General features: G+C 71.7%; 41 protein-coding genes, 1 tRNA gene and 1 pseudogene (1 of these 43 running past the window's edge). 14 read left to right on the plus strand and 29 right to left on the minus strand.

Going from position 1 to position 57,671, the window contains the following annotated elements; translation table 11 throughout:
* Nucleotides 1-11: 11 nt before the first annotated feature.
* The 5 genes from KVA01_RS06130 to KVA01_RS06150 form a co-directional block, all read right to left on the minus strand.
* Nucleotides 12-938 (minus strand): ABC transporter ATP-binding protein, encoded by a 927-nt coding sequence (locus KVA01_RS06130; protein ID WP_141269373.1) that lies wholly within the window; start codon nucleotides 936-938, stop codon nucleotides 12-14.
* 3 nt (nucleotides 939-941) lie between these two features.
* Nucleotides 942-1,814, minus strand: a complete 873-nt coding sequence (locus tag KVA01_RS06135; protein WP_068468661.1) for an ABC transporter permease — start codon at nucleotides 1,812-1,814, stop codon at nucleotides 942-944.
* 103 nt (nucleotides 1,815-1,917) lie between these two features.
* Nucleotides 1,918-3,948, minus strand: coding sequence for a glycosyltransferase (locus KVA01_RS06140; protein ID WP_068468663.1), 2,031 nt, complete (start codon nucleotides 3,946-3,948; stop codon nucleotides 1,918-1,920).
* Nucleotides 3,945-5,132 carry a UDP-galactopyranose mutase gene (gene glf, locus KVA01_RS06145; RefSeq protein ID WP_068468665.1) on the minus strand — a complete coding sequence of 396 codons (1,188 nt, stop codon included), beginning with the start codon at nucleotides 5,130-5,132 and terminating at the stop codon, nucleotides 3,945-3,947. The genes KVA01_RS06140 and glf overlap by 4 nt, the downstream gene beginning before the upstream one ends.
* A 217-nt stretch (nucleotides 5,133-5,349) precedes the next feature.
* Nucleotides 5,350-6,531: a glycosyltransferase family 4 protein gene (locus KVA01_RS06150; protein ID WP_068468806.1), complete on the minus strand. Its 1,182-nt coding sequence runs from the start codon at nucleotides 6,529-6,531 to the stop codon at nucleotides 5,350-5,352.
* Between the two features lie 195 nt (nucleotides 6,532-6,726).
* Here KVA01_RS06150 and KVA01_RS06155 point away from each other — a divergent pair, with 195 nt between their 5' ends.
* The gene (locus KVA01_RS06155) at nucleotides 6,727-11,379 is read left to right on the plus strand and encodes an FtsK/SpoIIIE domain-containing protein (RefSeq protein ID WP_141269375.1); all 4,653 of its coding nucleotides are present in this window, start codon (nucleotides 6,727-6,729) and stop codon (nucleotides 11,377-11,379) included.
* Nucleotides 11,380-11,470: 91 nt separating this feature from the next.
* Here the strand turns inward: KVA01_RS06155 and KVA01_RS06160 are convergent, their stop codons facing one another.
* The gene (locus KVA01_RS06160) at nucleotides 11,471-11,902 is read right to left on the minus strand and encodes a hypothetical protein (protein WP_068468669.1); all 432 of its coding nucleotides are present in this window, start codon (nucleotides 11,900-11,902) and stop codon (nucleotides 11,471-11,473) included.
* Nucleotides 11,903-12,238: 336 nt separating this feature from the next.
* On the opposite strand from KVA01_RS06160, the gene KVA01_RS06165 reads away from it, so the two are divergent.
* A complete protein-coding gene (locus KVA01_RS06165; protein ID WP_055084871.1) occupies nucleotides 12,239-12,487 on the plus strand; it encodes a WhiB family transcriptional regulator in 249 nt (82 codons plus the stop codon).
* A gap of 127 nt (nucleotides 12,488-12,614) precedes the next feature.
* Here the strand turns inward: KVA01_RS06165 and KVA01_RS06170 are convergent, their stop codons facing one another.
* From KVA01_RS06170 to KVA01_RS06180, 3 genes are read right to left on the minus strand one after another with little or no spacing between them, the layout of a single operon-like run.
* Nucleotides 12,615-14,198: a sensor histidine kinase gene (locus KVA01_RS06170; protein ID WP_068468670.1), complete on the minus strand. Its 1,584-nt coding sequence runs from the start codon at nucleotides 14,196-14,198 to the stop codon at nucleotides 12,615-12,617.
* Nucleotides 14,199-14,219: 21 nt separating this feature from the next.
* Nucleotides 14,220-15,734 carry a CpaE/TadZ family protein gene (locus KVA01_RS06175; protein ID WP_141269377.1) on the minus strand — a complete coding sequence of 505 codons (1,515 nt, stop codon included), beginning with the start codon at nucleotides 15,732-15,734 and terminating at the stop codon, nucleotides 14,220-14,222.
* Nucleotides 15,731-16,393 (minus strand): SAF domain-containing protein, encoded by a 663-nt coding sequence (locus KVA01_RS06180; RefSeq protein WP_068468674.1) that lies wholly within the window; start codon nucleotides 16,391-16,393, stop codon nucleotides 15,731-15,733. Before KVA01_RS06180 ends, KVA01_RS06175 begins: the two co-directional genes overlap by 4 nt.
* 228 nt (nucleotides 16,394-16,621) lie before the next feature.
* Here KVA01_RS06180 and KVA01_RS06185 point away from each other — a divergent pair, with 228 nt between their 5' ends.
* On the plus strand, nucleotides 16,622-16,837 hold the full coding sequence (locus tag KVA01_RS06185; protein ID WP_068468676.1) for a helix-turn-helix domain-containing protein: 216 nt from the start codon (nucleotides 16,622-16,624) through the stop codon (nucleotides 16,835-16,837).
* Between the two features lie 126 nt (nucleotides 16,838-16,963).
* On the opposite strand, the gene KVA01_RS06190 is transcribed toward KVA01_RS06185, so the two are convergent.
* Nucleotides 16,964-17,530: a hypothetical protein gene (locus tag KVA01_RS06190; RefSeq protein ID WP_068468678.1), complete on the minus strand. Its 567-nt coding sequence runs from the start codon at nucleotides 17,528-17,530 to the stop codon at nucleotides 16,964-16,966.
* Between the two features lie 196 nt (nucleotides 17,531-17,726).
* Between KVA01_RS06190 and KVA01_RS06195 the strand changes: the two genes are divergently transcribed.
* Both KVA01_RS06195 and KVA01_RS06200 read left to right on the plus strand, forming a co-directional pair.
* Nucleotides 17,727-18,656 (plus strand): LysM peptidoglycan-binding domain-containing protein, encoded by a 930-nt coding sequence (locus KVA01_RS06195; protein WP_141269379.1) that lies wholly within the window; start codon nucleotides 17,727-17,729, stop codon nucleotides 18,654-18,656.
* 115 nt (nucleotides 18,657-18,771) lie between these two features.
* A complete protein-coding gene (locus tag KVA01_RS06200; RefSeq protein ID WP_068468682.1) occupies nucleotides 18,772-19,221 on the plus strand; it encodes an Rv3235 family protein in 450 nt (149 codons plus the stop codon).
* A 22-nt stretch (nucleotides 19,222-19,243) separates the two neighbouring features.
* Here KVA01_RS06200 and secA read toward each other — a convergent pair whose 3' ends face one another.
* From secA to KVA01_RS06255, 10 genes are all read right to left on the minus strand, one after another.
* A complete protein-coding gene (gene secA / locus KVA01_RS06205) occupies nucleotides 19,244-22,009 on the minus strand; it encodes a preprotein translocase subunit SecA (protein WP_141269381.1) in 2,766 nt (921 codons plus the stop codon).
* Nucleotides 22,010-22,202: 193 nt separating this feature from the next.
* A complete protein-coding gene (gene hpf / locus KVA01_RS06210; protein ID WP_068468686.1) occupies nucleotides 22,203-22,892 on the minus strand; it encodes a ribosome hibernation-promoting factor, HPF/YfiA family in 690 nt (229 codons plus the stop codon).
* Nucleotides 22,893-22,972: 80 nt separating this feature from the next.
* Nucleotides 22,973-23,845, minus strand: a complete 873-nt coding sequence (locus tag KVA01_RS06215) for a ComF family protein (RefSeq protein ID WP_141269384.1) — start codon at nucleotides 23,843-23,845, stop codon at nucleotides 22,973-22,975.
* A gap of 115 nt (nucleotides 23,846-23,960) precedes the next feature.
* Complete coding sequence (locus tag KVA01_RS06220) at nucleotides 23,961-25,778, minus strand: LpqB family beta-propeller domain-containing protein (RefSeq protein ID WP_233438785.1); 1,818 nt, start codon at nucleotides 25,776-25,778, stop codon at nucleotides 23,961-23,963.
* Nucleotides 25,775-27,877, minus strand: a complete 2,103-nt coding sequence (mtrB, locus tag KVA01_RS06230) for an MtrAB system histidine kinase MtrB (RefSeq protein ID WP_233438786.1) — start codon at nucleotides 27,875-27,877, stop codon at nucleotides 25,775-25,777. The genes KVA01_RS06220 and mtrB overlap by 4 nt, the downstream gene beginning before the upstream one ends.
* Nucleotides 27,874-28,560 (minus strand): MtrAB system response regulator MtrA, encoded by a 687-nt coding sequence (mtrA, locus tag KVA01_RS06235; protein WP_068468690.1) that lies wholly within the window; start codon nucleotides 28,558-28,560, stop codon nucleotides 27,874-27,876. The genes mtrB and mtrA overlap by 4 nt, the downstream gene beginning before the upstream one ends.
* 87 nt (nucleotides 28,561-28,647) lie before the next feature.
* On the minus strand, nucleotides 28,648-29,670 hold the full coding sequence (locus tag KVA01_RS06240) for a uroporphyrinogen decarboxylase/cobalamine-independent methonine synthase family protein (RefSeq protein WP_068468692.1): 1,023 nt from the start codon (nucleotides 29,668-29,670) through the stop codon (nucleotides 28,648-28,650).
* On the minus strand, nucleotides 29,667-30,059 hold the full coding sequence (locus tag KVA01_RS06245) for a chorismate mutase (RefSeq protein ID WP_068468694.1): 393 nt from the start codon (nucleotides 30,057-30,059) through the stop codon (nucleotides 29,667-29,669). The genes KVA01_RS06240 and KVA01_RS06245 overlap by 4 nt, the downstream gene beginning before the upstream one ends.
* A 123-nt stretch (nucleotides 30,060-30,182) precedes the next feature.
* Nucleotides 30,183-31,337 (minus strand): tRNA 2-thiouridine(34) synthase MnmA, encoded by a 1,155-nt coding sequence (mnmA, locus tag KVA01_RS06250; RefSeq protein WP_068468695.1) that lies wholly within the window; start codon nucleotides 31,335-31,337, stop codon nucleotides 30,183-30,185.
* A gap of 80 nt (nucleotides 31,338-31,417) precedes the next feature.
* Entirely contained in the window at nucleotides 31,418-32,644 is a 1,227-nt protein-coding gene (locus KVA01_RS06255) for a cysteine desulfurase family protein (RefSeq protein WP_068468697.1), read from the minus strand.
* A 56-nt stretch (nucleotides 32,645-32,700) separates the two neighbouring features.
* On the opposite strand from KVA01_RS06255, the gene KVA01_RS06260 reads away from it, so the two are divergent.
* Nucleotides 32,701-33,165 (plus strand): tRNA (cytidine(34)-2'-O)-methyltransferase, encoded by a 465-nt coding sequence (locus KVA01_RS06260; protein ID WP_068468699.1) that lies wholly within the window; start codon nucleotides 32,701-32,703, stop codon nucleotides 33,163-33,165.
* An 85-nt stretch (nucleotides 33,166-33,250) separates the two neighbouring features.
* Here KVA01_RS06260 and KVA01_RS06265 read toward each other — a convergent pair whose 3' ends face one another.
* Nucleotides 33,251-34,909, minus strand: a complete 1,659-nt coding sequence (locus tag KVA01_RS06265) for a S1C family serine protease (RefSeq protein ID WP_068468701.1) — start codon at nucleotides 34,907-34,909, stop codon at nucleotides 33,251-33,253.
* 261 nt (nucleotides 34,910-35,170) lie between these two features.
* Between KVA01_RS06265 and KVA01_RS06270 the strand changes: the two genes are divergently transcribed.
* From KVA01_RS06270 to KVA01_RS06280, 3 genes and pseudogenes are all read left to right on the plus strand, one after another.
* Entirely contained in the window at nucleotides 35,171-37,225 is a 2,055-nt protein-coding gene (locus KVA01_RS06270; protein WP_141269386.1) for a TPM domain-containing protein, read from the plus strand.
* A gap of 88 nt (nucleotides 37,226-37,313) precedes the next feature.
* Nucleotides 37,314-38,069 (plus strand): PspA/IM30 family protein, encoded by a 756-nt coding sequence (locus KVA01_RS06275; RefSeq protein ID WP_068468706.1) that lies wholly within the window; start codon nucleotides 37,314-37,316, stop codon nucleotides 38,067-38,069.
* A 2-nt stretch (nucleotides 38,070-38,071) separates the two neighbouring features.
* Nucleotides 38,072-39,676 (plus strand): annotated as a pseudogene (locus KVA01_RS06280) (helicase HerA-like domain-containing protein).
* Between the two features lie 205 nt (nucleotides 39,677-39,881).
* Here KVA01_RS06280 and KVA01_RS06285 read toward each other — a convergent pair.
* From KVA01_RS06285 to KVA01_RS06295, 3 genes are all read right to left on the minus strand, one after another.
* Nucleotides 39,882-39,958, minus strand: a tRNA-Met gene (locus tag KVA01_RS06285).
* A 233-nt stretch (nucleotides 39,959-40,191) separates the two neighbouring features.
* The gene (locus tag KVA01_RS06290; protein ID WP_141269388.1) at nucleotides 40,192-43,176 is read right to left on the minus strand and encodes a UPF0182 family membrane protein; all 2,985 of its coding nucleotides are present in this window, start codon (nucleotides 43,174-43,176) and stop codon (nucleotides 40,192-40,194) included.
* A 117-nt stretch (nucleotides 43,177-43,293) separates the two neighbouring features.
* Nucleotides 43,294-44,376 (minus strand): YlbL family protein, encoded by a 1,083-nt coding sequence (locus KVA01_RS06295; RefSeq protein WP_068468710.1) that lies wholly within the window; start codon nucleotides 44,374-44,376, stop codon nucleotides 43,294-43,296.
* 335 nt (nucleotides 44,377-44,711) lie between these two features.
* On the opposite strand from KVA01_RS06295, the gene KVA01_RS06300 reads away from it, so the two are divergent.
* Nucleotides 44,712-46,166, plus strand: coding sequence for a zinc-dependent metalloprotease (locus KVA01_RS06300; protein WP_068468712.1), 1,455 nt, complete (start codon nucleotides 44,712-44,714; stop codon nucleotides 46,164-46,166).
* Between the two features lie 120 nt (nucleotides 46,167-46,286).
* Here the strand turns inward: KVA01_RS06300 and KVA01_RS06305 are convergent, their stop codons facing one another.
* A complete protein-coding gene (locus KVA01_RS06305) occupies nucleotides 46,287-46,892 on the minus strand; it encodes a M48 metallopeptidase family protein (RefSeq protein ID WP_141269390.1) in 606 nt (201 codons plus the stop codon).
* Between the two features lie 118 nt (nucleotides 46,893-47,010).
* Between KVA01_RS06305 and KVA01_RS06310 the strand changes: the two genes are divergently transcribed.
* Nucleotides 47,011-47,862 (plus strand): hypothetical protein, encoded by an 852-nt coding sequence (locus KVA01_RS06310; protein ID WP_233438787.1) that lies wholly within the window; start codon nucleotides 47,011-47,013, stop codon nucleotides 47,860-47,862.
* A gap of 148 nt (nucleotides 47,863-48,010) precedes the next feature.
* On the opposite strand, the gene KVA01_RS06315 is transcribed toward KVA01_RS06310, so the two are convergent.
* Entirely contained in the window at nucleotides 48,011-49,018 is a 1,008-nt protein-coding gene (locus KVA01_RS06315; RefSeq protein ID WP_141269392.1) for a LacI family DNA-binding transcriptional regulator, read from the minus strand.
* Nucleotides 49,019-49,219: 201 nt separating this feature from the next.
* Between KVA01_RS06315 and KVA01_RS06320 the strand changes: the two genes are divergently transcribed.
* Nucleotides 49,220-50,698 carry a flavin-containing monooxygenase gene (locus KVA01_RS06320; RefSeq protein ID WP_068468716.1) on the plus strand — a complete coding sequence of 493 codons (1,479 nt, stop codon included), beginning with the start codon at nucleotides 49,220-49,222 and terminating at the stop codon, nucleotides 50,696-50,698.
* On the plus strand, nucleotides 50,695-51,522 hold the full coding sequence (locus tag KVA01_RS06325; RefSeq protein WP_141269394.1) for an alpha/beta fold hydrolase: 828 nt from the start codon (nucleotides 50,695-50,697) through the stop codon (nucleotides 51,520-51,522). The genes KVA01_RS06320 and KVA01_RS06325 overlap by 4 nt, the downstream gene beginning before the upstream one ends.
* 217 nt (nucleotides 51,523-51,739) lie before the next feature.
* Here KVA01_RS06325 and KVA01_RS06330 read toward each other — a convergent pair whose 3' ends face one another.
* Together KVA01_RS06330 and nudC are read right to left on the minus strand one after the other, a co-directional pair.
* On the minus strand, nucleotides 51,740-53,533 hold the full coding sequence (locus KVA01_RS06330) for an ATP-dependent helicase (RefSeq protein WP_068468814.1): 1,794 nt from the start codon (nucleotides 53,531-53,533) through the stop codon (nucleotides 51,740-51,742).
* 2 nt (nucleotides 53,534-53,535) lie between these two features.
* Nucleotides 53,536-54,510 (minus strand): NAD(+) diphosphatase, encoded by a 975-nt coding sequence (gene nudC, locus KVA01_RS06335; protein WP_068468720.1) that lies wholly within the window; start codon nucleotides 54,508-54,510, stop codon nucleotides 53,536-53,538.
* Between the two features lie 130 nt (nucleotides 54,511-54,640).
* Between nudC and KVA01_RS06340 the strand changes: the two genes are divergently transcribed.
* Nucleotides 54,641-55,870 (plus strand): macrolide 2'-phosphotransferase, encoded by a 1,230-nt coding sequence (locus KVA01_RS06340; protein ID WP_231860608.1) that lies wholly within the window; start codon nucleotides 54,641-54,643, stop codon nucleotides 55,868-55,870.
* On the opposite strand, the gene KVA01_RS06345 is transcribed toward KVA01_RS06340, so the two are convergent.
* Nucleotides 55,825-57,671, minus strand: the 3' portion of a protein-coding gene (locus KVA01_RS06345; RefSeq protein ID WP_141269396.1) for an ATP-dependent helicase. 1,666 nt of this gene lie beyond the right edge of the window; only the last 1,847 of its 3,513 coding nucleotides appear in the window; its start codon lies off the right edge, out of view; its stop codon occupies nucleotides 55,825-55,827. The genes KVA01_RS06340 and KVA01_RS06345 overlap by 46 nt on opposite strands.

Below are 57,671 nucleotides of genomic sequence, written 5' to 3' on the forward strand. Positions count from 1 at the left end.
TCAGGGAGGGCTCAGCCCTCCAGGGGGCCGTCCAGGTCCGGGTCGTACTGGGGCACGAACTCCTCACCGCGCTCGGCGGCCTCCTGGGCCTGCCACTCCCGCTTGCGGCGCTTGTCCTCCAGCGCGCGGGCAAGCCCCTCGGCGTGCTCGCGCCGGACGTCCTCCTCCGGCTGGTTGCGCATGTGGGCCACCGCGCCGTAGACGTTGCCGTCGAAGACCTTGGTGCCGTGGTCCATGACGATCCCGCGCTCGCAGATGTCCATGACCAGGTTGAGGTCGTGGCTGACCACCACCAGGGTCTTGCCGCGGCGCACGAGGTCCTTGATGCGGCCGATGCACTTCTTCTGGAACGGCTCGTCACCCACGGAGAGGATCTCGTCCACCAGGAAGACCTCGGGGTCCGTGTGCACCGCCACCGAGAACGCGAGACGCAGGTACATGCCCGAGCTGTAGAACTTCACCTCGGTGTCGATGAACTCCGCGATCTCGGAGAACTCCACGATGTCGTCGAACTTGGCGTCGATCTCCTCCTTGCTCATCCCCAGGATGGCGCCGTTGAGGTAGACGTTGTCCCGGCCCGTGAGATCCGGGTGGAAGCCCGCGCCCACCTCGATGAGTCCCGCGACCTTCTCCCGGGTGAGGATCTCTCCGGAGTCCGGGTTCATCACCCCGGAGATCATCTTCAGGGTGGTGGACTTGCCGGAGCCGTTGAAGCCCAGCAGGGCCACCGTCTCGCCGTCGTGGATGTCGAAGGAGACGTCGTTCAGCGCCGTGAACTTGGCGGTGAGATCGCCCTTGCGGCCCTTCACGAGCCACACGAACGCCTCCTTCATGGAGCGCGTGTGGCGCAGCACGAACTCCTTGGTCATGTGGCGGACCCTGATGGCCAGGTCCGCGTCCGTGCGCCCGGGGGTGGACTGGGTGACTGAACTAGACATGGTTCACAGCTCCTGAGCGAAGTTGCCCTCTTGCGAGCGGAACAGGCGGTCCGCCAGGAAGAAGAGGATGAGGCTGGTCACGATCGCCAACGGGGTCCACCCCGTGAGCAGGTGCGGCGGGACGTGCCAGATCTGCGGCGTGTCCGTGGTGGGGAACCAGAAGCCGTAGTGGAACAGCTCCACAGCCACGGTCAGCGGGTTCACCATGTACACGTAGTAGACCCAGTCCCACAGCTTCTCGTGCACCATGGTCCACATGTAGAGCACGGGAGAGGCCCACGTGGACACCATGATGATGAGGTCCACGATGTTCTCCGCGTCCCGGAAGAACACGTTGAACGTGGTGAACAGCATGCCCAGTGCGAGCGAGAACAGGGCGATGATCGCGGTGGCCACGACCACCGCGAGCAGCTGCTTGGGCCCCGGGTGCCACCCGGTCAGGAAGCACGCGAGCAGCAGGATCACCAGCTGCGGCACGAAGTGGATCATCGCCACCAGCAGGTTGGACACGGGGAACAGCTGCCTGGGCAGGTAGATCTTCTTCAGCAGACCGCCGTTGGCCACCACGGAGCGGGACGCGTTGCCAAAGACCTCGCCGAAGAGGTTCATCACCACGATCCCCGAGAACAGGTAGACGGCGAAGTTCTCGATGCCGCGGTTGAGGTCCAGGAACACGCCCATGGCGATGTAGAAGACCAGGAACTGCACGCCCGGTTTCAGGTAGGACCAGAGCAGCCCGAGGACCGTGCCCCGGTACCTGATCTGGATCTCCTTGTCCACGATCAGCTTGAGCAGGAACCTGTTCGCGAACACGTCCCTCAGCCCGCGGTCCTGCCCCGGGGGCCGCAAGTGCGTAGCGGGAGCTTGGGTTTCCATCTGCCGTCCTTTCCTGGCACGGTGCGTTCTTCCAGCGTGCGCACCGCATGCACGCCGACGCCGCACGCCCGGGTGGGCGTGCGGCGTCGAGCGGGTGAGCGAACTACTGCGCGGGGCCGTTCTCCGCGAAGGTGCGGGCCCAGGCGTCCACCGAGGTGATCTCGGGCAGTGCCGCACGGTACTGCTCGCTGAGGGCGTCCCAGCGCGAGAGCAGCTCGGCGTGGAGCTTGACGCTCTCCGCCATCAGCTCGCGCACCTGGGCGGGGTCCCGGCGGTACCAGGACGCGCCGGTGCCCTCCGCGTTAGAGACGATCGCCGAGTCGAGCGTGGCCAGGTAAGACCAGTGGCCGTCCATGTGGGCGACGGTCGCCTCGGGGTACTCCTTGGCCATGCTGCGCACGGGCCGCAGCGTCTGCTTGAGCACGGTGCGCACGGCCCACGGGATGAGCTGGGCCTTGGTGGGCGACTTCGGGGCCTCCATCGTCTTGGGAGGCTTCGCTCGCCGCACCGGGGGCAGCTCCGCGGGGTCCTTCACCACGCGGGCGTCCGAGTACTCGTCCTTCATAGCTCGGATCTCGGGCATGCGCGTGGGCAGCATCTCGTGCAGCCGCTCGGGGCCGGCCAGGACGTCCTGGATGGCCAGCAGCACGGACTTAGCGGGGTAGTACTGCATGGACACCACGTGCTTGGTGTCCGTGGTGAGGGACTCCCGCAGCATGCGCCCGCCCTTCGCGAACGGCGAGTGCAGCAGCGCCGCGATGAGCCGGTTGCGCTCGTGGAAGTACGCCTGCCAGTCCACGGCGTCGTCCTTGTCCGCCCAGGACACGTGCCACACGGCCGCGCCCGGCAGCGAGATGGTGGGGTACCCCGCGGCCTTGGCGCGCAGGGAGTACTCGGAGTCGTCCCACTTGATGAACACGGGCAGGGAGAGGCCGATGTCCTCCAGGATGGTGCGCGGGATCAGGCACATCCACCAGCCGTTGTAGTCCGCGTCCCAGCGGCGGTGCAGCTTGGGCCGCGAGCGCAGGCCGCGCTCCGCGAAGTCCACGGCCCCCAGGTCCTCGATGGGGCCCCACAGGAAGCGGTAGGGGTTCACGACCTCCGCGTACGCGTTGAGCAGCGGCTTGTTGTACATGTCGAACATGTGCCCGCCCACGATCGACGGCGTGTGGCACATGTCCGCGAAGGCCACGGCGCGCAGCACGCCCTCGGACTCCAGCAGGATGTCGTCGTCCAGGATCAGCACGTAGTCGGACTTCTTCACGCCGTCCGGACCCTGGCGGCCCTCCACGACCTCGTACATGTTCCGCGCGAAGCCGCCGGATCCGCCCATGTTGCCCTGGCGGATCATGCGCAGCTTGCCGTTCATGGCCTTCTCCGCCTCGGCGAAGCCCGGCTCGTCCTGCACCAGCTTGTTGCCCTGGTCCACGATGATCAGCTCGTCCAGGACCTCGTCGAAGCCGTCCGCCCCGGCAATGGTCTTGATGGTGTTCACGCAGTAGTCGGGGCGGTTGAAGGTGGTCACGCCCAGCGTCACGCGCCCGACCGGGCGGCCGTGCGACGGGACGAGCCAGGACGCGGCGTCCAGGACCATGCCCTCCTCGTCCGAGATCAGGTCGAACCAGTACCAGCCGCCGTCGCCGAACGGTGCCAGCGTGAGCTCGAACTCGCACGTGGTCTCCCCCGTGACACGCCGGTCCTCCACGCGCTGTGAGACGCCGCGGGCGTTGGAGCGGTAGACGATCAGCGATCCCGCGCCGGTGGTGCGCACGCGCAGCACCACGGACTCCGCCACGGTCCACCGGCGCCAGTAGGAGGCCGGGAACGCGTTGAAGTACGAGCCGAAGGACACGCGACGCCCCGGGCGGATCCGCACCGAACGGCGGGAGATGATGTCGTCCGGGTGCTGGTTGGCGGTGTCGGAGCCCGCCGAGGACGGGCCCTCCACGTTGATGGGGCCGTCGATGTACAGCGGCAGGGCGTCCAGGTCCTTGTTCGCGGGGAACACGACCCGTGCCACCTCCCGCAGGTCCGCCGCGATGCTCGGCTGGGTGTTGATCTTCGCCAGGTACTCCTGGTTCTCGTTCGTCTCCGGCTCCGGCTGGCCGACCTGCTCCACGTTCTGCTCGCTCACTCGTCCACTCCTCCGCTGGTCAGGGGGGCACCGGACGTGAAGTGCGGTGCGATCTTGTTGTCCACCATGGACAGGGCGGAGCCGATGGCCATGTGCATGTCCAGGTACTTGTACGTGCCCAGGCGGCCGCCGAAGAGCACCGAGGACTCCCCCTTGGCAAGGTCACGGTAGGCCAGCAGCTTCTCGCGGTCCAGGGAGGTGTTCACGGGGTAGTAGGGCTCGTCGCCCTTCTCCGCGAAGCGGGAGAACTCCCGCATGATCACGGTGGCGTCCTTCGTGTAGTCCCGCTCCGGGTGGAAGTGGCGGAACTCGTGGATGCGGGTGAAGGGAACGTCCTCGTCCGGGTAGTTCATCACGGAGGTGCCCTGGAAGTCCTCGATGTCCAGAACTTCCTCCTCCAGGTCGATGGTGCGCCACGAGAGGTCGCCCTGCGCGTAGTCGAAGTAGCGGTCCACGGGACCGGTGTAGACCACGGGGACCTGGCCCACCACGCTGGCCTTGGAGAACTCCTGCGAGTCGTCGAAGAAGTCGGTGTCCAGGCGCACGTCGATGTTCGGGTGGTCCGCCATCCGCTCGAGCCACGCGGTGTAGCCGTCCACGGGAAGACCCTCGTGGGTGTCGTTGAAGTAGCGGTTGTCGTACGTGTAGCGCACGGGCAGCCGCGAGATGATCGACGCCGGCAGGTCCTTGGGATCCGTTTGCCACTGCTTGCCCGTGTAGTGCTTGATGAACGCCTCGTAGAGGGGGCGTCCGATCAGCTGGATGCCCTTGTCGTTGAGGTTCTGCGGGTCCGTGCCCGCGAGCTCGCCGGCCTGCTCCCGGATCAGCTCTCGCGCCTCGCCCGGGGAGTACGCCGAGCGGAAGAACTGGTTGATCGTGCCCAGGTTGATGGGCATGGGGTAGACCTCGCCCTGGTGGCGCGTGTAGACGCGGTGCACGTAGTTGGTGAACTGCGTGAAGCGGTTCACGTACTCCCACACGCGCTCGTTCGAGGTGTGGAACAGGTGGGCGCCGTAGCGGTGCACCTCGATGCCCGTGCGCTCCTCGTTCTCGCTGTAGGCGTTGCCGCCCAGGTGCGGGCGACGGTCGATCATGGTGACCTTCAGGCCCAGCTCACGCGCGGCGCGCTCGGCCACGGTCAGCCCGAACAGCCCCGAGCCCACCACCACAAGATCAGTGTTCATACGTCTCTCCTACCCTCTTCCGCGTTCCATGCACGGACATCGTCTGGGCTAAAAATACCGGACGGGGCGGCGAGCACCCTGAGTGACCCGCTGTCCACCGTCCGTGACGTGCGGAGCGTCACCGCCGGTGCGCCTCCCGCTGCGGCCACCACGAGCCGCACCGACGACGCCGCCCGGCGGGGCAGTGCGCGCGGCCACGCGGCGTCGTCGTCCCGGGTCAGTGGCCCGCGCCGTCGAACCCGCTAAGCACCCACCGGGCGGCGGCGCGCCCGGAGGCGGCGAGCGAGGCGTTCTCCCGCGCCCAGTCGGCGCGCCGCTCCCGACCGACCTCTCGTGCTCCGGAGCCGGCGGCGTCCAGGGCCTCGCGCATGGCAGCGGCGACGGCCCGCGGCGTGAAGTCCACGGCCGCACCGAGGTCGTTGTCCGTGACCAGGCTCGCCGCGACCCCGATGCCCGCGTAGATCACGGGCGTCCCGCACGCGGCGGCGGCATAGAGCTTGGTGGGCTTCGCGAAGTCGTAGCCGGCGTGCGGCACCACGGAGGCGAGGGCCGCCACGGCACCGCGTGTGAACGCCGCCGTGCGCGCCGGGCTCTGCACCCCGTGGAAGACCACGTTCTCGGGAGCCAGGCGCTGCGCAATCTCCTGGACCCGTGCCAGGTCCGAACCGCGGCCCAGCACGTGCAGCCGGACGTCCGGGTGCTCCGGCAGGATCTCCGCGAGCGCCTCGACGAACACATCCATGCCCTGCCACTCGGAGATGGAGCCCGCGTAGACGAAGTACGGGTCCTGAACCGGCTCTACCGGCCCCAGCTCGGTGAACACGCCCGTGTCGATCCCGTTCTCCGCGACGAACATCTTGTCCCAGCGCGCTCCGGTGACGCGGTGCAGCTCCTCGCCCATGGACTCGGAGACCGTGATCACGCCGCCGGCACCGCGCGCGGCGATCGTCTCCGCCGCGCGCATCCCCTGGGTCACGACCGCGGGTACGTTCATGTTCAGCGTCGCGGAGGTCCACACGTCCGGGTTGTACCAGATGTACGGACGGCGCCGCAGCGCGCTCGCGAGCCACACGGCCACACCCGTGGTGGGCGGCGGCTCACTCACCACGATGTCCGCGTCCATGACGAGCAGCCGGGCGAACGCCTGGACGTCGAAGCTGAGGTACTGCGCGACACCGCGCACGTACTCCTCCTCGTCCCGCAGCACGGGCACGCGCACGATCTCGTACGGCTCGTCCACCACGGCGTCCGCCATGGACCGGGGCGGCCGGGTGGTCAGGACGGTGACCTCGGCCCCCTCGGCGGCGAAACCCCTGGCCAGCGCGGCCAGGCGGAAGGACGCGGCGGCCGGCTCGGGGAGGAAGATGCGGCTGACGATGACAACCTTGCGGGGTCTCATGGGCATTACTGTCTCACGATTCCCGACAGTGTTCGCCCTGGTGGGGTGCAGGTGGGGGGTCCACCGGTCCCGGGTGCCCCGCCGCACGGCGACCGTCCTCCACGGGATGTCTCTGCGCCCCGGCAGCGGATGAGGAGTCCACCGGACGTCCCCTCCGCGGGCCATGGGCGACGGTGACGACTTACGAATGAAGGCATGCATCTCACCCTGCACCTCGCCTGGCACGGGGTCCTCGAATCCCACCGAGTGGGTGTCACCGCACCCGAGGGCACGAGCGGGGCCGAGCTGGCCCGGGAGCTCACCGCGCGGCTCGGCGCGGAGCACACGGCCACGGTCGCGGGAGTCCCGCTCGAACGGCTGCGTCTCGGCACGGCCCCGCTCGTGGATGGCGTCACGGTGCTGCTCCGGCCCAGGGAGAACACCTCGGCGCGTGCCGCGTCCGACGACCGGTCGCCCGCGGGGTCTGTTCCGGGGGCCGGCCCGGCGCACGGTTGCCTCCGCTCGGCCGAGTATGCGGGCGGGTCCCGCCCGGACCACTCGCGAACAGCCGCGGCCACCGGGGCCACAGTCCCGTCCGCCACCTCAACGCCGCACCACGACGACGCCGCGTGCCTCGTGGTCGCCGAGGGAACCTCCGTGGGGACACGCCTGGTGCTGCCACGCGGCACGTGTCGTGTCGTCCTGCGTGACGGCACACCGTTGCTCACCCGCGTCCCTGCAGATCACGACCGCCCGGTGGGGCACAGCGCATGCCCCGTTCTCACCATGGACGACACCGGGCTGCGGCTCGGCCCCCGCAGGACGCTGCTCGGCCACGGTGACCGGCTGCGCGTCGCCTCCGGCGAGTACGAGTCGTGGCTGCGCGTGGAGCTGCCGGGGACCGCCTCGAACTCAATCACGGGGCCCGATCCCACCCGGCCGGCCCCTGGATTCTCCGCCGAGGAGGCGGATCCCGCCCACCTGCTGCGCGTGGACCCCGCAGGGCGCCGCGGGAGTCGCACCGCGCTCCTCACAGGACTCCTGCCGCTGATCGCGGGGATCGGAATCGCCCTCGTGACGGGGTGGTGGTTCTTTCTCCTCTTCAGCGCCCTCGGAGCGGTCACCTCCCTGGCGGGCTGGTCCTCGCACCGCGGCGAGCGCCGCGACCACCGGTTGCGGCTGCGGGCCGCGCTCGCCAGGGACCTGCGCAGAGCGGAGCACGCGGCGCCGTCCACGGCAGAGATCCTCGCGCGGAGTGCGGCGCTGGAATCCCAGCCCGCGGGGCTCCCCGAGCCAACGGGGGCGTCGTCCTCTTTCCCCCGGCCGACCCCGGGCGACCGGCCTCGCTGCTGGGTGCGACTGGGACACGGGCCACGGTCTGCGCAGATCGCCCGCGAGCGCGGCACGGCACACCGTGGACTGGCCCACCCGTGGGCACCCGTTCTCGTGGACCTGGCGGGGCTCTCGTCGTTGACCCTCGTGCTTCCCGGTGAGCGTCTAGCGGGCGTTCTCGACTCCCTGGTGGTGCAGCTGTTCACGGGGCCCGGGGCCCTGCACGACCTGGTCGTGTCACCGGGGCTCTCCTGGGCACCTCCGCTGGCCGCCCGCGCAGCCACCGGCCCGGACGGGCCCCCTGCCCACGCTTCCGACGGGACCCCCTCCCCGGTCAACGTCCCTTCCACCTCCTCGCCCTCCGCCTCACCATTGGCGCGCCCCGCGGTCCTGGAGGTGCTGCTGCCGGACGACGCCGCCCGCAGGCCGCCGCGCCCGGGGGTCGTGCGGCTCGTGGTCGCCACCGAGGAACCAGGCGGACCGCACGCGGTGCTGACCGCCCACGGGCCACGGCTGCGGCTCACGGCCCACGAGGACAGGGCGGTTCCCGGTCTAAGGGCGTCCGAGCAGCGGACGTCCCTGGACTTCCTGGCGGACACTGTGTCCGCCACAACGGCAGCCCGGGCCGTGGCCACGTGGCGCCGGGCCGCCGGGGCGGCAGGCCTGTTCACGGGACGCCCCTTCCCCGCATCGCTGGGCACGCACGAGATCCTGGCCGACGCGCCCACGGCGAGCGGACGGCGTCGTTCCCCGCGCACCGCTCACGGCGAGGGCGCCCGTCACGCCGTGAGCTTGAGCGCGACGTTTGGGGTCTCCCCCGCGGGTGTCGAACGGATCGTGCTGGACGACGAGAACCCGCACCTGCTCGTCGCGGGGACCACCGGCTGCGGGAAGTCCGAGGTGCTGCGCACGCTGGTGCTGGGGCTCGCCGCGGCTGCCGCGCCCACACACCTCGAGTTTGTCCTCGTCGACTTCAAGGGCGGGGCCGCCCTGTCGCCGCTGGACGGGCTGCCGCACCCCACCACGCTGCTCACCGATCTGGGTCCGGACGACGTGCGACGTGCCCTCGCGTTCCTGCGGGCCGAACTCGTCCGCCGCGAGCGAGTCCTCTCGGAACTCGGCCACAACGACATGACGAGCGTGCTCCGCGACGGTGGCGCCGTGCCCGCGCTCCGCCACCTGGTCGTGGTGGTGGACGAGGCGAAGATGCTCACCGACGCGTTTCCGGAGGCCTCGCGCGAACTCGCCGTGGTCGCGACCGTGGGACGGTCGCTGGGCGTGCACCTGGTGCTGGCCACGCAGCGCCCCCAGGGCGCGCTGCCCGCGGACGTGCGCGCCAACGTGACCCAGGCGCTGTGCCTGCGGGTGCGCACCGAGCAGGAGTCCATGGACGTGCTGGGTGCCCCTGCCGCCGCTCGACTTCCGGCCGTCCCCGGGCGCGGGTACCTCGTGCGCGGGGACGGAGCCTGCATCGCCGTGCAGTGCGCCGTGGCCACCCGCATGGCCGCGCCGGAACCGGAGCGGCTGCGGCTCACGTTCCCCGACCCCGCAGTCTCGTGGCGCCACCCCGTTCCGAATCTCCCACAGCTCCAAGCGGCTCCCCCGGGCGGTTCGCAACCTGCCGACGACGACGGTCACGGTCATGGGTTTGGCTCGCCCCACGAGGGTCCCGGCCCCCGGAACCCGGCCGACGCGGCTGCCCGCGGTGCGACGCACGGTCACCGTGCCGGAGCCACCCGGGGCCACCCTGAAGTAGTCGAGGGCGCCCGGTCGATCGGGATCGAGACCTCGGTGCACGACGTCGCGGAGGCATGGCTGAACCCGGATTCGAGGTCGAATCCGGCTTCGAGCCCGGGTCGGGAGGAGATGGATCCTCGCTCCGCAGCCGTGCCGCCGCCTCTGCCCGCGCGTGCGCAAGCTGTGCACGTGCAGGGCGCTGCCGTGGACCTGGGACCCGCGGAGAACCCGGGCGAGCACTGGTGCGGCCGGGCCACCTGGCGGCCCTGGCGCGACGGTGCGCTGCTGCTGATCGGGCGGCCATCCGCCGTTCGCGACGCGTTCGTGGCCATCACCGTGCGGTGCGCCGACGCCGCGTGGGCGCCTCCGCGGCTCCCGGGTGCGGATGAACAGCCGTCCCCGATCGAGGACTCCGGCCTGCCGTCCTCGGCACGGCAGGGTGACCCACACGCGGATGCTGTCTACATCGTGTCGGCCGGTGGCGCCGATCTTCCCGGTCTCACGACGGCCGAGGGCGTTCCCCGGCACGACGCCGTGCGGGGCTGGGCGCGCGCCGACCATCCCGCGGACCTCGCACACCTGCTGGCCCGGATCCGGGACACCCTCGACCGGAGGCGTGACACTCCCGCCGGGCGCGGGTGGCGGGCGGTGCTGGCCGTCGACGACTGGGACCGCTGCTGCCAGGTCCTGCGCTCGGGGGCATGGCCACATCTGGAGGACGAGCTGCTCGCCCTCGTCGCGGACGGCCCCGCGCGGGGGCTCTCGGCGGTGGTGGCCGGTGACAGGTCACTCGTGGCGGGGCGTTCCGCCCAGCTCGGACACACGCGACTGCACTTCCCCGCCGCCCAGACCGCGGAGGCCCTTCTGCAGTGGCCCCACCTGCCCCCGATGACACCGCACCGCCTCCGCGCGGCCTACACGGGTGCCGGGGCAGACCGGTGTGCTCCCCCGGAAGCGTCCTCTCTCACGGAGCGGGCAGCCGTCGTGCAGATCGCGGACGGCAGAGCATCCGCGCCAGCGGTACCGCTGAAGAACCCAGGGGCCTCCGTTCGCGCCCTGGAGGAGGAGTCCCCCTGGCCGCGGTCCTTCCCGCTGCCGGCCCTCTGGCGACCGCCCGACGACTCGGGACCCGGGTTGCTCGTCGGAGTCACCCGGGACGGCGACGCCGTAAGGCATCCCTGGGGACCGGGTTCCACGCTGCTCGTTGCCGGTCCCGCGCGGTCGGGCCGCAGCACGTTCCTGGACGGAGTCCAGCACCGGTGGCACGTTCCCCGGCCCGGACGCGGTCCCTCTGGACCGCCCGCCACCGGGCTGCCTCCGACGGTGCTGCGCGCGTTCCCCTGCACCGCTGCGGAGGTCCACGCCCTGCTCCGGGAGGCACAGGAACACGACGGTCCCGTCACGGTTCTCATCGACGACGCCGATGCGCTGCCCCTCGATGCCCTGCGCGCCCTCTCGACAGCGTGGGAGCCGCGTCCCGCAGCTCCGTCACATGCGCCGGGCCGCTCGGCATCCGGGGGTGACGCAGCACCGGACCGGCTGCCGGGGGCACGCCTGGTGCTCTCCGTGCGTCTGACGGATGCACTGACGGGCACTTTTGCACCGATGCTTCCGTGGCGTCACCGCGTGGACGCGCTTCTCCTGCAACCACGGCGGGCCTTCGACGGCGACCTGTTCGGGGCGTCATTGGCGGGTCAGGCCCTCGGCGGTCCGCCCGGTCGCGGCTTCTGGATCCACCGGGGCCTTACCGAAGCGGTGCAGACGCCCGCGCTCCGTCGCGGCAGAGCCGATGGTCCCTGAAACCCACGTGCCCGGGGGCTTCCGGCATCCACGCCGATGGCGCCCAGCTCGTCGCGCCCGAACCCCACGCAGTCGGGGCCTCCGGGAAAACTCAGCGGGCGGCGTCGTCGCGCGTGCGGTGCATCCACGCGGTGGTGGGCGGCGCGAAGAGACACAGGACCGTGGCCACCGGAACCGCCGCGATCACGAAGCCCCACCAGCCGAACGCCATGCGCAGCAGGGAAAGTGCCACGATCAGAAGGAACGCCTGGGTGACCAGCACCGCGGCTCGCGGCCACCGTCGGCCGTTCCAGGTGCCCCGGGCCGCCGCGCCGAGCCACAGGAAACCGCCCAGCATCACCAGGGTGGCGAAGACGATCCCGCTCAGCGGCAGGACGTGGCCCGTGAACACGGAGGCCACGAGGCCCACGGCAATCGCCAGCAGCCCCAGCGACTCCACACCCACGAGGACCGTGACCACCCCTGCGGTCCACGGACGGTTCTCGGTGGACTCCTGGGACGGACGGGAAACCGTGGTGACCATGAACGGGGCCTTTCGGTGGGGAGGGGAACACCGTCCACTCTAATGACCGCCCCCGGCAGCCTTTTAGCGCGCCGCGCGGTCTGTGCCTTCGCTCTTCCCCGGAACTGCGCACCGTACGCGGCGGTAACCCCGCGGCATCTCAACTGTGATGTATCGCTCATACTCTTGTTTCGGGTGTGTTTACGTGGGAAACTACCGATAGATCCCAAAGGCCCGATCCCCCGGGCCTTTTCGTGTGTCCCTCCCCTGCATGCTCGTACCGCGGCGATCCGTCGCGCCCCACGGCATGTCCAGCGACCGGCACACCACCAACGCGAAAGGAACGGTGCAACCACTATGGATTGGCGTAGTCGCGCAGCCTGCCTCGAAAAAGACCCCGAACTGTTCTTCCCCGTCGGCAACACGGGCCCCGCCCTGCTGCAGATCGAGGAGGCCAAGTCCGTGTGCCGCACGTGCGAGGTCATGGACACCTGCCTGCAGTGGGCGCTCGAGTCCGGCCAGGACGCCGGCGTCTGGGGCGGCATGAGCGAGGACGAGCGCCGCGCGCTCAAGCGCCGCGCCGCCCGCGCCCGTCGCGCGTCCTGAGCGAACAGCTCCCCGGGTCCTGCTGACCCGCTGACTCGGCCCGTGATCCCCTCCCCGGAGGTGGATCGCGGGCCGTTCCCGTACCCGGGAGACCTGAGGCTGGAAGATCCCCGGTCCGGGTGTCCCCTCAGCCTCGGCCCGTGTGCGGCTGCGGGAACCTGGCGGTGATGACGACGCTCGTGCCCTGCGGCTCGCGCGGCTGCCAGCGGATGACTCCCCGCAGCTCACTGGCCACGAGCGTGCGGACGATCTGCATCCCCAGCCCCTCCCCCTCCGAGGGCGGTCTGTAGGCACTCACGCCCGACTCCTCGATCACGGTGTCACCCATGCCCCGGCCGTCGTCCTCGATCGCGATCTCGAGCACGACGTACGTGGTCCCGGAGTCGCTCACCTCGTCCTCCAGGTGCCGCACGGACAGCTCCACCGTGCCGCTCCTGTCCTTGAGACCGTGCTCCACGGCATTGGCCACGAGCTCGTTGACCACGAGCGCCACGGACGTCGCGCTCTTGGACGGCAGCCGTCCGAAGTGTCCGTGCACGGCGGTGCGCACGTGCTGCCCAGCGGAGGCGGTCTCCACCGCGAGCTGGACCTGGTGGCGGATCAGGTCGTCGAAGTCCACGTCCTCCGAGATCTCGTGGGACAGGGACTCGTGCACGCGGGCGATCGAGCTGACCCGCCGCATGGCCTGCTGCAGCCCGTTCCTCCCCTCCGGAGAGTTCATCCGTCGCGACTGCAGGCGCAGAAGGGCCGAGACGGTCTGCAGGTTGTTCTTCACCCGGTGGTGGATCTCGCGGATCGTGGCGTCCTTGGAGACCAGTTGCAGGTCACGACGCCGCAGCTCGGTCACGTCACGGCACAGGATGAGCGCGCCGGTCCGTTCGCCGCCCCGTCGCAGCGGAATGGCACGCAGCGTCGCCGAGGCCTTGACCGCGGAGAGCTCCGCCCGCCACGGCATGGTGCCCGCGAGCACGGGAGCCAGGGTCTCGTCCACGCCGGGGGCGTTCAGCGGCAGCTGACGCGCCGCCCGGACCAGGTTCTGCCCCGTGATGTCCCCGTGCAGTCCGAGGCGGCGGAACGTCGAGAGCCCGTTGGGCGAGCAGAACTCCACGACGCCGTCGGTGTCCAGGCGGATCAGGCCGTCGCCCACGCGCGGGGCACCGCGGCGGGAGTCGATGCGCACGGCGAAGTCGGGCCACGTCCCCTCATTGGCCATGCGCAGCAGGTCGCTCGCGGACTGCCGGTAGACGAGTTCCATCCGGGACGGCAGACGGTCGTGGTGGGACTCCGTCGTGAGCGTGAGGACCGCGATCGTGCGGCCGTTGCGGACCAGGGGCACGAGCAACACGGAGCGCGGTGCAAGGCTCTCCCACTCGGAGGCCCCTGCCTGCTCGATGCGCTGGTCGATCCACGCCCGCCGAAGCGCCTGGGCGGCGTCGTCGGCCACGATCTCCCCGACCATGTCCTTCTGGAAGGCCGTGGCTCCGGTCGTGGGGCGAGCGTGGGCCAGGACAAGGAAGTCGCCTCCCTCGGCGGGGATCGGACGGCCCGTGGGGCTCTGCGGGCCCGGCACGACCCCGCGCGGAAAGCACAGCAGAAGGTCCCCGACTCCGAGGTCCGCGACCATCTGCCAGTCGCCGACGAGCAGGTGCAGCCACTCGGCGTCGCCCGCGTCGAAGTCCGGCACCGAACGCAGGGGGTCCGTGAACGACATCTGGTGCTCGCTTTCCGAGGGTCAACCGCGGCGCAGCCACGCGCCCATCCGACGACCCAGCCTAGTCCCACCGGCGGCCGCCCCGACCGGCTCCGCGGGCCCCCGTCCCTCCGGGCGCGCGAGCAGCCGCACCAGGTCGCGCAGCTCCGAGCGCAGGACGGAACGGGGAGCCGTCTCCGCGAGCACGGCGCCCGCGAGCAGCGCGTCGTCGCACGACCCCGGGTCCCACGAGAGCGTGTGCACCACGGGATGCCCCGGGGAGAAACGCTCCCACGCCTCCTGCACCGCGGCTGCCGCAGAGCGGCCGGCCGCGGCGGCGCGCAGCTTGTTCATGACCACCACGGGTCGCGCGCCGGGCGCCGCGTCCAGCAGGTCCGGGAGCGCCTTGACGAGGCGGGGCACGCCCAGCGCGTCCGCGGCGCCCAGGGCCACCACGGTGTCGGCCTCGGATACGGCGACGAGGGCCGCCGCATTGCGTCGCGGTGCCAGGAAGTCGCTGCTGATCTCCTCGTCCGACTCCAGGGAGAATGCGGTGTCCACGACCACGAGGTCGTAGTCGCCACGGGCCCGCTCGAGCACGATCCCCAGCGCGGAGCCGCGGATCTCCGGCCACCTGTCGTAGCGCGTGATCCCCGTCAGCACGTCCATGGAGGCGCCCGCGACCGAGACGGCGGTGACGCACCGCCGCAGTCCGGAATCGTCCATCCGCCCCTGGTCCGCGAGCCGACACGCCTGCGCCAGACCGGCGGCCTCGTCGAGCATCCCCAGGCTCGCGGCCACCGAGGCCGCGCAGGTGTCAGCGTCCACGAGCAGGACCCGGGTCCCGCTCAGCGCCGCTTCGGCGGCCAGGTTCACGGCCGTCACCGTGCGCCCGGGGGAACCGGCAGGCCCCCACACGGCCACGATGCCGCGGGGTGCCCGGGACACCTCCTCAGCCCCCGACGTCGCCGCCGCGCCGGCGTCCGGCTGCCACCCCTCATCCGCGGGATCGGCCGGGGAGACCGACACGCCCGCGGTAGCCGGTTCAGGGGAATCCACCTCGTGCCCGGGGCCTGAGTGGCTCTTCCGGCCGGTTTCGGGCGAGTTCTGACCGGCACCGCGGATCCGACGTCCCGGCTCCGCGAACGGAACGACGCCGCTCGCGTCGGGGCCTGCACCGGCCGTGTGGTCCGCGCCGCTGTCGCCCGACGTGATCGTGCTGCTGCCGATGGCCTCCCGCACCGCACGCACGACCTCGGCCCCGGTCGCCGAGGCGGAGATGCTGGGCACGCCCAGCCTGGCCAGGCGCGCGTCGTCGTGCCCTTCGACGACCAGCACCCGCACGCCGTTGTCCGCGAGCTGCTCCAGCAGGCTCGCGGTGAGGTCCTCGGCGCCCTCCGCCACGAGTGCCGCGTCCGCCATACCGGTGTGCGAGCACGCGAGCAGCTCCGAGAGCTCGAGGCAGCGCCGGACCACCGTGACCTCCCCGTGCAGCCGCTCGACCCGGTCCACGAGCTCCCAGGTGCTGATCCCCAGGGTGGCCAGGGAGGTGCTCACGAGCCGCCGCCCGTCACATCGAGGACGAGCGTCACCTTGGCGTCGTTGCCGAGGGCGTCCACGAGCGGACCCACCTGCGACTGCCGCACGAGCACGTGCACCGTAACGCCGCCCGTGCCGCCCAGCGCGGTGTCCTTGGTGTCCACGCGGGCGATCTCCGCCGCCTTCACGAGCTTCTTGGGCTCGAGGTAGCCCCGGCCGGTGGGGCGGGGCTGGGCAACCCAGACATCCACGTGGGAGCCCGGGCCGGCCTCGGCGGGGATCGGCGTTTCCAGTGCGATCCCCACGGGCGTGCGGTCCAGGGCGTCCGCGGTTCCCACCGAGGCGGCAGGGACGAGTTCCCCGCGCGCCACCCGCTGGGTCACCACGGCGTTCTCCTGGAGGTCGCGCGAGCCGGGAACGTAGCGCTCGGCGGAGTCCTGGAGGTGGGCATCCACGGTGGTGAGATCTTCCCTCGTGATCCGCTGCCCCACCGCGAGGTCCTGCGCCGCCACGTAGTACGGCTCGCTCCGGTTGGCCGTAGCCACCAGCAGGACCACTCCCATCACGGAGAGGAGCACCAGCAGCAGCCCCACGAGAAGTCGCGGATCCCGCCAGGAGGGCTTGCGGAACCGCGCCGCCGCCGCGGGTGCCGACCCCTTCGATGCAGAACTGCCCATGCGCCCGTCCTTTCCCCGTGTCCGGTCCCCCACCGGATCCCTCCGAGTGTGCCCCGGGGCGGACACGGCGGAAAAGTGTGACGCCGAACACTGTGGACAAAGCTGACCACGTCTGCATGCCCGCCCGATCCTGTTGATAAGCAAGGGCGCCTCGTGCCACGTGGGACAATGTCCGGTGGACTCCGATGATTCGGCATCGAACAGCACCAAAGGAAGTGATGCAGGGCCATGGCGCAGCAACGATTCCTCACGCTCGCGGACGTCGCCGAGATCCTCTCCGTCTCCGTGGCGCAGGCCCGGGCCATGGTGCGTTCCGGCGAGCTGCCCGCCATCCAGGTGGGCGGCCGCGGTCAGTGGCGCGTGGAGAAGAGCAAGCTGGAGGAGTACATCCAGCAGGGCTACGAGCGCACGGAGATCGCCGTGCGAGAAGGCACGCTGCACTGAGGCAGACGGGCCCCGACCTTCGGGTGGACTGATCCCGCCACCCCGGTACCCTCCCCGGCCACCGGCCCACGTGGACGACGATCCCCGCGGCCCCGGTCTGCCGCCCGGGACCGGCAGCCCTCACCGTCAGCCGGCGTCGAGCGAGGAGACCAGCGCAACCGCCGAGAAGCCGACCGTGCGCACCGAGGTGACCGCGCGGCGTCGGCGGAACTGGTCCGCCGGGTGCACCGCGAGGTCGAAGAAGTCCTGACCCACCGAGTCCAGGGTGCCCTCGAGCTCGCCGTGACCCGAGTGGTCCCTCAGCAGCACCCGGACCGGCACGCGCGCGGTGCTCAGCGCCCGCAGCACGTGCCCCATGCCGAGCCGCCGGATCGTCGAGGTGTCCGGGAGCACCTCGAAGCGCCGCGGCAGGCCCTCCCACCACACCACGCTGTGCAGCGGCACGAGGTGCTGAAGGTGATGCTCACGCACCACGGCCCATCCGGCACCCACGTCCGCGAGCACGCCCTCCAGCGTGTCCCCCTCCGCGGGCCGCAGCCGCACCGGCCCATCCCGGTGGGCGGCCAGACGCTCCAGCAGTGTGAGCCGCGACAGCTCCGCCCGCGCCGTCTCCACGGCCTCCTGCTCGACCATGCGCACGTGGGCCTGTTCGAGCTGCGACTCCATGTCGTCGAAGAGTTCGTCCCACCTCATGCCGCGCGTTCTCCCCCCTCACACACTTCAGGCGCCTTGTCCGCCACCGGTCCACCGTACGAGCTGAACACCCGGCAGCCCATCCGAACTGCGGTGGCCACTCCATGCCTTCGGATCGATCATTGACTCCGGAGAGAAACCTCTGAATGATCTAAAAATACCAAACGACATCAAATAACAACATCGGGGGTCAACGATGCGACACCAGGTTCGCGAACAGGCTGCACCGGACCGGAGCGCGGCCCTGTGGTGCGCGGTCCCGGTGCTCGCCTCGGCCTTCGGTGCGCTCGGCTGGGTGCAGGCGGGTCGGCTGCGCGCCGCCGGCTCAGCGAGTGACCCGGTGCTCGACGTCGCGGTGCTCGCCTCTGCGGCGTGCCTCGCGGTGGCGGGGTGGTGGCTCGGCGGCCTGCTCATGCTGGCCCTCGCGGCCACGGCCCGCCGCCTGCACTGGTCCGGCCTCGAGCGGTGGGCCTCGCGGCTGACACCGGGCGTCGTGGCCCGCACGGCGGCCGCCGTCGTCGGGATCCAGCTCGCCGTCGTGGCCCCCGCCCATGCGGACGACGCCGCTCTGGACCCCTTCTGGGGCACCGCGGCCACCGGCACCGCTCAGCTGGACGGGCCCACCGGGGGCGCCGACGCAACCGGCAGCGGTGCAGGCAACGGCGACACGGCGGATCAGAGCGCCGCCGGAAGCGCCGCCGCGGCCGCCCCGGGCGTCACGGCAACGTCCTCCCCGGAGCCAGCCGTGGTTCCCGCGCCGGCGGAGAACGGGTCTCGGGATGGCGCAGGGGCCCTGTACGTCCAGACGCCCTCCGGCACGGATGCGCCCAGCGCGCCCGCCGCCACCGCACCGCAGCCGTCAGTGACCGAACCCGCGGCATCCGCCCCGAATCCTCCCGCCCGCGAACGCGTGGCGGACGGCGTGCTGACCGTCATGGCCGGGGACACGCTGTGGGACCTCACTGCCCAGCTGATGGGCCCGGATGCCTCGGACTGCGCCGTCTCGCAGCACCTCACGCAGTGGCTGGAGCACAACGCCCTCGCCGAGCACGGCGATCTCATCCACCCCGGGGACCAGTTGCGGGTCCCGCCCGAGCTGCTCGATCCCCAGACCGCCCACGGCTGACACGGCCCGGGCTCCCAGCCCACAGCCACCCGGCTGCACGGCCAGTACCACCACACGACCACCCAGGATCCACCGGACCGCCGGCCCGGTGCAGCACCATCCAGAGGAGCACACCATGAGCATCGCCGTTCCCGAGTCCACGCCGCGCACTCCCGCGGGCGGCTACACCTGGCGGCAGGACCGATCCGCCGCCGCACTCACCGGCAAGAACGAGAATGAACGTGTCGGGGCCATCGCCCGCAGCATCGGTCAGGCCGCGGTGGAGATCCTCGCGGGCACCCGGCCGGCATCGCAGCTCTCCCGCTGGACCGAGCCGGAGGTGGTCGAGCGCTTCACGCAGCGCGCGGCCATGCTCAAGCTCGTGCAGGAGCAGTGCCCGGAACGCCGCGCCGCCTTCGACGTCCACCGGGCGGCCAGGGTGCGTCGCGTGCGGGTGTGCAACCCCGCGCCGGGGTGCTGGGAGGCGTCGCTCGTGGTCGAGGAGGCCACGCGGGCGCGCGCCGTGGCGCTGCGCATCGAAAGGGTGACCCGCCAGTGGCGGGTCACCCATCTCGAAGTCGGGTGAGCGTGCTCCCCCGCGGCGCGGCTCAGCGGCGCTTGCCGCGCTTGGCCTTCCCGGCCTTGCCCGCCCTGGTGCGGCGCTGGGCGCGGTTGGCACCCTCGCCGTCCTCGGAGGCGGAGGCAGAGTCCGATGCCGTCGTTCCCGCGTCGGAGCCGACGGCACCGGAGGTGGCCTGCGCATCCTGCTCCGAATCCACCGCGGCGCGGGGCTCGCCGTCCTCGTCCGGCGCGGTGTACTGCAGGAAGGCGGGGCGCTGGGGCGTGGTCAGCTGGACCGCTCCCCCGGACTCCCCGGTGCGCTGCTTGCGGACCTCGAGGTTGAACAGCGTGACCACGGTCTGCTCGCGGATCGCGGCCATCATGTCCTGGAACATGGCGTGACCCTCGCGCTGGTACTCCACCAGGGGATCGCGCTGCGCCATGGCCCGCAGCCCGATGCCCTCCTTGAGGTAGTCCATCTCGTAGAGGTGCTCGGGCCAGCGCTGACCGATCACCGACAGCAGCACCCGACGCTCCAGGTTGCGCATGGCCTCGGAGCCCAGCTCCTCCTCGCGCTCCTGGTAGATCACCTTCGCGTCCGAGAGGACCTGCTCCTGCAGGAACTCGGAGGAGAGCCGGGGGCGGCCACCGGCCTCCGCCACGACCTCCTCCTGCGTCAGGGAAATCGGGTACACCGCCCGCAGCGCGGTCCACAGCTCGTCCAGGTCCCAGTCCTCGGAGTGGCCCACGCGGGTGCGGTCCGTGATGGTCGAGGTGATGATCTCCTCGGTGAACTGCTCGATCTGGCCCTTGATGTCCTCGCCCATGAGGATCCGGCGGCGGTCGCGGTAGACGACCTCGCGCTGGCGGTTGAGGACGTCGTCGTACTTGAGCACGTTCTTGCGCTGCTCCGCGTTGCGTCCCTCCACCTGGTTCTGGGCGTTGGCGATGCCGGAGGTGATCAGGCGCCCGGTCACCGGGACGTCGTCCGGGGCGATCGCCATCAGACGCTGCGCCGCACCCGGGTTGAACAGGCGCATCAGGTCGTCCGAGAGGGACAGGTAGAACCGGGACTCCCCGGGATCGCCCTGGCGCCCGGAACGGCCGCGGAGCTGGTTGTCGATGCGACGGGACTCGTGGCGCTCGGTGCCGAGCACGTACAGACCGCCGGCGTGCAGAACGTCGTCGTGCTCGGTCTTGGTGGCGGCCTCGCACTGCTCGAGCACCTCGGGCCAGCGCGCCTCGTAGGCCTCGGCGTCGCGCTCGGGGTCCAGGCCCAGCTCGGCCATCTTCTCCACGGCGTTGAACTCGGCGTTGCCGCCCAGCATGATGTCGGTGCCTCGACCGGCCATGTTGGTCGCCACGGTCACGGCGCCCTTGCGTCCGGCCTGCGCCACGATGGCGGCCTCACGGGCGTGGTTCTTGGCGTTGAGCACCTCGTGCCGCACGCCGCGCTTGGCCAGCAGCTTGGAGAGGTACTCCGACTTCTCCACGGACGCCGTGCCCACGAGCACCGGCTGGCCCTTCTCGTGGCGCTCCTCGATGTCGCGGACCACGGCGGCGTACTTGGTGGCCTCGTTCTTGTAGACCACGTCCCGCTTGTCCTCGCGGGCGATGCCGCGGTGCGGGGGGATGGCGACGACGCCGATCTCGTACGTGTTCATGAACTCGGCGGCCTCCGTCTGGGCCGTGCCGGTCATGCCGGAGAGCTTGTCGTAGAGGCGGAAGTAGTTCTGCAGGGTGATCGTGGCCATCGTCTGGTTCTCGGGCTTGATCTCCACGCCCTCCTTGGCCTCGATGGCCTGGTGGACGCCCTCGTTGTAGCGGCGGCCCGCGAGCACACGGCCCGTGTGCTCGTCCACGATCTTCACCTCGCCCCCGGCGACGATGTAGTCCTTGTTGTTGCGGAACAGCTCCTTGGCCTTGATGGCGTTGTTCAGGAAGCCGATCAGCGGGGTGTTCTGCGCCTCGTAGAGGTTCTCGATGCCGAGCCAGTCCTCGACCTTCTCGATGCCCGGTTCGAGCACGCCCACCGTGCGCTTCTTCTCGTCCACCTCGTAGTCCGTCTCGGGCACGAGCTTCTTCACCACGGTCGCGAACTCGCGGTACCAGCGGTTCGCCTCGCCGGAGGCGGGACCCGAGATGATCAGCGGGGTCCTGGCCTCGTCGATGAGGATGGAGTCCACCTCGTCCACGATCGCGAAGTTGTGGCCGCGCTGCACGAGCTCGTCCTTGTCCCACGCCATGTTGTCGCGCAGGTAGTCGAAACCGAACTCGTTGTTGGTGCCGTAGGTGATGTCCGCGTTGTACTGCTCGCGCCGCGTGGCCGGATCCTGTCCGCTCAGGATCACACCGGTCTCCAGCCCCAGGAAACGGTAGACGCGTCCCATGAGGTTGGCCTGGTACTCGGCCAGGTAGTCGTTGACGGTCACCACGTGCACGCCCTTGCCCGTGAGCGCGTTGAGGTACGCGGGCAGGGTGGCGACGAGCGTCTTGCCCTCACCGGTCTTCATCTCCGCGATGTAGCCGAGGTGCAGGGCCGCGCCGCCCATGACCTGGACGTCGAAGTGGCGCTGACCCAGGGTGCGGGACGCGGCCTCGCGCACAGCGGCGAAGGCCTCCGGCAGCAGGCGGTCCAGGGACTCGCCACCCTCGATGCGTTCACGGAAGGAGTCGGTCTCCGCGCGCAGCTCGGCGTCGGTGAGCTCCTTGAAGCTGTCCTCGAGGCTGTTGACGGCGTCCGCGTAAGTTCTCAGCCGCTTCAGGACACGCTTGTCCCCCGTGCGAAGAACTTTTTCCAGGAATGACGCCACGTGTGTTCGCTCCTCCGAGATCAGGGGTGGGCACCGGAGATGGGCTGAGGGTGCACCGCCGAACAGTGTACGTGAGTGAGTCTGGACGGTCGGTTCCCGCGTGCACCCGGTGCGCGTGCCGCGCCCACCTTCGCGGCGGAAGCCCCGCGACGTGGTCACGGGGCTCCCGGTGCGGCAGTGGTGCGTGGCTGGCTCAGGAGGCGGGCTCCGCCTGGTAGGGGACCTTCTCCTCGCCGGAGGCACCGTCCGCGCTGAGGCTGATCACGCCGTACTCCCAGCCCTTGCGGCGGTAGACGGCGGACGGCTCCTGCGTGTCCTTGTCCACGAACAGGAAGAAGTCGTGTCCCACGAGCTCCATCTGGTCCACGGCCTCGTCCACGGTGATCGCGTGGGCCGGGAAGCGCTTGCGCCGGATCTCCACGGGGGAGGGAGTGTCGCTCAGCGGGTACTCGGTGTCGAAGGCCTCGTCCTCCGCCGCGGCGAGCTCCTGGTCCGAGGCGAAGGTGGGGCCGGCATCCAGCGGGATCACGGGCAGCGAACCCGTGGCCCCGTGCACGGCGACGGGCCGCTGGTGGCCCCCTCGGTGGATCTTGCGGCGGTCGCGGGCTCGGCGCAGCTGCTCCACGAGCTTGGCGTAGGCCTCGTCGAACGCGGCGAACTTGTCCTCGTTGCGTGCCTCCGCGCGCAGCACCGGACCTCGACCGTCCACGGTGATCTCCACGCGTATCCCCTGGTGCCCCGAACCGGAGTTCTCCTTCGTGACCTTGACCTCGATGGATTGCACCTTGTCGCCGAGCTGCTGGAAGCGCTCGCTCTTGGATTCCACGTACTCCCGGAAACGATCCGGGAGGGTGATGTTGCGACCCTTGATGTTCAGTTCCATGAGACCCTCCACATCTTGAGGATGGTGTGGGACCTGCTGCTCTCCCACGCGGGACACCGTTTGATTCCCGTGATCCAACGCTAGATGAAATGGTGATGAAATTCACTGACCGCAGCGTCCGAGCCGCCCGCGTTCTCCCCCGGTGAACGCGGGACGCGCACCCCGGCAAGGGTGACCACGGCCGGCACCCGGGCACCGGCGGACCGCAGTGCCCGGACGGCCTCGGCCGCGGTGGCCCCGGTGGTCAGCACGTCGTCCACGACCACGCACGTGAGCCCCCGGACGTCCCGCGCCTGCATCGTGCCGCGCAGCGCCCGTTCGCGCTGCGCGCCACCGCGCGTCTTCTGGCTCCCGGCCTGCCGACCTCGCCGCCGCCAGCCGGAGCGCCGGTGGCCCACCGCCGGCGTGACGCGCGTGCCGGAGGGCAGCGCGGCGCCGTCGAGGACCGTGGCGACGGGGTCGAACCACCGACGACGCCGCGCGCGGGCACTCGTGGGCACCGGCACCCAGTGCAGTCTCCGCGGCCCCGCGGCCGGGCTTCCCCGCAGCTCCCGGGCCACGGCCGCGAGCACCGGCGAGAGGACGGCGGAGAGGACCGGCGCGAGGTCGCTGCGACCACCGTTCTTGAACGAGAGCAGGCACGAGGCCAGTTCGTGCTCGTACTCCCCCGCCGTCCACACGCGCACCCCGGTGGCCTCCAGGGGCGCCGGTGTGACCAGCACACCGGGACGTGCGGTGGCCCGCCGGAGCACGATCCGGCAGAGTCGGCACAGCGTGGCTCCGGGCTCACCGCACACGGCGCACGAGACGGGCAGCAGCAGCTCCGCCGCCTGCGCCCACCAGGCACCGCAGCGAGCAGTGCGAAGGTCCCAGCGCGCGGCACGGCCGGGCGGCAGCCGGGTGGGATCCGACCGGGTGGGTGAGAGATGTCCGGGAGCCCGTGGCGTCGTCATGGCCCCAGTCCATCCCGAACGACGGCACCGGGTCAGCCGCAGAGCGCCATGGGGAGCCCAGACCGGACGGCGGCAGCCCCGCAGCCCTTCCCTCCGCGGAAAAAGCGTCCCCGCGTCAGCCGGAGAACGCGGTGTCCGTGACCTGCTCGCTCTGCAGGGCCCAGGAGCTGCCGGTGAGCATGTAGAGCTTCCCGTCCGAGGCACCGTAGACGGCCGCGGGTCCGTTGCCCCCGGCGATGGAGGTCACGCCGGTCAGGGAGGGCAGCTCGTCGTAGCGCCCGGCCACCGTGTAGCGCCGGGGCTGGGCGTTGCCGTCCTGGCCGAGTGCGGTGGTGACGAACTCGTCCGGGCCGATCCACTGGGCAGTGTCCACGTCCACGTCCGCGGCCACGGCGTTGCCCTTGACGAGCTCGGTGGGTTTGCCGGAGCTGTCGCGGACCACGCCGGCGAGCCACACGGTCGCGCGGTGGGAGGTGCCCGTCGTCGTCACCACGAGCGCGCGGCTGCCCTCGCGCGAGATCCGCAGGGAGGCCACGTGCTGCTTGTCGAGCCACGCGGCGCTCACGGTGTCCCCCACGCCGTCCTCGGACACGCGGACCGCGTGCACCGTGCCGGAGCGGTCCGACCCCCACACGTAGCCCACTCGGTCGAAGCTGGGCCTGCTGAGCTGCGTGCCGGACCAGCGCTTCTCGGGCTCCTGCCCAGAGGCCACGGTGTAGACCGTGGAGTCCGCGGTGTTCACGAAGCCGAAGGTCGTGGCCTCGGTGCCCATCGCCGGGCGCGAGACCGAGGCACCCTGGGGCAGCGAGATGTTCGGGATCTCCTCCGTCTGCCCACCCTGGTAGAACGCCAGGTGCCCGTTGGACACGCCGATCTGCCGGTTGGGCACGGTCACCGCGCGGACGGCGTCGGTCCCCGAGCTGCCCGGCGTCTCTACCGGCGCCCCGTTGATGGTGAGGTCCACATCCTCCACGGACGAGACCGAGCGCAGGGTCGTGCGCAGCTGCTGGTCCATCCGGTGGGCCTGGTTCACGTCCGCGGGGTCGAAGTTCGCCAGCGTCAGGTCCACCGAAGCGGTTCCGCCGGAGACCGGCACCGAGGAGCGCGAGAGCGACGCCGTCTGCGGCAGGGCACTCGTGACCGAGTCGCCCAGGTATCCCGCGGGCCCGCTCAGCAGTGCCCGGACCGCGCCCGTGGACGCCGTGGAGCGCTTGACGAACCACCGCGGATCCGGCACCAGGTAGTTGGGGTCCTTGGCCGAGTAGAAGTACAGCGTGGTGGGCGCGAAGATCTGCTCGAAGTCCGCCTTGGGCACGATCACCCCGTCCGGGGCCTTCGAGATCCGCCACTGGCCGTCCACCGACGTCAGGACGAAGTCCAGCACGCGTGTGCTGCCCGCGGGCTGCGCGGTGAGCACACCGTTGGAGCCGAGCTCACCGCTGATCTCCAGGCTCGTGCGGAACTCCCCCTCGTTCAGCCGGGGCACCGTGGTGGGTTCGCCCGAGTGGACGAGCACGCGCGTGTCCGGCTTCCACGTGGTCGCCAGCTGGGGCGTGAGGTACTTGCGCGCCACCGAGTAGTCGTCCTGCGCACCCACCCCGGCGGCGAGGAAGCCCTCCACGATCTCCTGCGCGGACGCCCCCGCCTGCGGCGCCTGCGGGTTGAACGCCATGGTGGTCTGCTCGGACTGCTCGGTGGGCTCGATCACCTTGTGCACCGGCCCGGAGCGCGGCATGGCGCCGCACGCCGAGAGCATGACGCCCAGGGCCACGGCGGTCAGCGCGCCCGCGAAGCGGACCCGGCGCGACAGGGTCCTCGCCCCGTCGCGACGCCGTCCCGCGGCGCCGCCCGGTTCGGCGGTACCGCTCAGTTCTGCAGCTCCGTCCCGTTCGCCGGTCCCGCCCGCGCTCGGGTGCTCTGACCGTGACGTCATGACTCCTCCGTCCCGCGGCCGTCCTGCGCCGCGCTCGACCCCGGGTGCGTTCCGTGGTGCCCGGGCCCGTCCGTTCCGCTGCGGGCTCGGGACGCGGTGTCCGTGGCGGCACGTGCCGTGCCACCGTTCGGGCCGACGACGCCGCCCTGCCGCCCCGCCCCGCCGGCGGTCCCGTTCGCCGCGGCGTCGTCCGCGGTGCCGTCGTCCGGGGTGACCCCGGTCGGGGCGGTGTCCTCGGCCCCGGGCCGTTCCCCGGCCAGTGCGTCCGAGAGGCTCCGACCGCCGGCCGGCTCGTCCGCACCGTGGGCCGCGCCGGAGCCGGAGGCCGCGGCGTCGTCCACGCCCTCCGTGAAGTCGATGCTCAACTGGCCCGTGACCGGGTCCCCCACGAAGAGGGGCGCGGGGGCCGTCAGCTGCAGGGAGCCGGTGTCCGTGACGCGGGCCGTAGAGGCCGCGGAGTCCTCGTCCGGGGGCAGGGGCAGCGGATTGGGCAGCTCCGGGTCCAGGGGCTGGGTGCGCAGCAGCGGCAGCGTGAGCCGGAAGCACGCGCCGTTGTCCGGCTCCGCCCAGACCTCGAGGCGGCCACCGTGCAGGCGGGTGTCCTCGGTGGCGATCGCAAGCCCCAGCCCTGTGCCGCCCACGGTGCGCGCGCGGGCGGGATCCCCGCGCCAGAACCGGTTGAAGACCTTGGTGGTCTGCTCCTCCGTCATGCCGATGCCGTGGTCCTGCACCGCGACCGCCACGCAGTTCTCGTTGGCGCCCACGTAGATGTCCACGGGCTTGCTCTCGCCGTGCTCCAGGGCGTTGGTCACCAGGTTGCGCAGGATGCGGTCGATGCGCCGCTGGTCCATCTGCACCACGGCGCGCGTCAGCGTGGAGCGCACCGTGAGCTCGGAGCCGGAGGTCAGCACGATCGGTGCCGCTGCCTCCACGACGTCGTAGACCACCGAGAAGATGTCGGTGGACGCGATGTCCAGGCGCGCCGCCCCGGCGTCGAACCGGGAGATCTCCAGCAGGTCGGAGAGCATCGAGTCGAAGCGCTCCACCTGGTTGTGCAGCAGCTCGCTGGAGCGCCGGTTCACGGGGTCGAAGTCCTCGCGCGCGTTGTAGAGCACCTCCGCGGCCATCTTCACCGTGGTCAGCGGGGTGCGCAGCTCGTGGGAGACGTCCGAGACGAAGGTCTGCTGAATCGAGGACAGCTGCTCGAGCTGCGTGATCTGGGTCTGGATGGAGTCGGCCATGCGGTTGAACGAACGGCTCAGGCGGGCGACCTCGTTGCTGCCGCGCACCTCCATGCGCACGTCCAGGTCACCCTCGGAGAGCCGCTGGGACACGCGCGCGGTGTTCGAGACCGGGCGCACGACCTCCCGGGTGACGTACCAGACGATCGTTCCCACGAGCAGCAGCAGGGCCACCATGGACAGCAGCAGCACCGCGTGGATCGAGTCCAGCGTGGCCTGCGGGTCCGAGAAGTCGTAGACGAAGTACAGCCCGTAGCGCGAGTTCTGGTTGAGCTGGACCACGTCCCCGATCACGATCACGGGCTGCTGCGGCGCGTTCTCCGCCATGCGCACGGACGCCGGCTGCCAGTAGGTGCCGTCCCCGTTGGCCACGCGCTGCTGAAGCTGCTGCGGCACGGACGCGGAGGTCATCCACGGGCTCTCGGTCTGCACGCCCACGAAGGACTGGCCCGTGCCCTGGTCCATGGGGATCAGCACCCAGCGGTGGTCCGTGGTGCTCGTGTCCTGGCTCAGTCCGCCCAGCGTGGAGTTGATCAGCGCCTGCACCTCGGTGCGGTCGGAGGCGTCCGAGGCGTCGAAGCTCGCCTGCGCGGTGCTGATGTCCGTGCGGGCCTCCTCGAGCACCTGGTTGAGACGGTCCGTGAACAGCCGGTCCGCGATCTGGTGGGACAGGAAGCTGCCCGTGGCGAAGAACGCCATGGACGTGAGGGCGAGGGCCACCGCGATCGCGCGGAACTGCAGCGACTGCCGCCAGCGCCGGAACAGCACACGGCGGCTGAGCCGGAGCCTGCGCAGCAGCTTCGGGCGGCGGCGCGCGGCGGGGGGTCGCGCCGTGGCGGGTGCCGGGGCCGCGCTCATTTATGCGGGTGCCCGCCCGCTTTGTAGCCGATCCCGCGCACGGTCAGCACCACCTCCGGGTTCTCCGGATCGCGCTCCACCTTGGAGCGCAGCCGCTGCACGTGCACGTTGACCAGGCGGTTGTCCGCGGCGTGCGGGTAGCCCCACACGTCCCGCAGCAGCTCGTCACGGCTGAACACCTGGTGCGGCGAGCGCGCGAGGGTGGCCAGCAGGTCGAACTCCAGGGGCGTCAGGGGGATCTCCTGACCGTCCCGGGTGACCGTGTGCCCGGTCACGTCGATCACGATGTCCCCCAGGGTGATCTCCTGGGACGTGCCGCGTTCGGTGGGCCGCAGCCGCGCCCTGACGCGGGCCACGAGCTCCGCGGGCTTGAACGGTTTGGGGACGTAGTCGTCCGCGCCGGCCTCGAGCCCTCGCACCACGTCCGCGGTGTCCGACTTGGCGGTGAGCATCACGATGGGGACGTCCGACTCGGCGCGGATCTGCTGGCACACCTGGATGCCGTCCATGCCCGGGAGCATGAGGTCCAGGAGGATCAGGTCCGGCTCGGACGCGTGGAACACCTCGCGGGCGCTGGAGCCCTCGTAGCAGTACACCGGCTCGAAGTCCTCCGAGGCCAGGATGATGCCGATCATTTCCGACAGGGCGGCGTCGTCGTCCACTACCAAGATTCTCGCCTTCATGGCCCGCTTTCGCACTCGAGTCCTCCACCGGATGCGGCCGTGGCCGGGCGCCCCGCGTTCTCGCACGATTCTACGGCCTGGTGGACCTCAGGCCTCGTTGCACGCCTCCGTGAGCGCGTCCCCCAGGTCGGTGACACGGCGCAGCGCGCCCGCGAGCTCCGGCGGGGTCGTCTCGTGGATCGCCGACGACGGCGCGAGCAGGGTTCCGAGCAGGGCGGCCGGGTCCATGCCGAGTTCCGTCCAGGGCCGCAGCACGCGCTCCACCAGGCTGCGCACGGCGGGGCGCCCGGTGACGGGAGCGGAGTCGAAGCACAGTCCCACCCCGGCCTCGTGCAGTGCCGCGAGGGGCTCCCACCGCTCGGTGGCGCCCGAAGGCACGCCCGTCACGGCGGTGTCCGCGCCCGTGCGCAGGGCCCAGGCGGGCTCGGCGTCCCCGGCGGCCAGCAGCACGCGCTGCGCACCGGCCTCCCGCGCGGCCGTCACGGCCTCCGTCAGCGCCGTGCGCACCTCGTGCCGGGGCAGCGAGCGCAGCGTGCGGTAGCCGCTCGCCGTGGGGATCGTCCCCGCCAGCACCCGCTCCAGCTCCGGCTCCTCGACCACCAGCACGGTGCCGCGCCCGTCCGTGTTGCGCCGCAGCGCGGCCACGAGGTCCGGCAGGCCCGCGCACCAGGACTGGGTGAGGTCGCGCCTGGCGCCGGGGTCCGACTGCAGCTTCTCGCCGTTGTGCACGTGCACGGTGGCGGCCAGGGAGACGGGCCCCAGGACGGAGAAGGCTATGGGTCCGGTGTCCGCGCCGGACTCCGCACCCAGGACGTCCGCGACCACGTTGAGGTCGCTCGCGAGCAGGTTCCGGGCCTGCCGGGAGTCGGCACCGGGCACGCCGGTGATGCGCCAGCCGTGGGGCTGACGGTCCGCGTGCAAGGAGTCCAGCATGGCGGCCGTGCGGGCCGCCAGCTCCGCGTGCGGGCCGCGGTCCGGCAGCACGGGCACGCTCGCGAGGTGCGGTGCGCCCAGTTCGCCGCGCAGCACGGTGAACGTCTCGAACGGGTCCGTGCCGCGTAGCGCACGGGTGAGGGTGGCCGTCACGGCGTCCCCGGTGGGCGCGCTCATGCGTCGTGGCCGCGCTGGTGGTCCTCGGAGATCGCCTCGTGGTGCCGGATGACCTCGCTGATGATGAAGGTCAGGAACTTCTCCGCGAACTCGGGGTCCAGGTGCGCGGCCTCGGCCAGGCTGCGCAGCCGCTGGATCTGGGCCTTCTCCCGCTCGGGGTCCGACGGCGGCAGGTCGTTCTCCGCCTTGAGCTTGCCCACGCGCTGGGTCGCCTTGAAGCGCTCGGCGAGCAGGTGGATCAGGGCGGCGTCGATGTTGTCGATCGTGCCGCGGATCGAGGTCAGCCGTTCCATGGCCGTCTCGGAGGTCCGGTGCGGTGCGTCGGTGGCCGCGGGATCCACCGGGGCGTGGTCCTCGGGGCGGTCGGTCGGGTGAGTGGCAGAGGTCATGCGCCCACTGTAATCACCGTGGAGCGGGCACCCCGAACCGGGTGGGAGCCACCCGCCCCGGCCTGGACGGGGCAACGGGCGGGAGGCGGTGGGGGGCAACCTCCCCAGGAGGCGGGGCTGCGCTCAGGAGGCGGTGACGGCCGCTCGGTCCGCGTACGCGGCGTCGATCGTGGCCTGCCCGAGCACCCGGGTGCCCTGGTAGAGCACCATCGTCTGACCGGGGGCGACGCCGCGCTGGGACTCCTCCAGCCGCACGTGCAGCCGGGAGTCCCCGGCCTCGCGGGTGAGCCACGCGCTTGCCGGGGCCGGGTCGCCGTGGGCGCGCACCTGCACGGTCACGGGGAACTCCAGCGAGCACCCCTCGCCGCTCTCCCCCAGCTCGGTGACCTCACGGGGCGGGAGGCCGGCCCAGGACGGCCGGATGCCCTCCATGACGTCGATCGCAAGCAGCTGCTCCGGCCCGACGACGACCTCGTTGGTCTTGGGCCGGATCTCCAGCACGAACCGGGGCTTGCCGTCCGGGGCGGGGCGGCCGATGTGCAACCCCCGGCGCTGGCCCACCGTGTAGGCCTGGGCGCCGCGGTGCTCGCCGAGCTCGTTGCCCTCGGTGTCCACGATCCGTCCCGGGTCCAGCTCCATGTGGTCCGCGAGCCAGCCGCGGGTGTCCCCGTCCGGGATGAAGCAGATGTCGTGGGAGTCGGGCTTCTTGGCCACAGACAGCCCGCGCTCCTCCGCCTCCGCACGGACCTGCGCCTTGGACGGCGTCTCCGCGAGGGGAAACAGCGCGTGCTCGAGCTGCTCCGCCGTGAGCACGCCCAGCACGTAGGACTGGTCCTTCGCCCAGTCCGCGGCGCGGTGCAGCTCCTTGTGGCCGTCCGCGCCCTCGACGACCTTCGCGTAGTGCCCGGTGCACACGGCGTCGAACCCCAGGGCGAGCGCCTTCTCGAGCAGCGCGGCGAACTTGATCTTCTCGTTGCAGCGCATGCACGGGTTGGGCGTGCGCCCCGCGGCGTACTCCGCCACGAAGTCGTCCACGACGTCCGCCTGGAAACGCTCCGAGAAGTCCCACACGTAGTACGGGATGCCGAGCTTCTCCGCGGCACGCCAGGCGTCCCGGGAGTCCTCGATGGTGCAGCACCCGCGCGCACCGGTGCGCAGCGTGCCGGGGGTGCGGGACAGGGCCAGGTGGACCCCGGTGACGTCGTGCCCGGCGTCCACGGCCCGTGCCGCGGCCACTGCCGAGTCCACGCCGCCGCTCATGGCTGCCAGAACGCGCACGGATGTGCCTCCAGGTGAGAATCGTCGGATCGGACTTCTTAACAACGTGGGAGTCCCGGGTGCTATTCCCCCGGCAGGGCTCAGAACGTGCCGGGCACGTGCCCCGAGAGCCCCGCGGTGCGGGCGCGCTCGTAGACGTCCGCCACGACGTCGAGCACGCGCTCCACGTCCTCCGGGGTGCTCGTGTGGCCCAGCGAGAAGCGCTGGGCCCCGCGGGCCGTCTCCTCCGGCACCCCCATGGCCAGCAGCACGTGGGAGGCCCGCGGCACCCCGGCGCTGCACGCCGAGCCCGTGGACAGCGCAATGCCCGCGGCGTCGAAGAGGAAGAGCATGGAGTCCCCCTCGCAGCCGGGGAAGGTGAGGTGCGCGTTGCCGGGCAGGCGGGTGGCGTGCTCCCACTCGGCCTCGGGCGCGCCGGGGGCCGGGCCGCGCAGCACCGCCCGCGGCACGCGCTCCAGGATTCCGGCCACGAGGGTGTCGCGCAGGGCGGCACGGCGCAGGAACTCCTCGTGCAGCCCCGCCTGGGCGGCCTCGACCGCCGCCCCGAACGCCGCGGCACCGGCGGCGTTGACCGTCCCCGAGCGGACGCTGCGCTCCTGGCCGCCGCCGAAGCTCGTGGCGGCCAGGCGCACGGTGCGCGGGGCGTAGAGCGCACCCACGCCCATGGGTCCTCCCAGCTTGTGCGCCGAGACGGCGAGGGTGCTGATGCCGCGCAGGTGCGCGTCCACCGGCACGGCGCAGAACGCCTGGACGGCGTCCACGTGGAACGAGACACCGGCGTCGTCGCACAGCGCTGCGAGCTCCGCGACGGGCTGCACGGCGCCCACCTCGTTGTTGGCCCACATGACCGTGACGAGGGCGATCTCCGGGCCGCGGCGCGCGAGCAGGTCCGCGAGCGTGGCCGGATCCACCCGGCCGACCTCGTCGACCTCGAGCCACGCGAGCTCCGCGCCCTCGTGCGCCGCGAGCCACTCCGCGGCCTCCGAGACCGCATGGTGCTCGACCGTGGACAGCGCGATCACCGTGCGCCGGGGATCCGCCTCCCGGGCCGCGCGGAACAGGCCCAGCACGGCCATGTTGTCCGCCTCGGTGCCGCCGGAGGTCAGGATGACCTCCACGGGCTCGGCGTTCAGGCCGGCCGCGATCCGGTCCCGCCCGGTCTCCAGGGCCATCCGGGCGGCGCGGCCGCCGGAGTGCAGGGACGCCGGGTTGCCGCCGCGGCGAGCCTGCTCGACGTACGCCTCGACGGCCTCCGGGAGCATGTCCGTGGTTGCGGCGTGGTCCATGTAGACGCGGGGTGTGGGCATGGGCCCAGTCTAGGGATCCCCACCGACGCCGCCGCGGTGCGCCTACACTCGCACCCATGCTCCATTTCGTCTTCCACTCCCCCGAGATCCCGGGCAACACGGGCAACGCCATCCGCCTCGCCGCCTGCACCGGCGCGCGGCTGCACCTCGTGGAGCCCCTCGGCTTCAACTTCGACGACGCCAACCTCCGCCGCGCGGGCCTGGACTACCACGATCTCGCGGTGATGGACGTCCACCCCAGCACGGAGGCGCTGTGGGACTCCCTCGGGGATGCGCGGGTGATCGCGTTCACCTCGCACTCCACCACCCGTCACACGCAGCTGGACTACCGGGACGGGGACGTGCTGCTCTTCGGCCGCGAGTCCACCGGCCTGCCGGAGGAAGTGCTCGCGGACGAGCACGTGAGCGAGCGCGTGCGGATCCCCATGCTGCCCGGGCGGCGTTCCCTGAACCTCGCGAACTCCGCGTCCATCGCGCTCTACGAGGCCTGGCGCCAGCTCGGCTTCCCGGACGGCGTCTGAGCCGCGACCGGTCCCCGTGTGCGACGGCGCCCTCCCCACTCTCGTGGGGAGGGCGCCGTCCTACGTGGGTGGGAAACCCCGCGGACTAGTTGCTCTTCTGGTCCGCGGCGTTGCCCAGGGTGACCGTGGCCGTCTTCTCGTCGTTGCCGCGGCGGAAGGTGATCTCCGCCTGAGAACCGGCCGCGAGCTCGCGCACACCTGCGGTCAGGGCGTCCGCGTCCGTGACGGACTTGCCGTTGAACTTGGTCACGACGTCGTTCGCCTTGAGCCCGGCGTCTGCGGCCGGTGAACCGCTCTCCACCTTGAGCACGAGCGCCCCGGAGGAGAACTGCCCGGAGCTGCTGCCGGGCGCGGTGTAATCCGTGACCGAGGCGCCCAGGTAGCCGTGGGTGGCCTTGCCGTCCTTGATGATCTCGTCCGCGACCCGCTTGGCCGTGTTGGAGGGGATCGAGAAGCCCACGCCGATGTTGCCGGAGCTACTCTCGTCCCCGGAGGAGGAGCCCGCGGCGGAGGCGATCGCCACGTTGATGCCGATGACCTGTCCGCTCGAGTTCACGAGCGCACCCCCGGAGTTGCCGGGGTTGATCGCGGCGTCCGTCTGCAGCACGTTGAGGTACACGCTGGACTTGGCGGACCGGGAGCCGGACTGCCCGTTGTCCGGGAAGTTGAAGAAGAAGTCCTGACCGCCGCTGCCCTTGCCCTGCTGGGACTGGGAGGTGTCCGGGGTCTCCTGGGCCGCGGAGGAGGCCACCGCGATCGTGCGGTTGAGCGTGGAGACGATGCCGTCCGTCACGGTGCCGCTGAGCCCGAGCGGCGCACCGATCGCAATGGCGGCGTCCCCCACGTTGAGCTTGGACGAGTCCGCGAACTCCGCCGGGGTCAGCCCTTTGGCGTCCACCGTGATGACCGCGAGGTCCGACTCCGGGTCCGTGCCCACGACCGTGGCCTTGCGCACCGAGCCGTCCGAGGTCTGCACCTCAAGGTTCGCGTTGGAGCTCGCACCGTCCAGCGTGACCACGTGGGTGTTGGTGAGGATGTGCCCCTGGTCGTCCAGGACCACGCCGGAGCCCGTGCCGGCCTGGTTGCCGGAGGTGGCGGAGATCGTCACCACGGAGGGCAACGCCTTCTGCGTGGCCCCGGTGATCTCGTTAACGGAGTCCGTGTTGTTGACGATCACCGGGGAGCTGTTGGTGCTGTTCGTGCCGCTGCCCGTGGCCACCGCTCCGGTGCCCACCGCGGTTCCCGCGCCGAGCAGGCCCGCGAGCGCCATGCCCGCGATCATCGCCCCACCCGAGAAGCGCCGCTTCGTCTTCGTGCCGCCGCGGCCGTCCTGGGCAGGGTAGCCCGAACCGGCCGGGCCGGGCCCGCCGTAGCCGCCGTCGTGGCCACCGCCGCCGCCCGCGCCGGAGGCCGCCCCGACCGCCGGGCGCGCACCGTCGTCGTACGCCGCGCCGTGGCCGTGCACCGCGCCCTGCCCGTAGGCGTCGCGGTCACCGGAGGAGGCGTCGGCGGGCTGGTACACACCGCTGTACTCGCGGGTCTCACCCGGGTAGCGGACGTCGTCGTCGGCCGAACGGGAGGCCGAGGGGATCGGCTGGGTCTCGTCCGCGGTCCACGGCGAGCCGGGGCCCTGAGCACCGGAGCCGTCGGCACCGCTGCGGCCCGCGCCCGAACCGTACTGTCCGTACCGGGGCACGGGACGCTGGGGATCGCCGCCCTCGCGGGGATCGTGGGAATCGGCCATGCTCTCTCCTCCAAAACCTGTGGGACCGCCACCTGGGCCGGTCAGTTTTGATGACCCAGTATGCTCGCCCTTACTGTACCGGGGCTGTGAGAACTGACGGCTTCTCGTGAGTTCCCTGTTACCTCTCCGGACATCCACTGAATTCGTGACCCCGTGATCCACCACAGCGTATTCTGTGACGCGAGCGGCGCGGCTCCCGCGAAGCACCACCGGCCACACGGGCCCCTGCCGCACCGCGCCGATGTCGAGGGAACGAGGGTCATGAGTTCACGCACCTACTGGCGGCGCACGATGTCGGTGGCCGCACTGGCGGGGTCCTCCCTCCTCTTCCTGGGCCCCGCGGCGCTGGCCGAGGCCCCTCCCACGGTGGAGCCGGGCGTGCGCGTGGTGGACACCGTCAACGCCCTGAGCAACGCCTCCGCGGTGAAGGACGAGATCTCCTCGCTCGCCAAGGAGCACCAGGTCACCCTCTACGTGGTCTACGTGGACCGGTTCACGGACCCCACGAACCCGGACGACTGGGTCGAGGACTTCGCGCAGCGCAACGGCTTCGGCACGAACGACGCCGTGCTGGCCGTTGCCACCACCAGCCGTCAGGCGCGCTTCAGCGCGAACAACGCGGGGCCGCTGTCCAAGAGCGACCAGCAGAAGATCTACCAGGACAACATTGCCCCGGCGCTGAGCAGCGGTGACTGGGACGGCGCCGCGGAGGGCGCCGTGAAGGGCATCAACTCCTCGCTCGGCGGCGGCCTGGGCGGCGCGGGCGGCGCCGTGCTCGGCACGGTCGCCGTGGGCGGTCTCGCCGCCGCGGGCGTGGGTGCCGCGGTGGTGGCGCGCAGGCGGCGTCGTCGTCAGGACCAGGCGGGTCAGGGCGGGGCCGACGGCGCCCCGCGCGGCCAGCGCGCCCCCGAGCGTCCGCTCGTGCCCCTGCCCGAGCTGCACCGGCAGGCGGGCTCCGCGCTCGTAAAGGCGGACAACGCGATCCAGCACTCCGAGCAGGAACTGGCCTTCGCGCAGCTGCAGTACGGCGAGGAGCAGACGCAGCCGTTCCAGGAGGCGATCGCGCGCGCCAAGGAGCACATGCGCGCCTCCTTCGAGCTGCAGCAGAAGCTCGAGGACGACATCCCGGACTCCGAGGCGGACCAGCGCGCGTGGCTCGGGGAGATCATCGACCGCACCCGCCAGGCCCGCGCCCCGCTGGCCGAGCAGGAGCAGAGCTTCACGCGGCTGCGGCAGCTCGAGACGCGCGCGCCGGAGGCCCTGGAGGCGGTGCGCCGCGCCGTCGACGCCACCCGGCCCCGCCTCGCGGACGCCGAGGCCGCCCTGGTGGGGCTGCACGAGACGTACGACGACGCCGCCCTCGCCCCCGTGGTGGACAACGGCACGCAGGCGCGCGACCGGCTCGAGTTCGCCGCGACCTCCATCGGTGACGCCCAGCAGCACCTGGACGCCGGCAAGGTCTCCGAGGCGGTGCTCGCGATCCGCGCCGCCGAGGAGGCCCAGGGTCAGGCCGAGGGCCTGATCGGTTCGGTGGACAACGCCCGCCGGGAGCTCGCCGCCGCAGAGGAGTCGCTCAAGGACGCTGTGAGCATTGCCCAGCGGGACGTCGCGGAGGCCGAGGGCCTCGTGCAGCAGGGTTCCCGCCCGGAACTCGCCGGGGCCGCCGCGGGGGTGCGCTCCGTGGTCGAGACGATCACACGGCAGATGTCCTCGGGCCACTACGACCCCGTGGGCTCCGCGCGACGGCTCGCCCAGGCGAAGGCCGAGCTCGACAAGGGGCTGCAGGACGTCCGCACGTCCCAGGACCGCGCCCGCTCCGCCCGCGAGACCCTCTCCCACACCCTCGTGAGCGCACAGGCGAGCCTCACGACCGCCTCCGACTACGTCTGGGCGCGCCGCGGTGGCGTGGGCGCCCGGGCCCGCACCGAGATCGCGGAGGCCGAGCGCCACCTGCAGATCGCCCAGCAGCTGCGCAACTCCGACCCCGAGCGCGCCCTCGACGAGGCCAACCAGTCCATCCGCCTCGCGGACTCCGCCCAGCGCTCCGCGAGCGAGGACGTGGACCGCTTCTACAGCTCACCCGGCGGCTACGGCGGCTACGGCGGACGCCAGAACAACGGCCTGGGGGGTGCGGTGCTCGGCGGGATCCTGCTGGGCGGCATCCTCAACGGCGGAGGCTTCGGCGGCGGCCACCACGACGGCGGCGGCTTCGGAGGAGGATTCGGCGGTGGCGGCTTCGGCGACGGTGGTTTCGGCGACGGTGGCGGCTTCGGGGACGGCGGCGGTTTCGACGGCGGGGTGGGCGGCAACTTCTGACCGCCCACCGGCCCCGGCACAGATCACCGGCTCCCCCGCGGACCCGGACGAACTCAGCTCCACCGACACACGAGAAGAGGAGAACACCATGACCAAGCAGTCGATCTTTGGGCGCATCGCCCAGCTGGCCAAGGCCAACATCAACGCGATGATCGATTCCGCGGAGGACCCGCAGAAGATGCTGGACCAGATGGTCCGCGACTACACGGAGAACATCCGTGAAGCGGAGTCCGCGGTGGCCCAGACCATCGGCAACCTGCGCCTACTCGAGAAGGACCATGCGGAGGACGTCCAGGAGGCGCAGCAGTGGGGCGGCAAGGCCCTGGCCGCGTCCAACAAGGCCGAGGAGTTCCGCCGTGCGGGCAAGGAGGTCGAGGCCGGGAAGTTCGACGACCTCGCCAAGGTGGCCCTGCAGCGCCAGATCCAGTCCGAGAACGAGGCGCGCGCCGCCGAGCCGCAGATCGCGTCCCAGACCGAGGTCGTGGACAAGCTCAAGACCGGCCTGAACAGCATGCGCGGCAAGCTGCAGGAGCTCTCCGCCAAGCGGGACGAGCTCGCTGCCCGCCAGAAGACCGTGCAGGCGCAGTCCCAGGTGCAGGACGCCCTGAAGTCCTTCGACGTCATGGACCCCACGAGCGAGGTCTCCCGCTTCGAGGAGAAGGTGCGCCGCGAGGAGGCCCGCGTGGCCGGCCAGCAGGAGCTCGCGGACTCGTCCCTGGACCGCCAGTTCGAAGCGCTCGAGAACATGGGTCAGCAGACCGAGATCGAGGCCCGCCTGGCGGCGCTGAAGGCCGGTTCCGGCGCCAAGGACGGCGAGAACATCGTCTCCGCCGAGGAGGTCTGAGCATGGCGGCAGCCCAGGGCGGTGCCCACGAGCAGCTCGACGCGATCCGCACCGGCTACGCGAGCGACGCCCCGTGCCTCGAGATCGGGGCCGCACTCGACGAGGAGGGTCCCCACGCGGACGCCGTCGTGCGGGTGCCCCTGGCCACGCTGAACCGGCACGGCCTCGTGGCCGGTGCCACCGGCACGGGCAAGACCAAGACGCTGCAGGCCCTCGCGGAGTAGCTCAGCACGGACGGCGTGCCCGTGTTCCTCACGGACGTCAAGGGTGACCTCAGCGGCATCTCGCAGCCCGGTGAGGAGAACCCGAAGGTCGCCCAGCGCGCCGAGTCCGTGGGCCAGCAGTGGTCCCCCACGGCCAGCCCCACGGAGTTCTACAGCCTGGGCGGTCAGGGCAAGGGGGTGCCCGTGCGCGCCACGGTCACGTCCTTCGGCCCCACCCTGCTCTCCAAGGTCCTCGGCCTCAACGCCACGCAGGAGTCCTCGCTCGGGCTCGTGTTCCACTACGCGGACTCGCACGGCCTGGCGCTGCTGGACCTCAAGGACCTGCGCGAGGTGATCGTGCACCTGACCTCCCCGGAGGGCAAGGACGAGCTCGCGGAGATCGGCGGGCTGTCCAAGCAGACGGCCGGCGTGATCCTGCGGGAGCTGACCACGTTCGCGAACCAGGGGGCCGAGGTCTTCTTCGGCGAGCCCGAGTTCGACACCACGGACCTGCTGCGCACCACCGAGGACGGCAAGGGCATCGTCTCGTGCCTCGAGCTCTCCGAGGTGCAGCAGCAGCCCCGGTTGTTCTCCACGTTCCTGATGTGGCTGCTCGCGGACCTCTTCCAGGACCTCCCGGAGGTCGGTGACGCGGACAAGCCCCGGCTGGTGTTCTTCTTCGACGAGGCCCACCTGCTCTTCGAGGACGCCTCCAAGGAGTTCCTGAGCTCGATCGAGCAGACCGTGCGGCTGATCCGCTCCAAGGGCGTGGGCATCTTCTTCGTGACCCAGTCCCCCAAGGACATCCCCTCGGACATCCTGGCGCAGCTCGGCAACCGTGTGCAGCACGCGCTGCGGGCGTTCACGCCGGACGACGCCAAGGCCCTGAAGTCCGCAGTGCGCACGTACCCGAAGAGCGCCTACGACCTCGAGCAGCTGCTCACGCAGCTCGCGACCGGCGAGGCCGTGGTCACCGTGCTCTCCGAGACCGGTGACCACCCCGTGGCGTGGACCCGCATGCGCGCGCCCCAGTCGCTCATGCAGCCCGCGTCCCCGGAGGCGATCGACGCGATCGTCTCCGCCTCCCCGCTGCTCGCGACCTACGGCGAGGCCGTGGACCGCGAGTCCGCGTACGAGCTGCTGCGGGGCCGCCTGGAGGCGGTGCACGACGAGCCCGAACCCTCCGACGGCGGCACGGACCGCGCCGAGGAACCGAACGAGCGGCGTCGTGACGAGGACCGCAAGGACGCTCCCCGCCGCACGCACGAGGAGGAGGACGGCGGTGGTTTCCTCGGTTCCGTGATGGAGAACCCGGCGGTGCGCTCGATGATGCGCTCCGCGGGCTCCGCGCTGGGCCGGGAGATCACGCGCTCCCTGTTCGGCACGTCGCGGCGCCGCCGCTGACGCACCCGCCGCACGACGACGCCGCCGCGCCCCTCTCCGGGACGCGGCGGCGTCGTCGCACGGGCCCGGAATGCGCGACCGCGTCGGTACTCCCAAGACGCCCAGAAGGGCAGGACACGCAGAAGGCCCGGACGCGCGGAAGCCCCGAACCCTCAAAGGCGCCAGACATGCAAGAAGCCCGGTCTCGAAAGACCGGGCTTCTTCGTGGTTGCGGGGGCAAGATTTGAACTTGCGACCTCTGGGTTATGAGCCCAGCGAGCTACCGAACTGCTCCACCCCGCGGCGACATCGACCACTATACGGGTGCCCGGTGGGTCGTGCAAATCGGGGCCGGAACTCACATCCCCGGCGCTCCCCTGCCGGGCGCGGACCGGCGGTCTCGGACGCCCCGTCCCGGAACACGCTCCCGCGAGGCCCCGGCCCTGCAGTGCTGGAACACGCCCGCACCCCGGCAACCGCCGAGGGGCGGCCCCCGGTGTCCCGGGAACCGCCCCTCGGCGCTGCTGGCTGCGTGCTCACTTGGAGGGCGAGGCACCGTCCTGCGCCATGGCATCCTCGATGGCCTTCTGCAGCCGGTCCTGAGCCTCGCCGTACTTGGCCCAGTCACCGTCCTTGCGCGCCTGGTCCGCGTCCTTCATGGCGGTGTTCGCCTTGTCCAGCGCTTCCTGCAGGGACGCCGAGCGCTGCGGGTCCGACGCCGAGGCGGACGGCGACGGGCTTGCGCTCGCCTTGTCCCCGCCGTCCTTCGAGTCGCTTCCCGAGCCCTGGGCCGCCGTGGCGTCCTTGTCGCTCACGCCGGCCCCGGAGTCCGTGGTGGCACCCGACTTGCCGCCGAAGACCTGGTCGAGGGCGCCGTCGAGCGTGGGGGCGTAACCGACCTTCTCGCCGAAGCCCACGAGCACCTTGCGCAGGGTCGGGTAGGCAGCGTCGCCGGAGGACTGCACGTAGACCGGCTGGACGTAGAGCATGCCGCCGCCGACCGGCAGCGTCAGCAGGTTGCCGTTGATGACCTCGGAGGCGCCCTGGCGCAGGATGTTCAGCTCGTTGGAGACCGCGGTGTCCGAGTTGAAGTTGTTCTGCGCCTGGCCCGGGCCGGGAACCGAGGACGAGCGCGGCAGCTCGAGCAGCCGCAGCTTGCCGTAGTTCTCGTTCTTCACGCCGTCCTTGCCCGTGCCCGCGTCCGCGTTCGCGGAGAGGTAGCCGTACATCACGTTGCGGGTGTTGCCGGACTCGTTCTGCTGGGGGATGAAGGACGAGGTCAGGGAGAAGCTGGCCTTTTTGTCACCCGGCATCCGCATGGACAGGTAGTACGGCGGCTGGGAGACGCCCCGGTTCTGCTGGGTGGGGTCGTTGGGCACGGACCAGACGTCGTCGTTCGCGTAGAAGCTGTTCGCGTCCGTCACGTGGTAGCGGTTGAGCAGGTCGCGCTGGACCTTGAACATGTCCTCCGGGTAGCGCACGTGCGCCATCAGGTCCGCGGACATCTCCGAGTACGGCTTGACCGTGCTGGGGAAGACCTTCTGCCACGACTTCAGCACCGGGTCCTGGTCGTCCCACGCGTAGAGGTCCACGGAGCCGTCGTACGCGTTGACCGTGGCCTTGACCGAGTTGCGGATGTAGTTCACGCGCTCCGGCGGCAGCGCCGCGCTCGTGCCCTGCGCGGTCTGGGTGTCCTTGGTCGCGTCCTCCAGCACGGACGGGGTGGAGTACGGGTACGACGACGCCGTGGTGTAGGCGTCCACGATCCACACGACCTTGTTGTCCACGATCGCCGGGTACGGCTTGCCGTCCACGGTCAGGTACGGGGCCACCTTCTCCACGCGCTCGCGCGGGTTGCGGTCGTAGAGGATCTGCGAGTCCGGGCGCACGGCGTCCGAGAGCAGCATGTCCGTGGACTGGAACTTGATCGAGTAGGAGAGCTTGTTGAACAGGTTGCCCACGTTCGGGCCGCCGTTGCCGGTGAACGTGGTCTTGGCGTCCGCGGCGTCGCCCTCGTTGGTCTGGGGACGGTCCAGCTCCAGCGGAGCGTCACCCTCGGCGCCACCCACGATGGAGTAGTTGGGCGAGTTCTCGCCGAAGTAGATGCGGGGCTCGTAGCTGTCCGAGATCTGGCCCTTGGACGGGATGCCGGCCTGCATGAACTTCGGCTTGCCGTCGCTCTGCACGCGCGAGCCGTACGCGGCCACCACGCCGTAGCCGTGCGTGTAGACCACCGACTGGTTGTACCAGCCCTGGATCTGGTCCGAGTTCAGCTCGCGGGTGGCGATCACGGTGTCCTGCGTCTGGCCGTCCACGGTGTAGCGGTCCACGTTGAGCGTGTCACCGAACTGGTAGTACGGCCGGAACTGCTGCAGCTGGGCGAACGCGGAGGAGACCACGTTGGGATCCAGCAGACGGATGTTGGAGGTGGTCTCGGTGTCCTCGCGCAGTGCGCCCTGCTCGGTCTGGGTCGTGGCGTCGTACGGAGTGACCTGGGTGTCGTCCAGCCCGTAGGCCTGCCGGGTCATGGAGATGTTGCGCTGGATGTACTCGTTCTCCAGGGCCTGCTCGGTGGGCGTGACCTGGAAGCGCTGGATGGCCCACGGGTACAGACCGCCGGCCACCACGGCCACCACCACGAGCATCGCGGCGCCGATCAGCGGCAGCTTCCAGCGGCCGATGAAGCCGGCCACCACGAACAGCACGGCCACCAGCACGGCGGAGATCGCCAGGATGCCCTTGGTGGGGATCACGGCGTTGACGTCCGTGTAGAGCGCGCCCGTCCACTTGCCCGAGGTGGAGGTGAGTGTGGAGTAGCGGTCCAGCCAGAAGTTCACGGCCTGCAGCACCAGGAAGGCGGCGACCACGGAGCCCAGGTGCACCCGGGCGGCGCGCGTGGACTCGATCCCGCGCTCGTGGATCCGGATCCCGCCGTACACGTAGTGCATGAGCAGACCGGCCACGCCCGCGAGCAGCAGCGCCGTGACCAGGAAGCCGATCAGCAGCCGCAGGAACGGCAGCGTGAACACGTAGAACCCGAGGTCCATGGTGAACTGCGGATCCGTCTGCCCGAACGGCTCCTGGTTGAAGAACAGCAGCACGGTCTGCCACTGCGCGGCCACCGTGGACGCCGCGAAGAGCCCGAAGATCACGGGCACGGCCACCATCACGACCTTGCGCACCGGGTCCAGCGCCTGCTGGTACTTGGCCATGTTCTCGCTGATCCGCTCCGCGTCCCGCGGGCGCAGCCGGTACGCGAGCAGCAGACTCACGAACATCAGGGCGGCCACGATCAGCGCGGCCACGACGAACAGGCCGATCACCGTGAGGTTGCGCGTGATGAAGACGCGCAGATAGCCCAGCTGCTCGAACCAGAGGATGTTGGTGTAGACCTGCGTGAACCCGACGAACGCCGCGATCAGGACGACCACCGCGATCACCGTGGGCAGCAGGGCCCCGCGTTTGCGCCGGCCCGTCGCCGAGCTGCTGGATGGACGGGGGGATGCGGCTCCGGCGGTCACTGAATACCTCTGAATTCCCTGGGCGCGGATGGCGATCTGTCAATGATCGGTGTCCACCTTATTGTGCGGGCCACCGCGCGGGGGTGCAATTAGGCGGCGCCGGGGTGTCACCGCACGTCAGCGCGTGCCGCAGCTGGGCAGGTCCGAGACGTTGCCCGCCGCCGCCTGCTCCACGGCGTTGACGGCCTCCCCGAGAGTGTCCACCTGCACGACCGTGAGCCCGTCCGGAACGTGGTCCACGACCTCGTCGCAGTTGCCGGACGGCGCGAGGAAATAGCTGGCTCCGGCGTCCTTGGCGCCTTCGAGCTTCTGGCGGATGCCGCCGATGGGGCCGACCGTGCCGTCCGCGGCGATCGTCCCGGTGCCGGCAATGTGCTTGTCCCCCGCCATCGAGCCGGGGGTGAGCTCCTCGATGATCCCGAGGGCGAACATCGTGCCGGCACTGGGCCCGCCCACCTGGTCCAGCTGGAAGTCCACGTCCACGGGGAAGTCGTAGTCCGGGACCAGGTACACCCCGAGCTGCCAGCGGGAGCTGCCCTCGCTGCGCTGCAGGTCCACGTGTTCGGTGACGCTCTTGCCGTCGCGGCGCACGGTGACCTGCGCGCCCTTCGAACCGGCGTCGTCGAGCAGCTCGCGCAGCCGCGCCAGCGAGGTGACCTCCTTGCCGTCCACGGCCGTGATCTCGTCACCGCTGCGCAGCACGCCGTCCGCGGGTCCCTCGTGCACGACCGCGTGCACGGTCAGCGTGGTGGTGAAGGGCCTGTCCAGGTAGGTCATGGCCGCGGCCACGGAGTCCTCCTGGGAGGTGGTCATCGCCGCCGCGTTGGACGCCTCGACCTGCTGGCCCGAGGTCTCCGGCGGGTAGAGCGTGTCCTCCGGGATCACGGCCTGGGTGGGATCCAGCCAGCCCAGAACCGCGTTCACGGAGTTGATGCGCCCGGACGGGCCGCCCTTGACGTACACGGTGGTCAGGTCCAGCTGCCCGTCGCTCGGGTAGGTCTTCGCGCCCGTGATCTTCACGAGCTGCTTGTCGTCGATGCTGCCCACCGTGTTGAACGTGGGTCCGGCGGCCTCGATCACGTACGGGGCGGGCAGCACCACGCCGGCCACGAGCAGGATGCTCATCCCGGCCAGCGCCGCCGAGGGCAGGGACGGCCGCCGCACGCGCAGCCTGCGCCGCGCCTGGTGCTCTTCGCTCACGTCCCGTTTCCCTTCCACGGCCTTCCGGACCGTCCCAGGGTACTCGCGGCACGAGACCCGGGGGGCCGGCGGCGCGGGGCCGGCCGCGCGGCGTCCTCGTCCAGGGTTCCGCAGCTGCCGGGCACGACGACGGCGCGGCCACGGCCACCGGGGTCGCGGCGGGTTCCTCTCCCCCGCCCTCGCGCGGTGGACATCCAGGGACGCCGGGGGCCTGCTCCCAGGTTCCTCGCAGGACCTGAGCCGTCAGCGAACCGGCCCTCGGACGGTGGTTGGGCCCGGGGCCCGCCCGATAGTCTGGGGCCAGACCCAGACCTCCTTCGACGATTGGTGGCCACATGCCCTCGAATCCTTCCGACGGCGAGAACGGCGAGAGCTCCAAGGACCCGTTCCAGGAGATGTTCGAGCGTCTGCTCGGCTCCGGCGCCATGAAGCCCGGTGACATGCCCGCGGGAATGCCCGTGGACCCGCAGCAGATGTCCATGATGTTCCAGCAGATCCAGTCCATGATGAGCTCCTCCGGTTCCGGCGAACCCGTCAACTGGGAGCTCGCGCACCAGAACGCCCGGCAGGTCGCCGCCCAGAAGGGCGACCCCTCCGTCTCCGAGAAGCAGAAGGGCGCCGTCAACGACGCCATGAAGCTCGCGGACCTGTGGCTCACGGAGCACACCGCGTTCGACGAGGCCCCGGTGCTGCCGGGCGCGTGGTCGCGTGCGGAGTGGATCGAGGCGACCTGGCAGACCTGGCAGGAGATGTCCGCGCCGGTCGCCACGTCCGTGTCCAAGGCCATGACCGAGGCGCTCACCCAGCAGCTGCCGCCCGAGCTGTCCCAGGCCATGGGCGGCGCGGACCTCTCCGGGATGCTCTCCGGTGCGGGTTCCATGATGTTCGGCATGCAGCTCGGCCAGGCCGTGGGCGCACTGTCCTGCGAGGTGCTCTCCTCCACGGACGTGGGCATCCCCCTGGCCAAGGACAAGTGCGCGCTCGTGCCGTCCAACGTGGCCGAGTTCAGCGAGGGGCTGGACCTGCCCGCCTCGGACGTCATGCTCTACCTCGCCATCCGCGAGGCCGCCCACACGCGCCTCTTCCACGGCGTGCCCTGGCTGCGGCAGCACGTGCTCGACCTCATCACGGCGTTCGCGTCCGAGATCCACATCGACATGGACCGCATCGAGTCCATCGCCCAGGACCTCGACCCGTCCGACCCCTCCGGCATCCAGGACGCGCTCAGCTCCGGCGTGTTCAGCCCCGAGATGACCCCGCGCCAGGAGGCCACGCTCGCCTCGCTCGAGACCGTCCTCGCGCTCATCGAGGGCTGGGTCAACCGCGTGACGGTGGCCGCGACCGTGAACATCCCGTCCGCGCCCGCGCTCACCGAGATGATGGCCCGACGCCGCGCGGAGGGCGGGCCGGCCGAGCGCACCTTCGGCTCGCTGGTCGGGCTCGAACTGCGGCCCCGGCGGCTGCGCGAGGCCGCCGACTTCTGGGGCTACCTCGAGGAACAGCGCGGCATCACCGAGCGGGACAGCCTCTGGGAGTCCCCCGAGCTGCTGCCCACGGACGAGGACCTCGACGACCCCCAGGGCTTCGAGGAGCGCCGCGGCCTGCTCACCGCGAGCGACGAGGAGATGGACGCCGCCCTCGAGAAGCTGCTCTCGGGCGGCTACGACGACGGGTCCGGCCAGGAAGCCTATAGGGGCTCTGACAAGGGCTCTGACGGAGACTCCCCCGAGGACGAGGACCAGGGCAACTCCGGCGACGACGATTCCGGGCGGGGCGGCCCCGCTCGGTGATCGTGACCCGCTGATCGTGGCTGCCCGGTGATCAACCTCCCGCGGACTGTCCCTCCTCGGTGATTCCCGGCCGCCGGACACGGGCCATCTGACCACCGAGCTTCGGTCCCCGCTCGTCGATCAGTGCGCCGGGTCGCGCGGGGCCTCCTCCGTACCGGTGCGCGGGGCCTCCCCCGCACCGTGGCTCTCCGCCCACGCGACGCCGTCCAGGAACTGGGCGGCGTCGTTCGCTCGGGGGTGACGGCGTGCCAGGGACCAGAAGCGCTCGTTGTGGTGAGCCTCCAGGAGGTGCACCAGTTCGTGCAGCACCACGGTCTCCAGCACCCACTCCGGTGCCTGCGCCAGGCGGTGGGCGATCCTGATGGTGCCCGTGCTGGGCGTCGCCGAGCCCCAGCGCGAGTGCTGCCGCGTGGACCAGCGCACGCTCGTGGGCCGCGCGGCACCGTCCAGGTAGGCCTCCGAGAGCCGCCGCGCCATCTCCTCCAGCGCGGTGTCCGTGGAGCGCGAGCGCGCCGCCGACTCCGCCGCACGCCGCTTCGCCAGGACCTTCGGCACGAGGGTCGCGCTCCAGTGGTCGATCTGCGCCCGGGTCGCGCGCTGCGGCACGGCCAGCACGATGGCGTCCCCGCTGAAGTGCGCGCTCACGGTCTTGGTGCGGCGGGCGCTGCGCTGCACGATGATCTCCGGCAGGTCCGCCGGGGGCTGGGGGGCTCGTCTGCTGGGCATGGGTCCAGTCCACCACCCGCGTGGGCCGGGGGCCAGTCACTTCCGCCCGACTCGCACCCGCCCTGTGGATTTCTCACCTCGACTGGCCGGGGTCCCGCCTTCGCCCGACAGTGGGAGCATGACCGACGGATCCCGCCGCACACCTCACTCTCTGCACCCGTCCCCGTCCCGACCCGCCGCCACGATCGCCCCGGGGGCTGCCGCCATCGGCGTCGGGACCGGGCGCTCCGACGAGCCGACCCGGGAGCTGCCCAGCACCGACGAGGCGAGGGTGCTGCTCACCGGTCTCGGGCCCCTCCCCGCCGCCGTTGCTCTCGCGCTCGCGGACGCCGGCGTGTGCCTGCTCAACGTCACCGACCCGGCACGGGTGCGGGTCTCGGACATCCACGACGGTCCCTACCCCGCGGAGTCCGAGGGTCTGCCGCGGGAGCTCGCCCTGCGCTCCCTGCTGCGCCGCCGTTCCCCGCGGTGCGCCCCCATCTCCGCGCCGGACCTGTTCCCGAGCGCGGCGGTGCGCGGCGCCGTCGTGCTGCACGGCTGGACCGTGGCCGGTGAACTCCTGGACGACCTGCAGGAGCCCCCGGCCCCGGACGTGGACCCACGAATGCCCACGCTCACCGTGCTCGCGGACGGCCCGTGCGTCCTCCGGTGGCCCCTCACGGACTCGGCCCACCGACCGTGCGCACGCTGCGTTGCGGACGCCGCCCGACGCGCGCGGGCGATCGCGCGAGGGCATCCGCTCGTCACCGGCGCCCCTCCGCTCTCCGAGCGCGCCGAGCCGATCCGCCGCGTCACCCACGCGGTGGCCGCCGGCGAGATCACCGGTCTCGTGCTCTCCACGGCCCTCGGACTCGACGACGACGCCGCGACCGGCTCGCACGCCGGGCCGGTCGCGCGCCACGGCCTGCGGCGCATTCCCCTGCCACCCGCCCCCGACTGCCTGTGCTCGCTCGCGTTCGCGAAGCCGTGAGACGAGGCGGCGACGCGCGCTGGTCCTCGATCCACTGGATGGCCTCGCCGTCTCCCCTGCCGCGAGTGTGCCCGGAGGTTCCCGGGCAGCTGGGCGGCCGGGGGTTGTCGCGGCACGACGGTTCAGGAGGCCGGTCCCGGCTGCCGGATCAGACCGAGTCACGCGCCACGAGCGACGCCCCACCGCCGGTCGGGGCCGAGGGTTCGGGCTCACCGTTCACGAGGGCCAGCACCACGTCCACGATGTACCGAGCGGTGATCTCGGCGTCCAGGTCCACCATGGTGAGGGGTGGATCGGCGAGGGCCGCCGCGGAGGAGTCGTTCACGCCCAGGACGGCAAGGTCGTCGGGTGCCCGAAGCCCCACGCGCCGCATCCCGGCGAGGACGGCGAGCGCGGCCGTCGTGTCGTGGGCGCACAGTCCCGTGACATCCGGATGCCGCTCGCGCCACTCCCCCAGGGCCGTCTGCGCACCGTGGGCATCGGCGGGGAGCTGCAGCACGGCGGGCTCGGGGATGCCTCGCTCCTGGCACTCGCGCCGGAGCACCTCGTAGCGCCACTGGGAGACGCCGTGCATGTGGTCCGCCCCGGTCACCGCGTAGCCGAGAACCCGGTGCCCCGCTCGTACGAGCGTCTCCACCTGGAGCCGGGCCGCGTCGCGTTCCCGGGAGCCGGTGACCCACCGGCCGATGGCGTCCGATCCCGTCCAGGACGCCACACCGCGAACACCCGTGCCGCGCATGAGCTGGGCGTCCTCGTCCGTCAGGTCCCACGCGAGCACGGCCGCCGGTGTCACCGAGGACCAGACCTGCGCGGCGGGGCGGCGGGTCCACGCGTGGATGACCATGGACAGACCAGCCTCGGAGAAGAGCTCGGACAGGCGCTCCACGATCTGCCCGATGTTCTCGGTGAGGGAGCGTGCCGGCGGCAGGTAGACGAGCACGGAGCTCGAGCGGCCGCGGCTCAGGGCACGCGCCTCCGGGGACGGGGCGTACGAGAGCTCGCGCGCCGCGTCGAGCACGCGCCGTCGTGTCTCGGCAGAGATCGACTGCGAGGCGGTGTTGTTGAGCACGAAGCTCACGGTGGTGCGCGAGACGCCGGCCCGCCTCGCGACGTCCGCGCTCGTGGCCCGCCGTCCGGGGCTCTCGTGGCCGGGCATCCGTGTCCTCTCCCGTGGTTTTTCCAGCTCTGGTGCTGGCCCTCCACAGAATAGGTCTCCCCACCAGGCCCTCAGACCCCCGAGTGTGACCTGCTACACTCTGGGGCATTCAAACTAACACGCGTTAGTACCTCGTCCGGGCGGCCCACCCGGGTCGCGCACAGCGGACGGGAACGCAGCAGCAGGGAGTGGGGTCGCACCATGGGCACCTATGACGTGGACGTGATCGTCGTCGGGGCAGGCATCTCGGGGATCGGGGCCGCCCGGGAACTCGCGGGAACGGGGCGCTCGGTCGCCGTCCTGGAGGCCCGGGACGACCTCGGGGGCACGTGGGACCTCTTCCGGTACCCCGGCATCCGCTCGGACTCGGACATGGCGACGTTCGGGTACCGCAGCCACCCGTGGACCGGCGAGCGCAGCCTGGCCGCCGGCGGCACGATCCTCGACTACCTGCGCGAGGCCGCGGACGAGGCCGGGGTCACCTCGCAGATCCGCTTCGGGCGCCGCGTCAGCACGGCGCAGTGGTCCTCCGCGACCCACACGTGGACGGTGACCCACGAGGACGTCCGCACGGGCGAGACCGAGCGGCTGAGCTCGCGCTGGCTGTTCATGGCCACCGGCTACTACCGCTACGACAAGGGATACACCCCGGACTGGCCGAGCCTCGGGGACTTCCGTGGCACCGTGGTCCACCCCCAGCACTGGCCGGAGGACCTGGAGGTGGCCGGGCGGCGCGTCGTCGTGATCGGCAGCGGCGCGACCGCCGTGACCCTTGTGCCCGCACTGGCGGAGCGCGGCGCCCGGGTGAGCATGCTCCAGCGCTCGCCGTCCTACGTGGCGTCCGTGCCCGGCAAGGACGCCGTCGGCAAGCGGCTGCGCGCGTGGCTGCCGCCCCGGCTGGCCGGTGAGGCCAACCGCTGGCGCAACATCGCGCGCAGCATGGCGATCTACGAGTTCAGCCGACGCCGCCCGCAGGCCATGCGCTCGCTGCTGCACAAGGGCGCCGTGAAGAACCTGGGCTCCGACTACCCGGTGGACGAGCACTTCACGCCCGATTACGACCCGTGGGACCAGCGGCTGTGCGCGGCCCCGGACGGCGACTTCTTCCACGCCATCCGGGACGGCCGGGCGGAGGTCGTCACGGACACCATCGAGCGCTTCACCGGGGACGGCATCGACCTCACCTCCGGGCGGCACCTGCCCGCGGACGTGATCGTGACGGCGACCGGGCTGAACGTCCGGTTCTTCGGGGACGTGGCGGTCGAGGTGGACGGCGATCCCGTGGACCCCGCCACGCGCGTGAGCTACCGGGGCATGATGCTGGACGGTGTGCCCAACCTCGCGTTCGCGATCGGCTACACCAACTCCTCCTGGACACTGCGCGTGGACCTGGTCACGGACTGGTTCCGGCGGCTGCTGGACGAGACGGACCGCAGGGGTGCGGTGGCCGTGACACCTCACTACGACGGTCCGCGCTCCCAGCTGCGGCCGCTGATCGACCTGGCCGCCGGCTACATCTCACGCGGCGCGCACCTGCTGCCGAGGCAGGGCCGGGACGGTGCGTGGCACGTCCGGCAGAACTATCTGCGCGACAAGGTGCTCTTCCGCCCCGGTACGGAGCGCGACGAGCAGCTCGAGTTCACGCAGGCCTCCCCCGCGACCACGGAGGTGGCGTCGTGACCGAGTTCTCCCGCTCCGGCCTCGCCTACCGCGCGGGCGGCGAGGGCACCCCCGTGCTGCTGATCCACGGCATCGGACGCAGCCGCGCGGACTGGAACGAGCAGCACGAGCTGCTGGAGGGCTCCCACCGGGTGCTCAGCGTGGACCTGCCGGGCTTCGGCGAAACACCGGTGCCAGCCGAAGGCGGCATGACGCTCGCGCGGCTCGCCGACGACGTCGCCGGCCTCCTCCGCGAGCTGGAGACGGGCCCGGTGCACGTGGTGGGCAACTCCCTGGGCGGGGCCGTGGCCATGCAGCTCACGGCTGACCACCCCGAGCTCGTGCGCAGCCTGCTGCTCGCGGACTCGGCCGGACTCGGCCGCGGGGTGAGCCCTGCGCTGCGGCTCGCGACCATTCCGGTCCTCGGCGAGCGCGCGATGCGCCCCAGCCGCGAGGGGGCCCGCCGTTCCGAGCGGGCGATGTACCACGACCCCGCGTTCGTGACCGACGAGCGCGTGGAGCGCGGCTACCAGCTGGCCGGGCACCCCGGTGGCACACGCGCGTTCCTGGAGATGCTGCGCTCGCTCGGCGGCGTGGCGGGGGTGAAGAAGGGCTGGCGCGCCTCACTGCTGCCCCGGGTGCGCGCCACCGGCCGTCCGGTGTTCATCGTGTGGGGTGACAAGGACACGGTTCTGCCCTTCCGGCACATGGCGCGCGGCGCCGCCTACTTCGGGGCCCGCAGCCACCGCTTCCCGGACACGGGCCACGGTCCGCAGATCGAGCGCGCGGAGGAGTTCGCGCGGCTCGCCAGCGAGTTCTGGGACGAGGTCGACAGCCGGTCCTGAGCGGCCCGCCACGGGTAACGGGCGGCGCATCGCAGGTCGCGGAGCGGGCGGGGCACCGGAGGTCGCGGGGCAGCCCGCGCGCCGGACCGCAGCGCGAACGCCCGGAGCGCAGCGCCAACGCCCGGGGCCACGGCCCATGGGCGCCGGGAGAGGGCGCCGTCCGACCCGGCGCGGCCGCTCGCCACTCGCGCGCGACGGGCGCCGCGGCGTCGTCGTGCTATCCGCGCAGCTGACGACGTCGCCGCGGGGGCGCCCCCGCGGCCGCCGGCAGCACCGCGTCCAGGAACCGGGAGCGCGAACGGTTCGGGCGCCCGCCAGGCGTGCGGGACAGCGACCACGAGAACACGAGGTGCTCGCGGGCGCGCGTGATGCCCACGTAGAGCAGGCGGCGCTCCTCGTCGAGACCGTCCGGGGTGTCCGCGAAGGAGATGGGCATGAGCCCCTCCGAGAGCCCCACGAGGAACACGGCGTCCCACTCGAGGCCCTTCGCGGAGTGCATGGACGCGAGCGTGACGCCGTCCATCACGGGCGCCTCCTGAGTGGTCGCGCGGCGTTCGAGCTCCTGGGCGAAGCCCGCGAGCGAGAGCGTCTCGTCCTTCTCCCGGGCCCGTACCGCCATCGAGTCCGCAAGCGAGACGAGTGCCCGCAGGGACTCCCAGCGAGCGCGGGTCGCGTTGTCCGCGCGCGGGGCGTGGTCGCTGTAGCCCAGGGAGCGCAGCATGTCCCGGACCTGCCGGGGGACGTCCGCGCGGTCCGCGCCCTCGGTGCGCGCCGCGGACCGGATCTGCACGATGGCCTGGCGGATCTCGGGGCGGTGGAAGAAGCGCTCGGAGCCGCGCAGCTGGAAACCGATGTCCGCGTCCGCCAGTGCGGCCTCGAAGGCCTGCGACTGGCCGTTGGTGCGGAACAGGACGGCGATCTCGTGGGGTGCCACGCCGTCGTCGATCAGGTCGCGGATCCGCGCGGCCACGCCCGCGGCCTCGGCCTCGTCGTCCGGGTACTCGTTCCACGTGGGCTCGGGGCCGGCCGGGCGCTGGGAGACCAGGCGCAGCGGGGTGGCCCACGTGTCCGACGTGGACCCCACCGACGGCCGACGCGCCGCGAGCAGGCGGTTCGCCGTGTTCACCACCTGGGGGGTGGAGCGGTAGTCGCGGATGAGCTCGACCACCGAGGCCCCCGGGTAGCGCGACGGGAACTCCAGCAAGTGCCGGGACGTGGCACCCGTGAAGGAGTAGATGGTCTGGGAGGCGTCGCCCACCACGCAGAGGTCGTCCCGGGAGCCGAGCCAGGCGTCCAGCAGGCGCTGCTGCAGGGGCGAGACGTCCTGGTACTCGTCCACCACGAACTGCCGGTACTGGGCGTGCACCGCCGCCGCGATCCGCTCGTCCTCCTCCAGGATGCCCACCGTGATGAGCAGGACGTCCTCGAAGTCGATCAGGTGCCGGTCCGCCTTGAGGTCCTCGTAGGACTGGTAGAGCCGCTGCATGGTGCGGACGTCGTAGCCCGCGGGCATGTCACGGTGCTCGGCCGCCGGGGCGTAGGTGTCCGGTGTGAGCATGGAGACCTTCGCCCACTCGATCTCCGCGGCGACGTCCCGGATGGTCGCCCGGTCCGTGGTGAGCCTCATGCCCTGCGCGGCCTCCGTGATCAGCCGCGCCTTGTGGTTCACGATCTCCGGCGGCGGCCCACCCACCGCCTGGGGCCAGAAGTACTGCAGCTGCCGCAGGGCCGCCGAGTGGAACGTGCGGGCCTGGACACCCGGCGCCCCGAGCACGCGCAGGCGCTGGCGCATCTCGTCCGCGGCGCGTGCCGTGAAGGTCAGGGCGAGCGTCTTCTGCGGGGTGTAGACGCCCGAGGCGATCCCCCACGCGATCCGGTGCGTGATGGCCCGGGTCTTGCCGGTGCCGGCACCGGCGCGCACGCACACCGGACCGTGCAGCGTGGTGGCGACGGCGCGCTGCTCGGGGTCCAGCCCGCCCAGGATCCGTTCCTCCGCGGTCTCCTCCGCCATGCTCACCACCCCGTCTCCGGCAGCTCGCGGCCCAGCCAGCTCACGATCAGCGCGTGCGCGATCGACACGCGGCCCGGCAGGGTGATGCTGCCGTCCCGCGCACCGGCAACCAGTTCATCGCGTGTGAACCAGCGGACCTCGAGGATCTCCTCGCCGTCCGCGACGGCCGCCACGGAACCCGCCACCGCGCGGAAGCCCAGCATCAGCGAGCGCGGGAACGGCCACGGCTGCGAGCCCTGGTACTGCACGGTGTGGACCCGGATGCCGGCCTCCTCGCCGAGCTCACGGACCACGGCCTGCTCCGCGGACTCCCCCGGCTCCACGAACCCGGCGAACGTGGAGTAGCGGTTGCCGTCCCAGGCGGCCGAGCGGCCCAGGAGGATGCGCTGCTCGGCCGGACCCGCGGCGTCGTCGACCACGGCCACGATCACCGCGGGATCCGTGCGGGGGAAGTGCAGCGAGCCGTCCTCGGGACAGTGCCGCGCCCAGCCCGAGCGGATCACCTCCGTGACGGCACCGCAGCGCGGGCAGCGGGGGTGGTCGCGGTGCCACAGGGCCACGGCCTGAGCGGTCACGAGCAGGGAGGTCTGCTCCGGATCCACGGCGGTGGCGAGCGTGCGCAGGCCCTCCCAGCGGGCGGCGTCGAGAGCCGGCAGCTGGGTGTCCTCGGGGAAGCTGCGCAGGATCACCTGGGTGCCCTGCGCGAGGCGCCCCAGGTAGACGTCGGGGAACGCCGGATCACCCGTGGCGCCGGGGATCTCAGACACGCGGGGAAGCACGAGACCGGTGTCGGAGACCGGCGCCTTGCCGCCGCGCAGCACGAGCACGCGGGCGTCCGCCGATTCGAGAGATTCCGCGACGAGGTCGCGCTGCTCCCGGGCGACGGCGTCGCGGTCGAAAGGGCACCCCGCGAAGGGCAGCTGGGCGTCGTCGAGCAGGGGCGCGACGGCGCCGGGACGGTCCTGGGGTGATATCACCCGCCCACTGTAGACCGGGGCTCGGACACCCGTACCGGGCGGTGTGGACAGTCCCCGCCGGGGTGTGCGAACCGCCCCGCCGGGGTGTGCGAACCGCCCCGCCGGGGGCTGGGCCGGTAGGGTGGAAGGCGTGAGGACGACCCCCGAATTGCTTGCCGCCGTGGCGGCCGCAGCCGTGCCCGGGGTGGCCCCTGTGGCCACCGGTCCCTCCCCCGACGACGCCGCGGACTTCCGCTCGTGCGTCGTGCAGGACGCGGACGGCCGGCGCTGGCGCGTCCGCAGCCCGCTGAACACCGAGGCCAGCATGCGCCTGGAGACCGAGCACCTGGTGCTCCAGGCCTTCACGCCCTCGGTGCGCGCCCGCCTGCCCTTCCACCTTCCCAGCGTGGCCGGGTCCGTGGCCCACAACGGGCTGCGCACCTTCGTGTACTCGCACCTGGCCGGGCACACGCTGAGCCTCAGGGAGCTGCAGCGCCAGAACACGGACCCCGAGCCGCCGCTGCACGCACCCTCGCCGAGTGCGGCCCCGCGCGCACCCCTGGCCGTGCAGCTGGGGCGGGCCCTGGGCACACTGCACTCCCTGCCCCGCGCACTCGTCATGGACGCGGACCTGCCCGCCTACTCCGCGGACCAGTGCCGCAAGCGGATGCTGCACGACCTGGACCAGGCCGCCACCACCGGACTCATCCCCGGTGAGCTGCTGCGGCGCTGGGAGGACGCCCTCGAGGACACCACCCTGTGGCAGTTCTCCACGCGCGTGGTCCACGGGGATCTGCAGGAGGACAACATCACCATCGACCACGGCGCGCTCGTGTCCTTCACGGGATGGAGCGACCTGCACGTGGGCGACCCCGCCGAGGACTTCTCGTGGCTCGTGGGCATGGCTGACCCCACCTTCGCGGACACCGTGCTCGAGGCCTACTCGGTCGCGGCCGTCCAGCCCCCGGACCGCCACCTGCTGCGGCGCGCACACCTGAAGGCGGAGTTCGCGCTGGCCGAGTGGCTCGTGCGCGGGGTGGACCGTGGGATCCCGTCCATGGTCGAGAACGCCCAGCGGATGCTCGCCACGCTCGCGGAGGACGTCCGTGCGACGGCCTCGCCATCGCCCGGTGTCACCGGGCCGGTGGCCGAACGGTCGCCCGAGGGTGCCGATCCTTCCTCCGCCCCGACGGGATCCGTGCCCACCGTCCCGGCGCCGGGTCACGACGACTCCGGGCTCGAGACAGGCGCGTCCGGGCACGGCGCCACGGACACGGGAGCGGCGCCCACCGGCCCGGCCGTGACCGGTGGCGGGCCGGCGTCGTCGTCCGAGCCCTACCCGCGTGCCTCCTCGTCCGAGACCGAGGATCCCCGCGCGTAGAGGGATGTGACGATCCGTTCCAGGTCCCGTTCTCCCGCGAGGTCGTGCGGCCGCACGACCTCGTCCGCCGCGACGTAGTAGAACGCCGCGGACACGGTGTCCAGCGGAACGTCGTGCAGCCGGGCGAACGCGAGCCGGTAGAGCGCCAGCTGCCCGGACTTCTGCCGCAGGTCCCGGCCGCGTGGCACACGACCGGTCTTCCAGTCCACGAGCTCCCACCCGTCCGCGGTCCGGAACACGGCGTCGATGCGGCCGCGCACGGTGAGGCCACCCACGGGTGTCTCCACCGGCAGCTCGACCGCGTACGGCTGCAGGGACGCCCACGGGCTGCGCCGGAACGTCTCCGCGAGCCGGGGCAGGTCCAGGTCCTCGTCCACGTAGTCGTCCGAGCCGGGCAGCTCGTCCAGGTCGAAGATGGCGCTGTCCCCGAAGAAGTCCTCCACCCAGGCGTGGAACGCCGTGCCCGCCCGGGCGGCCGTTCCCGGTCTGCGGGGCATGGGACGACGTAGCGTGCTCACGAACCCTTCCGGGTCCGTGTCCATGACCACGAGCGCGGACGCGGAGACGTGGGAGGGCATGTGCACGGTGCGCTGCTCGTCCGTCACGGCGCGGCGCGCCAGCAGCAGCTCGGCCTCGCGGCGCCAGCGGGCGATCGTCTCCCCGGAGGGCCCGCGTTCCAGCTCCTCGTCCGCCAGCTCACGGGTCTCCTCGAAACCGCCCGCCGCCACCGCCCGGGCGGCGAGGTCCATGCGCTCGCGCCGCCCCTGGTGAGCCGGCGGCAGAACCGTCTCGGTCAGTTCCCCCTCCGCGTTGCGGGCGGTGCGGCGGATCTCGGGACCTTCGAGGGGGTCGTACGGCCACAGCGCGCTGACACTGGTGTCCAGCTGGGGGTTGCTCGCCCCGCTCTCCGGCTCAACCCAGGGACCCAGCTCGACGCCGAGCCGGTTCTGCTCCGCGAGCTCACGGACCTCCAGCAGGAACGGCGAGGCCTCCCGCGCGCCCTTCGTGGTGTCCCGGAAGACGCACCCGGAGAGTTCCAGCAGCGACTTCGCGCGGGTGAAGGCCACGTAGGCGAGGCGACGCTCCTCCGCGAGGTCGTGGGCCGTGACGTCCTCGGCGAACTCGTTGAAGGAGGTCTCCAGCTCCCGGACGTCCTCGGTGCGGGCCTCCCACTGCGGCAGCTGCCGAGCGTCCCCGCGCAGGGGCCAGGGCAGGGTGGCGGCGTCGCCGGTCCAGGCCGAGAGCTTCTTCGACGGGAAGTCGTCCTTGTTCAGCCCCGGCACGTACACGTGGTCCCACTCGAGGCCCTTGGAGGCGTGCACGGTGAGCAGCTGGACGGCGTCGTGGCGGGTCTGAGACGGCGGCAGCTCCAGCCCGTTCTCCTCGTGGGAGGCGGCCTCGAGCCACTCCAGGAACGCGGGGACGTCGTGGGTGCGGGTCGTGGCGGTGAACTGCACGGCCTGGTCGTAGAAGCTGTCCAGGTGGCGGCGCGCCTGGGCGGGGTCGGTGTCCGGCAGCGCGGCGAGTTCCACGTCCAGCCCCAGCACGGTCTCGACCTCGTGGATCACGGTGGTGAGTTCGTCACCGAGCACCTGCCGCAGCTCCCGCAGATCCTCTCGCAGCGCGCGCATCCGGCGCAGCCCCCCCGATGTGATGCCGCGGCCGCGGGGAGACACCCAGTCCTCGCGCGGCAGGTTCTCCAGCGCCTCCACCAGGCTGGCCTGGTCCACGATGTCCGACATCACCACGGTCTCCTCAACCGCAGTTTCCTCCGCCGCGGCATCCGCGCCCTCCGTGGCCG

The organism is Kocuria varians (assembly GCF_006539885.1).
GTDB lineage: Bacteria > Actinomycetota > Actinomycetes > Actinomycetales > Micrococcaceae > Kocuria > Kocuria varians.

Coding starts and splice junctions, on each gene's coding strand:
- KVA01_RS06135 (WP_068468661.1), bottom strand. CDS start 1,814: ATGGAAACCCAAGCTCCCGCTACGCACTTGCGGCCCCCGGGGCAGGAC.
- KVA01_RS06305 (WP_141269390.1), bottom strand. CDS start 46,892: ATGCCCAGCAGACGAGCCCCCCAGCCCCCGGCGGACCTGCCGGAGATC.
- KVA01_RS06150 (WP_068468806.1), bottom strand. CDS start 6,531: ATGAGACCCCGCAAGGTTGTCATCGTCAGCCGCATCTTCCTCCCCGAG.
- KVA01_RS06265 (WP_068468701.1), bottom strand. CDS start 34,909: ATGGCCGATTCCCACGATCCCCGCGAGGGCGGCGATCCCCAGCGTCCC.
- mtrB (WP_233438786.1), bottom strand. CDS start 27,877: ATGAGCGCGGCCCCGGCACCCGCCACGGCGCGACCCCCCGCCGCGCGC.
- KVA01_RS06310 (WP_233438787.1), top strand. CDS start 47,011: ATGACCGACGGATCCCGCCGCACACCTCACTCTCTGCACCCGTCCCCG.
- KVA01_RS06260 (WP_068468699.1), top strand. CDS start 32,701: ATGCTCCATTTCGTCTTCCACTCCCCCGAGATCCCGGGCAACACGGGC.
- KVA01_RS06255 (WP_068468697.1), bottom strand. CDS start 32,644: ATGCCCACACCCCGCGTCTACATGGACCACGCCGCAACCACGGACATG.
- KVA01_RS06165 (WP_055084871.1), top strand. CDS start 12,239: ATGGATTGGCGTAGTCGCGCAGCCTGCCTCGAAAAAGACCCCGAACTG.
- KVA01_RS06160 (WP_068468669.1), bottom strand. CDS start 11,902: ATGGTCACCACGGTTTCCCGTCCGTCCCAGGAGTCCACCGAGAACCGT.
- KVA01_RS06185 (WP_068468676.1), top strand. CDS start 16,622: ATGGCGCAGCAACGATTCCTCACGCTCGCGGACGTCGCCGAGATCCTC.
- KVA01_RS06215 (WP_141269384.1), bottom strand. CDS start 23,845: ATGACGACGCCACGGGCTCCCGGACATCTCTCACCCACCCGGTCGGAT.
- hpf (WP_068468686.1), bottom strand. CDS start 22,892: ATGGAACTGAACATCAAGGGTCGCAACATCACCCTCCCGGATCGTTTC.
- KVA01_RS06195 (WP_141269379.1), top strand. CDS start 17,727: ATGCGACACCAGGTTCGCGAACAGGCTGCACCGGACCGGAGCGCGGCC.
- KVA01_RS06300 (WP_068468712.1), top strand. CDS start 44,712: ATGCCCTCGAATCCTTCCGACGGCGAGAACGGCGAGAGCTCCAAGGAC.
- glf (WP_068468665.1), bottom strand. CDS start 5,132: ATGAACACTGATCTTGTGGTGGTGGGCTCGGGGCTGTTCGGGCTGACC.
- KVA01_RS06220 (WP_233438785.1), bottom strand. CDS start 25,778: ATGACGTCACGGTCAGAGCACCCGAGCGCGGGCGGGACCGGCGAACGG.
- KVA01_RS06315 (WP_141269392.1), bottom strand. CDS start 49,018: ATGCCCGGCCACGAGAGCCCCGGACGGCGGGCCACGAGCGCGGACGTC.
- KVA01_RS06155 (WP_141269375.1), top strand. CDS start 6,727: ATGCATCTCACCCTGCACCTCGCCTGGCACGGGGTCCTCGAATCCCAC.
- mtrA (WP_068468690.1), bottom strand. CDS start 28,560: ATGAAGGCGAGAATCTTGGTAGTGGACGACGACGCCGCCCTGTCGGAA.
- KVA01_RS06330 (WP_068468814.1), bottom strand. CDS start 53,533: ATGGCGGAGGAGACCGCGGAGGAACGGATCCTGGGCGGGCTGGACCCC.
- KVA01_RS06240 (WP_068468692.1), bottom strand. CDS start 29,670: ATGAGCGCGCCCACCGGGGACGCCGTGACGGCCACCCTCACCCGTGCG.
- KVA01_RS06320 (WP_068468716.1), top strand. CDS start 49,220: ATGGGCACCTATGACGTGGACGTGATCGTCGTCGGGGCAGGCATCTCG.
- KVA01_RS06275 (WP_068468706.1), top strand. CDS start 37,314: ATGACCAAGCAGTCGATCTTTGGGCGCATCGCCCAGCTGGCCAAGGCC.
- KVA01_RS06245 (WP_068468694.1), bottom strand. CDS start 30,059: ATGACCTCTGCCACTCACCCGACCGACCGCCCCGAGGACCACGCCCCG.
- KVA01_RS06170 (WP_068468670.1), bottom strand. CDS start 14,198: ATGTCGTTCACGGACCCCCTGCGTTCGGTGCCGGACTTCGACGCGGGC.
- KVA01_RS06130 (WP_141269373.1), bottom strand. CDS start 938: ATGTCTAGTTCAGTCACCCAGTCCACCCCCGGGCGCACGGACGCGGAC.
- KVA01_RS06270 (WP_141269386.1), top strand. CDS start 35,171: ATGAGTTCACGCACCTACTGGCGGCGCACGATGTCGGTGGCCGCACTG.
- KVA01_RS06180 (WP_068468674.1), bottom strand. CDS start 16,393: ATGGGCAGTTCTGCATCGAAGGGGTCGGCACCCGCGGCGGCGGCGCGG.
- KVA01_RS06200 (WP_068468682.1), top strand. CDS start 18,772: ATGAGCATCGCCGTTCCCGAGTCCACGCCGCGCACTCCCGCGGGCGGC.
- KVA01_RS06190 (WP_068468678.1), bottom strand. CDS start 17,530: ATGAGGTGGGACGAACTCTTCGACGACATGGAGTCGCAGCTCGAACAG.